Below are 54,906 nucleotides of genomic sequence, written 5' to 3' on the forward strand. Positions count from 1 at the left end.
TGGCCCGTTCGAGGCCTGTCCGCTAATTAGCTCGAATGCGCGCTGATATCCATGATGGCCCGGAGCACAACACGCTCCAATCAGAGGCCGGATACATTGATGCAAGACCGCATCTGCCAGGTTGACGAAACCTCTTGCAATGCGCGGCCGGACCATACATCCGGGTCAACAGCCGACATCGCCGCGAGTTGGACGTCAGGCCTGCTTTACCCTCGAGCGGACATCCCAGATCTCTAAGTAACCGCCCTACGCTCGCCGCATCAGTTTAAGCGAGGCCGCCAGCCGCAGGCTGCGCTTGCCGGCCAGCGCGATGCCTTCGAGCTCACCGCTGTCCGCCGTGCAGGTTCCGGAGAAGCCGATGCCGACCTCGTAGCCGCCGAACACGGGGTTCTCGCCTTTCGCCGGCGTATGCTCCTGGTTGAGCATCTCGCCCTTCCAGCGGCCGTCGGCCGAGGAATAGGAGCCGAGATAGTAGAAGAACGCATCGCCGCCCAGGATGCGGCCGTCGATCAGCAGCATGACGCCGGAGAGCCCGGCGTCGACGCCGTCGAGCGCGCGCAGATGGATCGCATAGAGCCCGTTCACGACCCCGCCCGGACCGATCGTCCCCTGCGGCGGCAATCCCTCGTCATCGAGCCGCGTGAGATTGGCCCAGAAACCGGCGCCCGGCATCGTATCCGCGCTGCCCGCAAGACGGATCTGGTTGCCGACGAGCCGGCCGCGCGCGCCGATCACGGCGACATCAGCCCCCATCAGCGGCTTGTAGTTGGGATCGTCGTTATGCCGTTCGGTGATGACTTCGGCGATGATCTCGCCGTCGCGCTCGACATAGCTCCCGAGATGCGCGAAGGCCGAATTGCCGCCCAGCAGCTTGCCGTCATGCATGCACATGATGCTGCGGCCGAAGGCATCGTTGACGCCGTATTCAACCTTGTAGAGCCCGTCCAGCAACGCAATTGACCCGGAAATATCAGAAGGAAAGCACGCGCTACCTAGCACCGCCGTCGCACCAAGGCCATTGGGCTTTTTCGCGCAGGGCCATTCGCGGAGCCACACCTGCCATGATGCCATCATGCGCCTGTTTTGCCCGACGGCGCAATCGATTTCGGCGTTTCCGCAGATGGCGATTTCACACCATTTGCAGGCCTGTGATTTCAACCACTTGGCTACTGTGCATGGGGTTGTTTTTCGCCTTTTTTGTTTGGCCGGTGGTGAACGGCCTTCCTCAGGCGCTAGTGACGCTTGAAATACTGCACCTCGCGCTCATGCTTCTCGGCCGCCGCGCGGCTCCTGAACGTGCCGAGGTTGCGGCGCTTGCCGGTCTTGGGATTCACTTTGCGCGAATACAGCCGATATTCGCCGGATGCGAGCTTGCGGATCATGGTTGCGCCTCCTGCTGTCAAGGATTCAACGGACCGTGTCCAGGCTGGTTCCTGACGCATTCGAACCCGTCGACACAAGCACGCGACAAAGCGGGCATGGAGCAGTCACGGCCATCGGCGGCGGACGAAACATGATCCGGAAAGGTGCGCAGCGGTTTTCCGGAAAGATCATGCTCGCAAATAACTCTAAAGCGCGTTCACCGCGCTTTTAGAAGCACAGCGTGGTGACGAGCTTGCCCTGCTTGTCCTTGATCGCATAGGGACAGCGCAGCCGCTCCAACGCCTGCTTGGCATCCTCGTCGCCGAGCGCCGCGGCGCGCTCGTAATAGGATTTCGCGGCGTCCTTGTCCTTTGGACCGCCGCGGCCCTCCTGCGCGAAGGCCCCCATCCGCTCCAGCGCGCCGGGATGGTTTTGCGCCGCCGCCTTCTCGAACAGCGCGCGTGCCGCGGCGTCGTCCTTCGCCCCGCCCGTGCCTTCGGAGAGCATCATGCCGAGCTGGTACTGCGCTTCAGCGTTGGTCTCGGCGGCCTTGCCAAGCAATGCGCGCGCCTGTGCGGGATCGGCCGGCGTGGCACCGCCGGTGCCGCCGAGCGCGGCGAGATTGCTGATGCCGCGGGGATTGCCGGCCTGCGCCGCCTTCTCGAACAATTTGCGCGCCTGCGCTTCATCCCTGGCGACGCCGGAGCCGGTGCCGTAGGCCACACCGAGCTCGACCATCGCCGCACTCGATCCCTTGTCGGCGGCCTTGCGCCAGGCAGCCATCGCGTCCGCCGTCTGCCGGTTGGCCGCATAGGCGCGGCCGAGCGCGAACATCGCGCGCCGCGACGAGGGCGCAGCCTGCTTGCAGAACTTGATGGCGGTCGCAACGTCGGCGGCCGCAATCTCCGTCACGCCCCTCATATCGGCTGGCTTGTCGGGATCACTGGTATCCGCGGCGACGCGGTCGCACAGGACGAGATCGGCCGATTGCGCATGCGCAGATAACGGCGCCGCAAGCGTGAGAAGGATGGCAACGAGGAAAGTCCGCATGGACGCCAGGTTGCGTCGTCGTCCCGGCAAATTCAAGGCTCGAGTCCCGATTGGCGCAGCACGGGGACGACCTCGGGCGACGCCAGATAGCGCAGCAGCCGATCCGCGGCGTCGGCGTGCTCGGCGTTTGCCATCCGGCCGGCGGCGAACACGGCCGGCGTTTGCAGATCGTGCGGAATCGGGCCGACCACCTCGATGCCCTCGACCTGCTTCAGCTCGCTGATCTGCTGCACGGCGAGATCAGCCTCGCCGCTCACGAGCCGCTCTGCGGTAAAGCCCTGCTCGACGATGGTGGTCTTGGTTTTGATCTCTGCCGCGATCCCCATCTGCGCGATCAACCGGGCGAAATAGACCCCGCTCGCACCCAGCCGCGAATAGGCCAGGGACCGCGCCGCGAGCAGCGTGTTGCGCAGTGCGGTTTCCGTGGCGATGTCGGGATGTGCTTGCCCTGCCCGCACCGCGATGCCGACGAAGGAACGCGCGAGATCGGCCGCGCTCTCGGCGACGACGCGGCCCTCGCCGATCATCTCGTCGAGCCCCTCGCGGGTAAGGATCACGAGATCGGCGGCCTCGCCGTCGCGCAGTCGTTTGAGCAGCGCCAGAGTCGGCGCGAAATCGGCATCGATGTGGACGCCGGTCGCGGTCTCGTATGCGGAGGACAGGCTGCGCATCGCGCCCATCAGGCCGAGCGTCGAAAGCACGCGAATTTTTTCCATCAGCGATTCCCGTGGCGATCAGGCGCGATGCATCAGCTTGAGCGCGGCGGTCAGGCGCAGGCTGCGCTTGCCGGCAAGCGCCGTTGCCTCCAGCACCGCCTGCTCGGCGTCATAACTGCCGGAGAAGCCGATGCCGACCTCGTGGCCGCCGAAGATCGGATCGTCCTTAGCCGGCGTGTGCTCCTGGTTGAGGATCTGGCCCTTCCAGCGCCCGTTGGCGGCGGTGTAGCTGCCGAGATAATAGAACGATGCATCGCCGCCGAGGATGCGGCCCTTGTTGAGCAGCATCACGCCGGTGAGACCGCCGTCGACGCCGTCGAGCATGCGCAGATGCACCGAGTAGAGCCCGTCGGCGATGCCGGCCTCGCCGACGCCGCCGGCGATCGGCATCTCGTCTTCGGTGATGGGTGTCATTAACGACTGAAAGGGTACGCCGGGCAGCTCCTTGAGCTCGCCCTTGCAGCGATAGAGATCGCCGTCGGCCCAGCCCTTGGCAAGCAGGGTCGCATCGTCAGTGCCGGCCATGGCGCGATAGTTCGGATCGGGGTTGTGGCGGACGGTGTTGATCACGATGTCGACCCCGGCTTCGGTCTTGGCGTAGGTGCCGATATGGGCGAAGGCCGAATTGCCGCCGAGCATCTTGCCGTTGCCGGCATGCATCACGCTCCGGCCAACGGCGTCGCCGAGCTGAAATCTCACCTTGTAGAAGCCTTCAAACACCAGCCGTCCCTGGCCCTGCGCGCATCCAGACGCACTCTATCCCGCTTTCGGCGGCGATGGACAAGTTTCGCGCCATGAGGTCCGAGGGGTCTCCGCACCGGCTGTCATCAGAATGAAAAATCCGCCGAAGCCTTTCGGCTTCGGCGGATCGAAGTCCAACCCCGGCCAGCCCCCCAGCCCGGGCCGGGAGGATCTTAGGCGGCGGCCTTCTTGTCGGCCGGCACGGAGGCGATCGTCTTCAGGATCTGCGAAGCGATCTGGTATGGGTCGCCCTGCGAATTCGGACGACGGTCTTCCAGATAGCCCTTGTAACCGTTGTTGACGAAGGAGTGCGGCACGCGGATCGAAGCACCGCGATCGGCAATGCCGTAGCTGAACTTGTTCCAGGGCGCGGTCTCGTGCTTGCCGGTTAGACGCTTGTCGTTGTCCGGGCCGTAGACGGCGATGTGGTCCATCAGGTTCTTGTCGAAGGCGGCCATCAGTGCCTCGAAGTACTCCTTGCCGCCGACCGTACGCATGTACTCGGTCGAGAAGTTGGCGTGCATGCCGGAGCCGTTCCAGTCGGTGTCGCCCAGCGGCTTGCAGTGGAACTCGATGTCGATGCCGTACTTCTCGGTCAGACGCAGCATCAGGTACCGGGCCATCCACATTTCGTCAGCGGCCTTCTTGGAGCCTTTGCCGAAGATCTGGAATTCCCACTGGCCCTTCGCGACTTCCGCGTTGATGCCTTCATGGTTGATGCCGGCTGCCAGGCAGAGGTCGAGATGCTCTTCGACGATCTTGCGGGCGACGTCGCCGACGTTCGAGAAGCCGACGCCGGTGTAGTACGGACCCTGCGGGGCCGGATAGCCCGAGGCCGGGAAGCCGAGCGGACGGCCGTCCTTGTAGAAGAAGTATTCCTGCTCGAAGCCGAACCAGGCACCGGAATCGTCGAGGATGGTGGCGCGCTTGTTGGTCGAATGCGGGGTCTTGCCGTCGGGCATCATGACTTCGCACATCACGAGCACGCCGTTGGTGCGGGCGCCATCCGGGAACACCGCGACCGGCTTCAGCACGCAATCGGAGCTGTGGCCTTCGGCCTGCTGGGTGGAGGAGCCATCGAAGCCCCAGAGCGGAAGCTGCTCGAGCGTCGGGAACGACGCGAATTCCTTGATCTGAGTTTTGCCGCGCAAGTTCGGAGTCGGCGTATATCCGTCGAGCCAGATGTACTCGAGCTTATACTTGGTCATTGAGCCTCTCTGTAGATGATGCGAAAGGTGGGGGCCGCAGGCCCCCGCACGATTGTTTACCCGGCCAACATCGGCCGACCCCTTCCAAGCATTTAACGTGCCAAAAGGCCGCAGCGCGGGAGGTTTTCCACCGCGGCCGGCCTCCTCTCCATCCCGGCGGATCGGCGAGTGAGCCGTGCGTCATAGCGGCGCACCTTTGCGTGAAGCTGCACCGCAAAAACCCCGCGGAAAACGCCCGATTCTGGAGCAGGCAGGCCCGGGCCTGAGGTTGCCGACTAAACGCGCATCAACGTCCGGCAATATTCGCCAAGTCTGCGCCCGCCGCCCGCAACCTTCGCAACGGCCCACGCGTTAGCCACCCGACCGCTGCCTTAGAGGAAGCAGAATGCAGTCTGCCTACAAAATAGGCCAAGGCTGATTTCCTTTTCAGCACTTTGCATTTCGGAATGCACGGCCGATATGGGGATTCCAGTAACCACAAGCCAACGAGTCGGGCGCACCATGGAGGCCCAGCGCTGCGATCTCGGGAGATACCGCAATGATGAACAATGGACTGAGTCACGGATCTGCACAGATCTACCAATTCCCTGTCGGGGGCCGCTCGGCTCTCGGGGGGCGCCGCAACGGTGAGACCCGCCTTCCCGCCAACCACGCCTCGCTCCCCGTGAACGAGACGATTTGCAGCGGCAGCTGGTACCATCAGGAAGCAGTCGATGAAGCCAAGCCGAAATGGGATCGCTGATGCCTGCGTTCGGTTCAGTACCGCCGCGCTCTCTCAAGCGTCCGGCGTCAGATTGAAAAAGGGTCGAAACAACGAAGTTTCGGCCCTTTTTGATTCCGGACTTGATTACAGGATCATATGGTCCCACAGCCGTCACCGACCGTTTCAGATGCCTGACAAGACACCTCCATGAAAGACTCCCCTGCCCGCCATCTCGCCCTGCAGGGCGCCAGTAATTTTCGCGACCTCGGCGGCTATCCGACCGCAGATGGCCGGACCACGCGCTGGCGGCACATCTTCCGCTCCAACCATCTCGGCCAGCTCACTGCCGCCGATGTCGAGATCGTCCGCGCGCTCGGCGTGCGCAGCGCCTTCGATTTTCGCGGCGTCGAGGAGCGCGCGGCGGGTGTCTGCGTGGTCAACGAGATCGCCGTGCATTCGTTGCCGATCGAGCCGACGGTCGTGGCTGCGCTGCGCGCCGAGCTCGCCAGGGGCAGGCTGACCGCGCCGGTCGCGCTCGAACTCATGCGCGAATCCTATCGCAACTATGTCCGCCACAACACGGCCAGTTTTCGCAAGCTGTTCGGGCATCTCCTGGAGGACCACGCGCCGCTCGTCATTCACTGCACCGCCGGCAAGGACCGCACCGGCTTTGCCAGCGCGCTGATCCTTCATGCGCTCGGCGTAGCCGACCACGTCATTGCCGAGGACTACCTGTTGACCAACCTGCACTACAAGCGCGACGCGTCAAGCGTCTCCGATCTTCCTGCCGACGTTCTCGACGCGATCGGCACCGTCGAGGCCTCGTATCTTGCCGCTGCTTTCGAGGCCGTCGGTAGCGAGTATGGCGATCTCGAAACCTACTTGCGCGACGGTCTCAAGCTCGGCACAGCGGAGCGGACCGCGCTGAAGGCGCGCTATCTGCAATCGTAAGCGGCCGTAAATCTTGAGCGGCCGCGCCGGGAGAACGATGATGCAAGGCAAGGTTCTGATCGTGACCGGAGCACTCGGCTCACTTGGAAAAGTCGTCGCCGAGACCGCACTGGCACGCGGCGCGCGCGTGGCCGGCATCGACCATGCGCCATCGCAAATCTCCGCGACGCCTGAGCGCATCGAGATCGGCGGCGTCGATCTGTCCGACGTAGCACAAGCAAAGACGGCGGTCGAGGCGGCGGCAAAACACTTTGGCAAGCTCGATGGGCTGATCAACATCGCCGGCGGATTCGCCTTCGAGACCGTCGGCGACGGCGACATCAAGACATGGCAGCGCATGCATGCGCTCAACTTGCTGACGGCGCTCAACGCCTCGCACGCGGCGCTGCCGCATCTGGCCGCGTCCAAGGCCGGCCGCATCGTCAATATCGGCGCCATGGGCGCGCTTCAGGCCGGCTCCGGCATGGGCCCCTATGCAGCGTCGAAAGCCGGCGTCCATCGCCTCACCGAGGCGCTGGCGAGCGAGTGGAAAGGCAAGGTGACCGTGAACGCAGTGCTGCCTTCGATCATCGATACCAAGGCCAACCGCGCCGACATGCCGAAGGCCGACTTTGCCAAATGGGTGACACCGCAGGAGCTCGCCGAAGTCATCCTGTTCCTCGCCAGCGATGCCGCCAGCGGCGTCACCGGCGCGCTGATCCCGGTCGGCGGGCGGGTGTAGCATCTTTTCCCGGGCCCATCGGGCTGCTATATTTGAACAATGACAACTGAAGATATCGAACGAGCGATCGAACGGCTTACGCCTGACGAATTGGTGCGGTTTCGCGCCTGGTTCGAGCAGTTCGATGCACAACGCTTCGATCATGTCCTGGAGCAGGACATCAAGGCGGGTAAGCTCGATCAATTTGCCGAGGAAGCGCTGAGCGATTATCGCGCCGCCCAAACGCGCGACTTGTGAAGCACACCGCTTCCACGAGATTCTGGAAGGCTTATGAGGCCTTGCCCGTCAATGTTCGGCGGCTCGCCGATGCCAATTTCAAGCTGCTGAAGAACGACCCCACTCATCCTTCGCTTCAGTTCAAACGGGTCGGTCGATTTTGGTCCGCCAGAGTCGGCCTACGTTACCGCGCCCTGGCTATCGAATCTGACGGCGCCTGCGTTTGGTTCTGGATCGGCTCGCACGCAGACTACGATCGTCTCATAGGCTAAAGGCGTCAATCCGGCACCAACAGCGGGAGATTGCCTCTGAAACGGATGCTCTGCTTGCCGGCGAGTGCGATGCCCCCGCCCAGGTCGTCTGTTCCCCGTCAAATGGCTCAGAGCCCTAAGTCCGTTCCGGGCTAAAGTGCCGAGACTGATTCTCCGATCGGACGTGACACTCGGAAGCTTCCTTTGGAAACCACGCTCTATTTGCCCGTAAAACGCTTCCTCGAAGAGCTCGGCTTCACGGTCAAGGGCGAAATCGGCGGCTGCGATCTCGTGGGCCTTAGCGCCGGCGATCCGCCGGTGGTGGTGATTGGCGAGCTCAAGCTGACCTTCAATCTCGAGCTGATCCTTCAGGCCGTTGATCGTGCACCGGCCGGCGACGAGGTCTGGATTGCCGCAAAGATGTCAGTGCGCGGCAAGGGACGCGAGACCGACGCACGCTACCGCAATCTCTGTCGCCGCCTCGGCTTCGGCATGCTCGGGGTGACCGACAGGGGCCAGGTCGAGGTGCTGGTGAAACCGCCGACGGCAGCGCCACGCCGCGAGCCGAAGGTCCGTTCCCGCTTGGTCGCAGAGCATCAGCGCCGCCAAGGCGATCCGGTGCTGGGCGGCAGCACGCGCGCGCCGATCATGACGGCCTATCGGCAGCAGGCGTTGGCCTGCGCCTCGGAGCTTGCAGCAGGCCCGCGGAAGGTGAGCGAATTGCGCCAACGCTGTCCCGATGCCGGCAAGATCATGCTTAACAATGTGTATGGCTGGTTCGAACGCACCGAGCGGGGAATCTACGGGCTGACGGAAGCGGGCCACGCGGCGCTGAAACGCTGGCCACAGCAGCGGGTTGCGGATGTTGCCGGTGTCGCGTCACCACCCTGACACCCAACCGGTGCATAGCTGAGATGCCGCACCGATTTCATATTGCAATGCAACATAGACGGCACTAGGTATCCCGGCATCGAAACGAGGCCGTTATGAACGCAGACTGGAATACCAAATATGGCACGCGGCGCGTGCGCCACGATCCGCCGACCCTGGACGAGGCGATCTTCGCTGCCGTCGGCATCACCGATGATCAGGAGCAGCAGGCCGAGATCGCCGCAGCCCTGATGGGTATGCCGCTCGATGTCGTCCAGGCCGAGGTCAAGAAACAGGTTCGCACCAACAGCCGCATCACCTCGACGCGCGTGATCGCCGGCGAACAGGGCGCGCAGCGCTCGGTGGTGGTCGAACGCCGTGTCGTGCGCCGCTTCGGCAACGACAAGCGCACCGGCACCTGAGCGCTTAGTTCCCTTATATCCAATACAAAAGCGGACCGGTTTTGCCGGTCCGCTTTTTTGATTCCAGTCGGCTTTTTCAGGTCAGGCGGCGCGATTACCGTAGATGCTGGAAATGATCTTCCAGCAGGTCGAGTTGAAGCTGATCAGAGCGCGGCCGGCTGTGAATGGCGAGGCCGCAAGATCAGCGAGCTCGTCCTCAGGCGCCTTGGCGAGATCGATCGTACCGGTCGATTCGCCGTGACGGAATTGCAGATGCGCCCCAAACTTCCTGGCGAGCGCGCGCATCGCGTGATTCTCGGCGCCGGTGGTAATGCGCAGACGCTTGTAGCCTTTCCAGCGCGCTTCCGCGATCAGGCGGCTGAACAGCACAGTGCCGACGTTCTGGCGCCGCGCCGAGGCTTCGACGCTGAAGGCGACCTCGGGCAACGAATCGCCCTCGGGCGGATGCAGCTCGGCCGCCCCGCGGACCACGCCATCCACGATATAGGCGACGATCACGGTGCCGTCCTCGGCACAGCGGGCTGCGTAACGCTCGATAAAACTGTCGTCGAGAAAACCGTTGAAGCGATCGTGCCGGCTTTCGGCATCGAGCCTCAGCAGATGATCGCGCAAAAGCGGCAATTCTTCCTGCTGGCTCAAGGTGCGCACGTAGCCCTGAACGGACTTCGGGCGGCTGGTTACTTCAAGTCCAAAATCTGCTGCGAGTGACAAGTCAAAACTCCTCTTGGTGTCCCTCGAGGAGGCGTTCGAATCCCTAGGCCTCCAATATTGTGCATCGCAACAAACTTTTCAAGACGGGAACCTGCCCAAGTTTCGGGCATTGGAGGCGACTAATTCGTTAATAAAATCAAGCCCCCGTATTCATACGAGGACCAGTTGGGTCTGCGTCACCACCGCGACCAGCTTGCCGTCCTCGGTCTCCAGCCGGGTGGTCCAAACCTGGGTGCGCCGGCCTCTGTGGATTGGGGTGGCGGTCGCGACCACCGTGGTTCCCTCCTTGGCCCCGCCGATGAAATTGGTCTTGCTCTCGAGCGTGGTCGTGCCCTTTGCGTCCTCCGGCAGATTGATCACGGTGGCCGCCGCGCCGACGGAATCGGCCAGCGCCATCACCGCGCCGCCGTGAATGGTGTGATGAAGAGTGCAGAGATCGGGCCTGACCGTCATCCGCGCCACCACGCGATCTTTCCCGGCCTCGACGAACTCGACGCCCTTGAGTTCGGCAAACGGCATCTTCATCGCTTTAAGTTTTTCGAGCGGCGTCATCGGATCTCCTCCCAAATCATTCTGCTCACAGGGTGAATTGCTCTGCGCGACAAAGCAATGACGTCCGAGGTCATCAGTGCGAGCGCAGCGAAGCAATTCGAGAATCTTTCCGCTGATACATTTCTGGATTGCTTCGCCGCGCTCGCAATGACGGGAGACAGCCGTCGTATCTCACGTCACCGCATTCACCACCTGATACTCCGGCCGCCGCCAAATCTCGTCCGCGATCACCTCTTCGATGATCTCGGCCGCCCTCATCACTTCGCTCTCGCCGATATACAGCGGCGTGATGCCAAACCTCATGATGTCGGGCGCGCGGAAATCGCCGATGACGCCACGGGCGATCAGGGCCTGCATCGCGGCGTAGCCGCCTGCGAAGGCGAAGGAGACTTGCGAGCCGCGATGCTGATGGACGCGCGGAGTGACCAGCGTTAGCTGCGGGCAACGGCGCTCGACTTCGCTGATGAGCAGATCGCCGAGCGCCAGCGAGCGGGCCCGGACCTCCGCGATATCGACGCGGTCCCAGATGTCGAGCGAGGCCTCCAATGCCGCCATTGCCAGCACCGGCGGCGTTCCGACGCGCATGCGCTCGACGCCGCCGGCGGCCGCATAGGCAAGCTCGAACGCGAACGGCTTTGCGTGGCCCATCCACCCCGACAAAGCGGCCCGGACGCTGTCGGCGTGGCGGGGCGCGACGTAGAGGAAGGCCGGCGCGCCGGGGCCGGCGTTGATGTATTTGTAGGTGCATCCGGCGGCGAAATCAGCGCCGGTGCCTGCAAGGTCAACCGGCAGCGCCCCGGCCGAATGCGCGAGGTCCCAGACCGTAACGATGCCGAGCGCATGCGCTCTTGCCGTCAGCTTCGCCATGTCGTGGCGCCGTCCGGTGCGGTAATCGACCTCGGTGATGTAGAGCACCGCGATCTCCTCCGACAACGAAGCCTCGATCTCCTCCGGCGCCACCAGGCGCAATTGATGGCCACGTCCAAGCGTCGCGATCAGGCCTTCAGCCATGTAGAGGTCGGTCGGAAAGTTGCCGGTGTCCGACAGAACGATTTTGCGCGATGCGTTCATGTCCAGCGCGGCGGCGAGCGCCTGATAGACCTTGAGCGACAGCGTATCTCCGACCATGACAGAGCCGGCTTCCGCACCGATCAGTCGCGCGATGCGATCGCCGACATGGCGCGGCTGGGCATACCAGCCCGCCGTATTCCACGCGCGGATCAACTCATCGCCCCACTCGGCGATGATGACGCGGCTGACGCGCTCGGCAACGCCAAGCGGCAACGCCCCGAGCGAATTGCCGTCGAGATAGATCACACCGTCGGGCATATGGAACAGCGCTTTGGTGTCGTCGTAAACGCGAAGCTTGGTCATGAAAATCTCTACAGGATCGTGCGCACGCGCCAGAGCTCGGGAAACAGCTCGACCTCCAGCATCCGCTTGAGATAACTGACCCCGCCGGTGCCGCCAGTGCCGCGCTTGAAGCCGATGACGCGCTCGACCGTCGTCACATGGTTGAAGCGCCAGCGCCGGAAATAATCCTCGAAATCGACCAGCTTCTCGGCCAGTTCGTAGAGCATCCAGTGCGTTTCCGGCGCTTCGTAGACGATACGCCAGGCCTGCAACACACCTTCGTTGAAGCTATGAGTCTCGCGAACATCGCGCGCTAGCACGGCCGCAGGCATCTCGAGCCCGTTGCGGTCGGCGAGCCGCAGCACCTCGTCATAGAGGCTTGGCGTCGCGAGCTCGGCTTCGAGCAGCTGCGTGGTTTCCAGATCGTGCGCGTGCGGCTTGAGCATGGCGTGGTTGCGGTTGCCGAGCAGGAATTCGATCAGCCGGTATTGCCGCGACTGGAAGCCCGAGGACTGGCCAAGCTGCGAGCGGAAGCGCGTATACTCGCTGGGCGTCATGGTGCGCAGCACGTCCCATGCGCCGTTGAGCTGCTCGAAGATGCGCGACATCCGTGCCAGCATCTTCATCGCAGGCTGCACTTCATCCTTCGCGATCGAACGGCGTGCGGCGCTGAGCTCGTGGATGGCGAGCCGCATCCACAGCTCGGTCGTCTGATGCTGGATGATGAACAGCATCTCGTCATGCGCTTCCGACAGCGGATGCTGCGCGCCGAGGATCGCGTCCAGCGCCAGATAGCTGCCATAGGACATACGCCGGGCGAAATCGGTCTCAGCGCCTTCGCTTGCGGGATCGTATTGGCTGGACGTCATGGCAGGCCCTTTCGATCGATCTTCAAGGCCTGGTCAGTCGAGGCCGATCAGGCGCGCGGTGATTGGCGACGACGGGTCCTTGAGGGCGTCGATCACGGTGAAATGGTTCAGCCCGGGATCGACAACAAGACGCGTCGGCACGTCGAATCCAGTCCAGACATTGGCAATCAGATCAGACTGGCGGATGAATTCGGGCCGCTCGTTGCCACCGACCCATGCGGTCACGGGCGAAGGCCCGCGCGGCAGATGCAGCGCCGCGCTTTCCAGCGTCGCCTCCTCCATCGTCATGCACAGGGTGTCGTTCATCCTGGTCTTGAGCAGCGGACGCAGATCATGCAGGCCGCTGATCGAAAGCGTGCCGGCGACGCGGTTGTAGACGGCGGGCTCCAGCCGGCTGTCGTCGCACAGCATGCGCGTAACGAGATGCCCGCCCGCGGAATGGCCGGCGAGCCGGATCGGGCCCGCGACGAGGGAGGCCGCCTTGGCGATGGCTGTGGTGATTTCCGCCGTAATGTCGGAGATGCGCGCGGCCGGCGTCAGCGTGTAGCTTGGCATTGCCACCGCCCAGCCATGATGGCGCGCGCCTTCGGCGAGATCAGTCCATGTCGATTTGTCGAAGCGCATCCAGTAGCCGCCGTGGACGAACACGACGAGGCCTTTGCTGTCGCCGTCGGGCAAGATCAGATCGAGGCGCTGGCGTTCGCCGGCGCCATAGGCGATGTCGGCGCGAAACTCCTTCAGCCCGGCCCGGTAAGCCGCCGCCCGCTCCGCCCACAGCGCCGGTATCTTGTCCGAGCCCGGGATATGGGCCGAATTGGCGTAAGCGTCATCCCAATCGCGCATCGTGACTTCCTCGACGGACTCAAGGCCTTCTGGACCTGGCACCAGTCTGCCACCGGCGCGGGCGGCATCCTAGTCTTTAGTTTAAGCTTAAAGGATTTTGGAACGCCGGTGGATTGGGCAGCGGACCGGCAGGATATTTGTTTCGTCATTGCGAGGAGCGTAGCGACGAAGCAATCCAGACTGCCCCGGCGGGGGATACTGGATTGCTTCGCTGCGCTCGCAATGACGGCCGAGAGAGCCGAGCCTGTCGCTACCCCTTCTCGACCCCGCACCAATCCGCAATGAACAGCGCCATCGCCTTGGTCGTCTTCTTCAGCGAGTCCAGATCGACATACTCATTGAAGCCGTGCATCTCGCCGCCACTCGCGCCGAAACACAGGCTCGGGATACCGTGATTGAGGCCGTAGAAGCGGGTGTCGGTGAGCGCGGTGAAGACGAGGTCTTCGATCTGGCCGCCATAAACGGTGCTGAAGGCCTTGCCGAACGCCGCCTCAGGCGCGGCGGCCTCGGTCAGCTCATAGCCTTCCGACAAAAAGCCCGACCATTCGACCTCCGGCGGATTGTTGGCGAGGAAGCGATGGTTGCGCGCGGCAGCAGCAACGCAGGCCATGATCTCCTTCTGGTGATCGGCGATCGACCAGCCCGGCAACACGGCAATCCGGCAATCGACGTCGCACCAGGCCGGCACGCTCGACGCCCAGTCGCCGCCCTTGATGATGCCGGGGTTGAAATTGATGGGATGGTTCAGCGTCTTGAAGTGACGATCGGCTTTCGCACGCTCGTTCCACTCGATCTCGAGTTTTTGCAGCGCCTGGATCAAATGATAGGCCGCCATGATTGCGTTCGCGCCGGAGCCGGCGAAGGCGACATGGGTCGGATGGCCCTTCACGCGCAGGCGGAACCAGATCACGCCAACCTGCGAGCGCACCATCTTGCCGCCGGTCGGCTCAGGAATGAAGCAAGCATCCGCACGATAACCGCGTTGAAGCGTCGAGAGCGCGCCGACGCCGGTGCTCTCCTCCTCGATCACGGACTGGAAGTGAATCCGCGCCGTAGGCTTGAGGCCCGCGGCCTTGATCGCATCGAGCGCGGAGAGCGCTGCGATGGTGCCCGACTTCATGTCGCAGGCACCGCGACCGAACATCTTGCCGTCCTTGATGACGGGCGAGAACGGCGGGGTGTCCCACAGTTCCAGCGGCCCGGCCGGCACGACGTCGCAGTGGCCCTGGAGGATCAGCGATTTGCCCGCCTCGGTTTTGGGCCGGTACGTGCCGACCACAGTGCGCGCCTTCGAAAAATCATGCTCGATGGGCCCGAAGCCGCGCAGATCCTTGAGGTCGTCGACATTGATGTGCCAGTCGTCGACCTCGTAGCCGCGCGCGCGCAGGAGGTCGCCGATCATGTCCTGGCATGGCCCCTCCGCACCGCGCGTCGAGGGGATCGCGACGAAATCGCGTGTGGTCGCGAGCTGGGCTTCGAAGCCGGCATCGACGGCATCAAGAATCCTCTGCTGCGTTTCGGCATTCATCAGGCAACTCCGATCGGGCGTTGAGATCATCGATGGAGCGCAAGCTAACCGATTTCAGCCGTTCGGGTACTCTGCAAAATAGGCATCCCGCAATGCATCTTCGAGCAGCCGGCCCTCCGAATAGCCATTCAGCGTCGCCGGCCTGCTCACGCCGTCGAGCAGCCGCGGGCAAGGCTCTGGCGCGCCAATCACCGTGCGCACCGGGATGCGCTCGGCATAGATCGGCAATTCATAGTCCTCCTCGTCGTCGGCGACACCCTTGGCGCGGATCTTCGCGGAGGCTTCCTCGATTTCCATCGCGATGAATGAGGTCGCCTTGATCTCCTGCGTGTTGCTCGCCCGCAGGCTCGCGGTGCGATCGGGGAAGAAGCGGTCGACCATCGCGATCACCGCGCGCTCCTTCTCCTCGGGATCGGTGACGAGATAGGCGGTGCCGAACGCCATCACGGCGCGGTAGTCGGCCGAGTGATTGAACCCACATCGCGCCAGCACCAGGCTGTCGAGATGGGCGACCGTCAGGCACACACGCTCGCCCCGGGTCTGGTTGCGCAGCATGCGGCTGGCGCTCGAGCCGTGCCAATACAGCTTCGTCCCTTCGCGCCAGAAAAAGGTCGGCGTGCAATAGGGTTGGCCGTCGATCGCGTAGGAGACGTGGCAGAGCATCGAGGAATCCAGGATGCGATGAACGGTGTCGTAATCGTAGAAGCCGCGATCGTGACGGCGCTTCACCTGGTTGCGCGCAGATGTCGGATAGGAATTTTGGTTCTCGGTCTGGCTCACGGCCGCTCCTGTCGGATTGGAACACTTCCAGGGCAGTTGTAGCCGCGGATTTGGTCTGCGATAGTGCCAATTCCATGCGAAAAATTCCGACCAATTCTGTCCCCTCGCCGGCCAAGGCCGAGCTGCCGCTCGACCTCGCGGGACCGCACATCACGGCTGGCGCCTCGTCGGCGCACCGGCTGTATCAGGCACTGTGCGAGATGATCGTCGGCGGTCTGGTGAAACCCGGCGAGCCGCTGCCGCCGTCGCGCACGCTGGCCAAACAGACCGGCTTTCGCCGCAATGCCGTCGTCACCGCCTATGAGCGGCTGATCGCCGACGGCTTTGCCGACGCAACCGTCGGCTCCGGCACGTTCGTCGCCGCGCGCATCCCCGCGCGCGCGGCCGAGCCGAAGCGGCCGAAGATCAGCGTCGAAACGCCGGGGCAAGGCGCGTTTTCGCTCGGCTGCACCCATATCGACGCGCGCGCCGTGCAGCGTTTCCGCGCCTTTGTCGGCCGTCGCATGCGCGCCTTCGGCGCGGAGCATCTGCACTATGGCGATCCCCGTGGCAGCCGCGAGCTGCGTGCGGCGATCGCCGATCATCTGTTGTCGGCGCGGGGCCTGCGCTGCGATCCCGATCAGATCATGCTGACGTCAGGCACGCTGCACGCGCTGCGCATCGTGCTGAGCGCGATCCTGAAGCCCAACGACCAGGTCTGGTGCGAGGATCCAGGCTACCCCGCTGCGCGCAGAACCATCGCGCATTGCGGCTATCGCGCCGTGTCCGTTCCCGTCGACGCGCACGGCATGCGGGTCGCCAGAGGCCGCGCAGCGGCGCCGTCCGCGCGCGCAGCCTATGTGACGCCGTCGCACCAGTTTCCGCTGGGTGTGCAGATGTCGATGCCGCGGCGGCTCGAGCTGCTGGACTGGGCCAGGCAAGCCGGCGCCTTCGTGCTGGAAGACGATTACGACAGCGAATTCCGCTACGACGGCGCTCCGCTGATGTCGCTGGCCGGCATCGATCACCTCCAGCGTGTGATCTACATGGGCACGTTCGCCAAGACGTTGTTTCCAGGTCTGCGCATTGGCTATTGCGCCCTGCCCGAGCGCTTGATCGCGGATGTCACCGCCGCGCGGGCCGCCCTCGACCGCTTTCCCGGCACGCTGATGGAGGGCGCGGTGGCCGACATGCTCAATTCCGGCGCCTTCGCAGCGAACCTGAAGCGCGTGCGCAAGCTTTACCGCGAGGCGCGCGACGCGCTGGCTGGGACGCTCGAAGCCGCATCCGACGGCGTGCTGTCGGTGCCGGTCCCATCGCAGGGTCTGCACCTTGTCGCCCGGTTCGATCCCTCGGTCGATCTGCTGGTGGCGGCAGACGCCAAGCAGGCCGCCGGCGCCGAAGGCTGGCTGTTGGCCGACACTTATTCACGCTCACGTCCACTGCCCGGTTTCGTGCTGGGATTTTCCGGCCACGCGATTCCGAATCTCGTGGCATCCGCCGAGCGGCTCGCGCGGGAATCGCGAGCGGCCTTGCGTGCGCGGCGCAAGCCGGCCCGGCGGGCATGACGAACGTTCACTATGAGAATCGGCAGCCGCTCCCTACATTGCGGCATCCATGCCGGGAGCTCACACCATGCTGCTACGCCGCGCGACTTGCCTCTCGCTCCTGATCTTTATCGCGCTCGCCGCGACGGCGCGCGCAGGCTCGGTCGGGCGCGAGCAGGACATCGTCGATCTCAAGCTCGGCCAGCGCGTGCAAGTCGACGACGGAACTTGTCCCGCCGGACAGGTCAAGGAAGTGCGCGGCGCCAAGATGACCGATAAGGGCGTCGCACGGACCAGCACCTGCGTGTCGCGGTTTGGCCCGAAATCGAAGCGATGAGCGCTATTTCGCCGGATCGAACATGCATTGCAGGGTCGGCTTGGCGATCTTGGTGAAGGTCGGGCCGATTTCGGTCTGCTTTGCGGCCGGCACCCAGTCGGTCTCGATCGTCGGCACCCCGGTCTCGCTGATGCCGCGCAGCAGGGCCTCGCGGAGATCGCGATCCTCGACGACGGCGGCAGCATGATCGTGCAGGCAGCCGCAAACCTCTTCCGGATGCTCCCACCGCCCGAGCATCCGCGGCGCGCATTGCCTCACGAACTCGGTACGGGGATCTGGTAATCTGGAGGGAGAGCGCACCTGCGCCTGAACGGCACTGCTCGTCAGAAGGGATATGAACGCCGCGGCGCAGATACGAGCAAGCATGATGGCCTTTATTGGCTGATTTTTCTTGTTGGCGATCAGAAGCGCGCGGCAACCACGATCGGCTGGGGCGCCGGGGTCATGATCGGCGAACCGCTATACTGGAAAGTGCCGATACCGGGGACATTTCCGTCCGGCGAGCCTGCGAACGAGGAGCCGGCGAGCACGAAAGCGAAAGCAAGGATGAGGCTGAGCGTGCGCATGGAGTTCTCTTCCGAATTCGGTGGCCGGCGTGCGCCGTCGTCGTTGTGAGGTTGATAACCATGGGCGGTTTCGCGCGTGATGCGCCAAAGCCGGAAAATGGTTTCATCTCCGTGAGAATTGTTTCGTCCGGTTCGGGGCGACGACATATTCGACGGAAAATCTCAATCTTTTCAGATAGGTCGTGCGCCTACCCAATGTGGCCTGGCAGGTTCCGGGCGAGTTCGGATGCGCGCCGGAACGTTGGCGCCGTCACGATCCCGCCTCACACCCTTCACATGCGTTTTACGTTTTTCTGCTGAAGAGAAGCCGAACGAAGGCTGGGTCCTGTCGAACCGAGGACGTTTCGACTGCGACCCAAGCTATCGAGACCGAGAGGCCCGGGCATCGCCGAGCGCGTTCATGTGAGGAACGGCCACCATGACGGCGCAGAATCGCGCAACGGCGCGCGATGCGGACCAACGAACGGACCGCCGGGAGCAACGGCCTGTTCGCAGCAGCGCCAATTCGCCCGGCGAAATGGCGCTGCAATCGAGCCGTGGCTTTGAGGCCACGCCGCAATCATTCGTGCGGCTGACCGGCTCGCATCTTGCAAAACCGCGCGCCAGCCGCGCTGACATCATCGAGTGAACGCAAGAGCGTCACTGTGAACGCAAACCCCTCACTGAGTGAACGCAAGCGCGTCACTGAGTGAAGAACTCTCCACACTTCTGGACGTTCGCGTCCGCCGGGCCCCACGGCATGACCGGCACGGTCGAGGTCGAGTTCTTCGGTGACCCCTCGATCAGCCTGTCCGAATAGACCATGTAGACCAGCACGTTGCGCTTGGCGTCACAGCCGCGCACGATCTGCATTTTCTTGAAGAACAGCGACCGTCGCTGGCGGAACATGTCGTCGCCCTGCTCCATCTTGTTCTTGAACTTGATCGGGCCGATCTGACGGCAGGCGAGCGAAATGTCCGAGACCTCCTCGGCAAGGCCCAGCCAGCCCTTGAAGCCGCCCTTCTCCGGCACCGTGAAATGACAGGCCACGCCCTCGACTTCAGGATCGTCGAGGCCGTAGGTCGCAAGCTTGTCGTTCGGGCTCATCCATTTGAACACGGTCGAGCGGCGGAAGATCAAATCCGGCTCGTCCGCGGCGAAGGCGGACGCTGCCGGCCCGGTCAGCGCTAGGAGGAATAAAGCGAGGCCTTTCAAGCGGATGCTGGAAAGACTGGGGAAACGAGATGACATGAAGTTCTCCGGTAACAAGTCCCAGCAATGTAGGCATCGGGCGACCGATCAGGAAGACGACCGGCAAGCTGACACGGCCGCCGTTTACCGCTCCGTGAGGCTTTTTTGCTACTCTTTGGACAAAATTAGCTGATCGCAGAACCGCCGTGCTGGTGAACGCGTATCCCCTCTGAGAGACTAACATCTGATTTGGATTATGGATTCGATGATGAACAGCGTGAACGGGTCTGGTTTTTCTGCCAAACCGGCGCGATTTTGGCAGGTCGCCGTTTTGACGGCGGCGGGTGCGATCGGCACGGCGAGCCAAGCGGACGCGGCGTTTTATTACTGGACGGATTATTCCGACGGGTCCTATGGCCGCCAGGAGCGCCATCCCGACGTCCCGCGCCAGAAGCCGCAGAAGCGCGCTACGGCCGGCAAGAAAGACCTTGTTGCCGAAAAGGAAGCCGGCACGAAACCGCAAGGTCCTCTCGTCATCGTCGTCTCGATCGACCGGCAGAAGGTCACGGTCTACGACACCAACGGCGTGTTCGCGGAATCCCCGGTGTCGACGGGCATGAAGGGCCATTCGACGCCGATGGGTGTGTTCAGCGTCATCCAGAAGCACAAATTTCACCACTCCAACATCTATAGCGGCGCGCCGATGCCGTACATGCAGCGGATCACCTGGTCGGGCGTTGCCATGCATGCCGGCGTGCTGCCGGGCTATCCGGCCTCGCATGGCTGCATCCGCATGCCGATGGCGTTCGCGGTGAAGATGTGGAACTGGACCAGGATGGGCGCGCGCGTGATCGTTTCGCCGGGCCAGATGTCGCCGCAGAACTTCTCACATCCGCTGCTTGCCTCGCTGCGCGTGCCGCTGCAACCCGCGGCCAGCCTCGAGCCGCAGACCAATGCCGGCGACAAGGCCGACAAAGGCGCGGCAAATACCACGGCCACCGAAGCAAAGCCTGTTGAAACGAAGACCGCCAGCGCGGACGGCGTGCTCGAGCTGCGCTCGTCGGTCGGCCACACCGTGATGTCGGATGTGACCACCGGATATGCCCCGGCCCGCGAGGAGGCCGCGGCATCGGACGACCAGACCGAGACAACGGCAAGGCCCGAGACCAAGACTGCTGAGGCGGCGGACGCGGCCAAGCCCCAGGCCGGAGACGCCGCGCAGCCCGCCAACACTGAAGCGAAGCCTGTCGAGGCCGCGGAGACGCCGAAGTCCGAACCCGCAAAGTCCGAAACCGTGAAGTCCGAGCCCGCGAAGACGTCCGATGCGCCGGCCATAGCGCAAGCGCAGGCGGCCACGCCCGACGTCAAGAAGGACGAAACCCGTATTGCCGATCCGGCGCCCGTGGCGAAACCTGAAGCGCTCAAGCGGGCGGGCCAGATCGCGGTCTTCATCAGCCGCAAGGATTCCAAGCTCTACGTGCGGCAGAACTTTGCGCCGCTGTTCGAGGTGCCTGTCACGATCGCCGCGAGCGAGCGGCCGCTCGGCACGCATGTCTTCACCGCCAAAGTCGACAAGGTCGATTCCAATGCGCTGCATTGGTCGGTGGTGTCCTTGCCAGTGTCCGTCCGCTCTGCCGCGCGGGAAGATGACGGCCGCATGACGGGCCGCCAGCGTGGCGCGGCCGTGATTCCCGTCGCCGCAAAGCCTGTGGTCACGCCGGATAGCCCGTCCGAGGCCCTCGACCGCGTCTCGATCCCGGCCGACACGATCGCGAAGATCAACGAAATGCTGACGTCAGGCGGCTCGATCATCGTCTCCGACCAGGGCATCAACCAGGGCGAGACTGGCGAAGGCACCGATTTCATCGTCCGTCTGTACTAACGCGCTTGATCGCGGCAGATAACGCGGTGTTGACGAGGCCGCTCACAGCGGCGGGGTAACATGCGCCCCGGATCATTTCGGGGGACCGTCATGATGAACCGCAGGAACATGCTCATCGCCGCCTTTGCAGGCACGCTGACACCGGCGACGCGTGCACTGGCGGATGGCGGCATGAGCCGAATCTCCGCCTACGCCTTCTCTTTCCCGGCCTTATCAGGCGAAGACATCCGCCTTGCGGCATTCACCGGCCGAGCGCTGCTGGTGGTCAACACCGCTTCGCTCTGCGGTTACACGCCGCAATATGCCGGTCTGCAAGAAATATGGGGTGAGTTTCGCGAACGCGGCCTCACCGTCATCGGCGTGCCCTCCAACGACTTCGGCGGACAGGAACCCGGCGGCACCGGCCAGATCTCGGAGACTGCCCACCACCAATACGGCGTTACCTTCCCTATTGCGGCCAAGGCCGTCGTGATCGGTGTGAAGGCGCATCCGTTCTACAAATGGGCGGCAGAGGCGCGGCCGAAGGAGGTCCCAAAATGGAACTTCCACAAATATCTGATCGGCCGTGACGGGTATATCGCCGACGTCTTTGCATCCACGGTCGAGCCGGCCGACACGCGGGTCAAGACGGCGATCGCGAAAGCACTGGCCGACACTTGACGCCACGCGTTCCCAACCCGGTTGGGCACAATTGGGCTAGCGCGCCAAACAGCCGTTGCAATGGCGAGGGCCCACCATCTAGGCTAGGATCGTTAGGGGCAGGATGGTTTTGCCGGGGGCGAAAAGCCGCGGCGGAACAACGGGATCAATCTCGAGGACAACACCATGCGTGTGGCGGCAGGACTGATATTGGCAAGCGCGATGTCTCTGGCGATGACGGGCGCGGCATGGTCGCAGGCCCCGGCTGCAAAGCCCGCTGCCGCGACGCAGGCCGCACCGGCGGCAACACCGGCTGCGGCTGCGCCCGCTGCAGCTCCCGCACCCGCTCCTGCAGCAGCCGCCGCGCCGGCAGGCTTCGTCAATCCTCCCCCGCCTAAACAGGCGCCGCAGCCCGCCCGCGCCGCCTGCAACACACCGGGCGCGCTCGGGGTCGCCCGCACCGTCGAGATCGACACCACGGGTGGTCCCGGCTTCGGCTTCGAGCATTTCAAGGAGCTCGACTTCCTGCGCGACCACGAGGTGGTGCTGACCTTCGACGACGGCCCCTGGCCCAAGAACACGCCCGCCGTGCTGAAGGCGCTCGCCGACGAGTGCACCACCGGCATCTTCTTCTCCATCGGCAAGCACGCGACCTACGAGCCGGAGATCCTCAAGCAGGTCTACGCGGCCGGCCATACCGTGGGCACCCACACCTGGTCGCACGCCAACCTCAACAACAAGAAGCTCACGGAAGCGCAGCGCAAGGAAGAGATCGAGAAGGGCCTTTCCGCGGTGAAATGGGCGCTCGGCGGCATTTCGCCCTCGCCTTTCTTCCGCTTCCCGGCGCTCCAGCATCCGCCGGAGATGGTCACCTATCTCGGCAACCGCAACACGGCGATCTTCTCCTGCGACATCGACTCCTTCGACTTCAAGGCCTCGAAGCCCGAGAAGGTGATCGAGACCGTCATGAAGAAGCTCGACAGCAAGGGCAAGGGCATCATCCTGATGCACGACTTCCAGAAGCACACTGCGGAAGCGCTGCCTGAATTGCTCAAGCGCCTGAAGGCCGGCGGTTACAAGGTGGTGGCGATGCGCGCCAAGTTCCCGGCCTCGACGCTGCCGGAATACGACCAGGAGCTGCTCAAGGACGTCAAGCTGCCGACGGTGAGCAACCGGCCGGTCAACAGCGTCGTGACGACGGTCTCCGAATAGCCGCGCCATTGTCCTTTCGGATCGAAGGCTACGTCATCGTCTCCGCGGACGGCATGCTCGCGGACGCCGACCATGTCATGCCCGACAGCCTGAAATTCGAAGGCGACAAGCTGTTCTTCGAGCAGGCGCTCGATCGCGCGGCACTGATCGTGCACGGCCGTCACTCGCACGAGCAGCAGCCGAATTCACCCAAGCGCAAGCGCCTGATTCTGACCCGCAAGATCGAGGCGCTGACCGTCGATCCCGAGATGCCGAACGCGACCTTGTGGAATCCGGATCACGCCAGCTTTGAGGACGCCTGCGCGTTCGCCGATGTCGCTTCCGGCACCGTCGCAATCATCGGCGGCCCCGTCGTGTTCGACATGTTCATGGATCGCTACGACACGTTCTGGCTGTCGGAAGCGCCGCATCTGCGGCTGCCCGGCGGCGAAGGCTGTTTTGTCGAAGTACCGGGGCGCACGCCTCAGGAGGTGCTGGCCTCACACGGGATGAAGCCGGGCGCGCCGTATCTGCTCGACGCCTCGTATGACGTGACTGTCACGCCGTGGCGCAGGACGTAGTGGTTTGACCGTCACACGTCCCCGTAGGCCGCCTCGGCCGGACGCGTAGCGCGGCCGTAGCCGATGATCATGAACAGCGCGCCGATGATCGACAGGTTCTTGAGCGCGTCGACCAGCATCTTGCCGTTGTCAGGGGGCACCTGGTTCCAGAAGTCGTAGAACAGGAAGGTCGCGACCGCGACATAGATGATCATCAACATCGCGAAGAAGCGCGCGCCGAAATTCAGCGCGATCATCACCCCCGCGATGATCTCGAGCACGCCAACCGCGATCGCCAGCAGCTGCGGCGTGGTCATGGCCGTCGCCGTCTCGATCTGCTTGGCGTAAGGCGCAATCATGTCGGGCACCACGACCTTGGCGGCGATGAAATCAACGGTCGCCTGCATGGCAAACAATCTTGCCGCACCCGTGTAGATGAACAGCACGGCGAACAGGATCCGCCCAAAAGTCACGAACGCTGGCATGATCGGCCTCTTTGCTCAGGCTTTTTGAAACCGGATTTTTGCGAAAGCATCGGGGGATTATGGAGAGTCGTGCACCGGTTTACAAACGGGGAAATGGACGAATGCGAGTAATTCAAAACTAGCGCCAAGAGCTTCTTCCCCTCTCCCCTTGCGGGAGAGGGCGGCTCCCCGCGAAGCGGCGAGACGGGTGAGGGGTTTCTATCGGCACGGACAACTCTCGATATTTCGTCTCGCGCAGAGAACCCCTCATCCGGCGCTTCGCGCCACCTTCTCCCGCAGGGGAGAAGTCATGGCACCTACCGCGCGGCTAGAGCCCCCGCCTTAGGTAAACAACGTTGGCTGCTGCCGCGACGCGCGCTCCTGCGCTTCCACCACAGCCACCGCGGTCATGTTGAGGATGCCTCGCGCCGTCACCGACGGGGTGAGGATGTGGGCCGGGCGCGCCGGGCCGATCAGGATCGGGCCGACAGGAAGCGCGTCCGCCAGCGACTTGATCATCTGGTAGGCGACGTTGGCGGTGTCGAGGCTTGGCATGATCATGATGTTGGCTTCGCCCTCGAGGTTCGAGTGCGGCAGCACCATTTTGCGCGCGGCGGCCGAGAGCGCGGTGTCGCCCTGCATCTCGCCGTCGGCCTCGAGTTCCGGATGCTTCTCTTTCAGGAGTTGGGTCGCCCGGCGCATCTTGCGCGAGGATTCCGTGTCGTAGCTGCCGAAATCCGAATGCGAGACGAAGGCGATCTTCGGCTTGATGTTGAAGCGTTGGACGTGGACCGCCGCGAGCGAGGCGATCTCGGCGAGCTCTTCGGCGCTCGGATTGGGCCGCACCTGGGTGTCGGCGATGAAGAAGGCGCCCTTGCTCGTGATCAGCAGCGCCAGCGCCGCATAGTCGCTGATCCCCGGCGTAAACCCGACGATCTCGCGGACATGGCGCAGATGGCTCATGTAGCGGCCCTCGACGCCGCAGAGCATGGCGTCCGCCTCTCCGCGCACCACCGCGAGCGCCGCGATGACGGTGTTGTTGGTGCGCACCACCGTGCGCGCCGCATCCGGCGTCACGCCGCGGCGGCCGGCGACCTCGACATAAGACTGCACGTAGGAGCGGTAGCGCGGATCGTCCTCGGGATTGACGAGGTCGAAGTCCTTGCCGGCCTTGATCGACAGGCCGAAGCGCTTGATGCGCGCCTCGACCACCGACGGGCGTCCGACCAGGATCGGCGTCGCCAGCTTTTCTTCCAGCACCACCTGGGTCGCGCGCAGCACGCGCTCATCCTCGCCTTCGGCGTAGATCACGCGCACCGGCTGGGTCTTGGCCTTCGCGAACATCGGCTTCATGACGAGGCCGGAGCGGAACGCGAAGCGCTCGAGCAGCGCAGTGTACTCGTCGAAATTGGTGATGGGCCGGGTCGCGACGCCCGATTCCATCGCGGCCTTCGCCACCGCCGGCGCGATGCGCAGGATCAACCTCGGATCAAAGGGACTCGGAATCAGTGAGCCCGGGCCAAACCCTTGCGTCTCCCCGGTATCGAAGCCTTGCGCGACCGCATCGGACGGCGCCTCGCGCGCGAGCTGCGCGATGGCCTCCACGGCGGCGTGCTTCATCTCCTCGTTGATGGCGCTGGCGCCGACATCGAGCGCGCCGCGGAAGATGAAGGGAAAGCACAGGACGTTGTTGACCTGGTTCGGATAATCGGAGCGGCCGGTGCAGATCATGGCGTCGGGACGCACCTTGCGCGCCTCCTCCGGCATGATCTCCGGCGTCGGATTCGCGAGCGCCATGATGAGCGGCTTGTCGCCCATCGCCTTGGCCATCTCGGGCTTGAGCACGCCCGGTGCGGAGAGGCCGATGAAGATGTCGGCGCCGCCGATCACGTCGGCCAGCGTGCGCTTGTCGGTCTTCTGCGCATAGACCGCCTTCCAACGGTCCATCGTGGTGTTGCGGCCTTCGTGAACAAGGCCGTCGATGTCGCAGACCCAGATATTCTTGCGCTGAGCGCCCATCGACACCAGCAGGTTCAGTGTCGCGAGCGCGGCGGCCCCTGCCCCCGATGCCACGATCTTGACGTCCGACAGGTTCTTGCCGTTCAGGCGCAGGCCGTTGGTGATCGCGGCGGCGACGATGATCGCGGTGCCATGCTGGTCGTCATGGAAGACCGGGATCTTCATGCGCTCCTTGAGCTGCGCCTCGATCTCGAAGCATTCCGGTCCGCGGATGTCCTCGAGATTGATGCCACCAAAGGTCGGCTCGAGCGCGGCCACGGTCTCAACCACGCGTTCGATGGTGTCGGCCGCGATCTCGATGTCGAACACGTCGATGCCGGCGAATTTCTTGAACAGGACCGCCTTGCCCTCCATCACCGGCTTCGAGGCCAGCGGGCCGATATTGCCGAGGCCGAGCACGGCGGTGCCGTTCGAAACCACGGCGACCAGATTGGAGCGGATCGTCAGCGTCGCCGCTTCCGCCGGGTTCTTGGCGATCTCCATGCAGGCGGCGGCGACGCCGGGCGAATAGGCCAGCGCGAGATCGCGCTGGTTGGCGAGCGGCTTGCTCGCCTGGATCTCGAGCTTTCCGGGGCGCGGCAGCCGATGATAGGCCAGCGCCGCCTGGTGGAGATCATCAGAATAGGACGACATGCGGTGTCTTGCCTCGCGTTACCGGCCTCAAACTACGTTGTCCTGACCGGCTTGCCTTGGGTTGGTATTTCCGGGTCATGGAAACGGGATGAAGCACGCCGGGCGCCCCGGTGGCAACATCCGATTGCGGCCCCATCAACAGGGCGCGCAGTCAAATATCTGATAGCGCTCACTTTCTCTGGACCGCGCGTTGCTTTGCGAATATGGCAGGTTGCGTCCTGCAACGCGAGCAACTGGAGCTGGGAATGAAGCGAATCCTGATCGGCCTGATCGTCGTGGCCGTGATGGCCGCGGGCGGATGGTTCGGCTTCAGCTTCTACGTTCAGCATCGCGTCGCCGCCGAGATCGAGGCGGCCTTCGAGCAGATCCGCGCCAGTGGCGGCAAGGCGAGCCACGGCAAGGTGGCGTTCGATCTCGTGACCCGGACGCTGACGATCGAGGATATCGCGGTTGAGCCTGCCAACCAGCCGCAGGCTCATGTCAAGATCGCCGCTATCAAGGGCGTCGGCATTCGCCAGGTCGAGGAGACACGCTTCGCGGCCGACAGCATCGATATCTCCGGCTTCGAGGTCGCGCTGGACGAGGTCGGCCCCGGCAAGCTGAAAGTCTCCTACAAGGTCCCGCAGTTGACCATGCGGGACTACGTCGGTCCCATTCATGCTCAGAACGCGCCGACGTCAGGCTCCCTGATCGACATGTACCGCTTCGCGCTCGATCAGTACGCAAATGTGACGGCTTCCTCCGTCATAGCGCCGACCCTCGCATTCGCCTTCGATGCGGGCAGAAGCGCCGGAGGTAGTGGCGAGGTCGCCTATTCGGGTCTCGCGATCCAGAAGCTCGCCCAAGGCAAGATCGCCGCGATCAAGGCGGAGCGCGCCAGCTTCACGATCAACGTGCCGCAGCCAGGCAAGGCGGACAAGCTGACTGGCGAGGTGTCCGACATCATCATCAATGATTTCGATTCGACCGCGATCGCCGCCGCGCTCGATCCCCAGAAGGCGAACGACGACAGCTATCATCGTGTCTACGGGCAGATGTCCACCGGCACTTATGTCGTGACGTCGACGCTCGGCATCCGGATGCAGGTCGACGGGATCGCCATCACCGACATCGCGGTGCAGCCATCGAAATTCCGGCCGGCCGAGATCCTGGCGCTGCTTCCGGCGGACAGCACGGTCCCGCCGACGCCGGCGCAATCGCGCAATCTGATGGAAAAGCTCGCCGGTTTCTATGAAGGCCTTCGCGTCGGCAAGCTCGAGATCGGCACCATGTCGATGACGACCCCGCAAGGGACGCCCCGGCTCAGGGCCATCAGATACCAAGAAGGCGGGTTCGCGCTCGAAGGCCTGGATGCGCCGACGCCGCAAGGGCAAATCAAGGTGGAGCGCTTCGCACTCAAATCGCTCAGCATCACGAACCTGATGCGGTGGGCAGCGAGCCTCACCCATCCCGGACAGCCGCCCTCGCCGGCTCAGATGCTGGGCCTGTTTAGCGTGCTCGCAGGCGCGGAGATCAAGGGCGTGTCCGCGCCGTACAAGAATACCAAGAAGCTGGTCACGATCGACACACTGAGTCTGGACTGGGGGCAGCTGGTCGGCTCGATCCCGAGCAAGGCGCATGTGGTTGCCAAATTTGTCACGCCGGCCGATCCATCCGATCCAAAACAGCTTCCATTGATTGCCAGCGGGATCGACAAGCTCGCGGTCGACCTCGATCTCGGCGCTGCCTGGACCGAACAGTCCAACAGCTTCGTTCTGACGCCCGCGACGCTCGACATCGGAGGCATCGCAAGAGCGCAATTGCGTATCGCGCTCGGCAACGTACCACGCGAGGTGTTTTCGGCCGATCCCGCCCAGCTCATGGGCCAGGCGGCCCGGATCGAGGCGGGCACGCTCGAATTCTCATTGCGCGACAGCGGCGTCGTCGATCTCGTCGCGGCACAGTTCGCGCGCATGCAGAAGGTCAGCCGCGATACCGCACGCCAGGCGCTCGTCGAGAGCATCAAGGCTAAACGCGAGCAAGTTGCTTCCGCCAATCCGGATGCGAACGCGGCCGTGGACGCGATCGCACGTTTCGTCGAGACGCCGGGCCAGACGCTTTCCATTAAGCTGTCCCCGCGCGCGAAGGCACCGCTGATGCAATTGATGCAGCTCTTGCAAACCGACCCACAGAGCGCGCTTGCGCAGTTCAGGATCGAGGCGTCGACGGGGCTGTAGTTGGATTTCGTGTCCCGGACGCGCTGCAACGTGTAACGCTGCTGCGCAGAGCCGGGATCCAGAAGCCTGCTGCTCGCTCAGACATGGGCCCCGGCTCAGCTGCGCACCACTGCGTGCTGCGCTGCGTCCGGGGCACGGACATCTTCCCGCGCAAGCTTCACTTCTGCGGCAGGCTCACCTTCACGTGCAGCTCGCGGAGCTGCTTGGGGCTGGGCTCCGACGGCGCGCCCATCAGGAGGTCCATGGCCTGCTGGTTCATCGGGAACAGCGAGATCTCGCGCAGATTGTTGGTGCCGCACAAGAGCATGACGATGCGGTCGACGCCGGCCGCCATGCCGCCATGCGGCGGGGCGCCGTACTGGAAGGCGCGGTACATGCCGCCGAAGCGATCAACGACTTCCTGCTCGCCGTACCCTGCGATCTCGAACGCCTTCACCATCGCTTCCGGCACGTGGTTGCGGATTCCGCCCGAGGCGATCTCGTAGCCGTTGCAGGTGATGTCGTACTGGAACGCCTTGATGGTCAGCGGATCCTGGCCCGTCAAGGCATCGAGACCGCCCTGCGGCATCGAGAACGGGTTGTGCGAGAAGTCGACCTTCTTGTCCTCCTCGTTGTACTCGTACATCGGGAAGTCGACGATCCAGGCCAGCTCGAACCGCTCCTTGTCGGTGAGGTTCAACTCCTCGCCGACCTTGTTGCGGGCCAACCCTGAAAACTTCCAGAACTTGTCGGGATCGCCGGCGACAAAGAAGGCGGCATCGCCTTCCTTCACGCCGATCTGCGCGCGGATCGCGGCGGTGCGCTCAGCACCGATGTTGTTGGCGAGCGGACCGGCACCCTCGCCGCCCTCGCGCCACATGATGTAGCCAAGGCCCGGCTGTCCCTCGCCCTGCGCCCATGAATTCATGCGGTCGCAGAAGGCGCGCGAGCCGCCACCCGGCGCCGGGATCGCCCACACCTGGTTCTTGGGGTCCTCCAACATCCGCGCGAACACCTTGAAGCCGGAGCCGCGGAAGTGTTCGGAGACGTCCTGCATCTCAATCGGGTTGCGCAGGTCCGGCTTGTCGCTGCCGTATTTGCGCAGCGCCTCGGCGAAAGGAATCCGGCGCCAGCCCTTGGTCACCGGCTTGCCCTTGGCAAATTCCTCGAACACGCCCGTGATGACAGGCTCCATCGCGGCGAAGACATCTTCCTGCGTGACAAAGCTCATCTCGACGTCGAGCTGATAAAACTCGCCCGGCAGGCGGTCGGCGCGCGGGTCCTCGTCGCGGAAACAGGGCGCGATCTGAAAGTAGCGATCGAAGCCCGACATCATCAGGAGCTGCTTGTACTGCTGCGGCGCCTGCGGCAGCGCGTAGAACTTGCCGGGATGGATGCGCGACGGCACCAGGAAGTCGCGCGCGCCCTCCGGCGAGGACGCGGTCAGGATCGGCGTGTTGAACTCGAAGAAGCCCTGCCCCTCCATCCGCCTTCGCATCGACTTGATGATTTCGACGCGCGTCATGATGTTCTGGTGCAGCTTCTCGCGACGGAGGTCGAGGAAGCGGTACTTCAGGCGGATGTCTTCAGGGTATTCCTGGTCGCCGAACACCGGCAGCGGCAGGTCGCCGGCCGGGCCCAGCACCTCGATCTCGCTGACATAGATCTCGATCTTGCCGGTCGGCAGATCGTCATTGTCGGTGCCTTCGGGGCGGCGGCGGACTTTGCCATCCATCTTGACCACGAATTCCGAACGCAGCTTCTCGGCCTGCGAAAACGCTGGCGAATCCGGATCGACCACGCACTGGGTCAGGCCGTAGTGGTCGCGCAGGTCGATGAACAGCACGCCGCCATGGTCGCGAACGCGATGCACCCAGCCCGAAAGGCGGACCGTCTCGCCGATGTTGCTCTCGCGGAGCGCGCCGCATGTATGTGACCGGTAGCGATGCATGGTCGTCCCAAATTCAATGTCGGAGGATCGAATCGAACCGCCGAAACGGCCGGTCCAACGTTGCGGCAGGGTTTACCTCGGGAGGACGGGGGCGGCAACCAAGGGAACGGCCCGTTTTCGGCTGGAAGTGCCCATTTTTGCCCAATCTGGGCTCAAGCCTTTGCCATCAGGCGTTCCACCCCTATCTTGAGGTCATGACAGTCCATTTCCCGTTCCAGAACTCCTATTCGGCACTGCCGGACAGCTTTTTCGCCCGGGTCGCACCGACGCCGGTGGCGGCGCCCCGGCTGATCAAGCTGAACCGGCCGCTGGCGGTCCAGCTCGGGCTCGATCCAGATGTGCTGGAGACCCCTGAAGGCGCCGAAATCCTGGCGGGCAAGACGGTTCCCGCCGGCGCCGATCCCATCGCCATGGCCTATGCCGGCCACCAGTTCGGACAGTTCGTGCCCCAGCTCGGCGACGGACGGGCGGTGCTGCTCGGCGAAGTCGTCGACAAGGACGGCATCCGCCGCGACATCCAGCTCAAGGGCTCGGGCCCCACCCCGTTCTCCCGCCGCGGCGACGGCCGTGCCGCGCTCGGGCCGGTGCTGCGCGAATACATCGTCAGCGAGGCGATGTTCGCACTGGGCATTCCGACCACGCGCTCGCTCGCGGCCGTCGTCACGGGCGAACATGTGCTGCGCGAGACGGCGCTGCCGGGCGCGGTGCTGACGCGCGTCGCCTCGAGCCATATCCGCGTCGGCACCTTCCAATTCTTCGCTGCCCGCCGCGACACCGAGGCGGTCCGCCGGCTCGCCGACCACGTCATCACCCGCCATTATCCGGAGCTGCTTGGCGCCGAGCGGCCCTATCACGCGCTGCTGTCCGGCGTCGTCGCGCGCCAGGCCGAACTGGTCGCACGCTGGCTGCTTGTCGGCTTCATCCATGGCGTGATGAACACCGACAACTCTTCCATCTCCGGCGAGACGATCGATTACGGTCCGTGCGCCTTCATGGATTCCTACAATCCGTCGCAGGTGTTTTCCTCGATCGACGAGATGGGCCGCTATGCCTACGCCAACCAGCCGCGCATCGCGCTGTGGAATCTGACGCGGCTTGCCGAATGCCTGCTGCCGCTGTTCTCCGACGATCAGGAAAAGGCGGTTGCCGAGGCCCAGGACATTCTCGGCGCCTTCTCCGAGACGTTCAGCGACACCTATCAGGCGGGCCTGCGCAAGAAAATCGGCCTGTTCACGGACCGCGACGGCGACGACGTGCTGATCCAGGACCTGCTGGATGCCATGGCCAAGAACCAGGCCGACTTCACCCTCACCTTCCGCAAGCTTGGTGATGCTGCGGCTGACGAGACCGGCATCGCCGACGTCCGCGCGCAGTTCATGGACCCCGACGCGTTCGACGACTGGGCGGGACGTTGGCGCGAGCGCACGGTGCTGGAGCCGCAAACCGGAGCCGAACGGCAGGCCGCCATGCATGCCGTCAATCCCATGTTCATCCCGCGCAATCACCGCGTCGAGGCCGTAATTCAGGCGGCGGTAAATGATGACAATTACGCGCCGTTCGAGGAGTTGGTGAAGGTGCTGGCGAAGCCGTTCGAGGACCAGCCGGACTACGCCGCCTACGCCGATCCCCCGCTGCCGGACCAACGGGTGCTGCAGACGTTTTGCGGGACGTAGCGACGAACTCGGTGCGTAGGGTGGATTAGCCGAAGGCGTACTAAGCCGAGCTTGTGGACGCCTCGCGCCACCGGAACCGCTGTCATCAAACTGAAACACTCGCACTCTAACGGCCTGTCAGGGTCGTCTTGCCGGAGGCGCCCACCCTCCAACGATCCTGACAAGTGCCATGCCTTTCAAGTTCATCCACATCACTGACACGCATCTCGCGAATCCCGGGCTGAAGCTCTATGGCCTCGACCCGCGCGCCCGACTGGATGCTGCGATTGCCGACATCAACAAGCATCACGCCGACGCGGCCTTCGCGGTCGTGACCGGCGACCTCACCCATTGGGGCGAGGCCGAATCCTACGCCAATTTCACCGACGCAATGGCGGCGCTGAAAATCCCCTACATCGCCATGGTCGGCAACCACGATCGCCGCGTCACCTGCCTCGATAGCCTGAAGGCGGCGCCGCGCGATCCCAACGGCTTCGTGCAGGGCACCCGCACCACTGAGCACGGGCTGTTCGTCTTCCTCGACACGCTGGACGAGACCAGCCATGCCGGCGAGATGTGCGCCAAGCGCCTCGGCTGGCTCGCGAGCACGCTCGCGGCCGCGCCGGCCGACATGCCGTTCGTCGTGTTCATGCACCATCCGCCGTTCACGGTCGGCGTCCATGCGATGGACGAAATCTCGCTGGCACAGAGCGCCGAATTCGCCGAGGTGATCGCACCCTATCGCTCGCGCATCCGCCACCTCTTCTTCGGCCACGTGCACCGGCCGATCTTCGGCAGCTACGGCAAGATCCCGTTCTCGACGCTTCGCGGCACAAACCACCAGGTCTGGTTCGAGCTCGACGCTGCCGCGGCCGAGCATCTCGCCAGCCACGAGCCGCCGGCCTACGGCGTGGTGCTGATCGACGGCGAGAACCTGGTCGTGCACAGCCACGACTTCCTCGACACCAGTCTGCGCTTTCCCTTCGAGCCACCGGCGGGAGTGGACGGCCGCGACTATGCGCTCAATTTCCCGGCGCGATGAGATGAGCTTCGCAGAACCCGCGGCTCTCCCGGTCGCGGCCTCGGCGCCGCCGCGCCTGCATATCCTGAATCGGTTTTCTCACCGCTTCAAAACCTCCCTGCCCGCCTATCTGCTGCTGCTGCCCTCGCTCGTCTTCCTCGCGCTGTTCACCTACGGTGCGATGGGCCGCGTCCTCGTCGACGCGCTCTATCAGCGCGCCACGCCCAGGGCGCCGGTTCGTTTCGTCGGTCTCGACAACATCGCAGCGGTGCTTGCTGACCCCGCCTTCACCGGCGCGGTCGTCAACAATCTCGTTTATGCCGTCGGCACGGCGATCCCGAGCATTGGCCTCGCGCTGCTGTTCGCGCTGGCGCTGTCGCGCACCAACGCGTTGACCAGTGCACTGCGCGCCGCGCTGTTCCTGCCGGTGCTGATCCCGATGGTCGCGGCCTCCGCGCTGTTCCTGTTCATCTTTCTGCCCAATGTCGGACTGCTCGACTATTACATCGGCCGTTTCCTGCCGGTGCTGCCGAATTGGCTCGGCGATTCCGACATCGCGCTCTATGCCATCATGGTCATCACGATCTGGAAGAACGCCGGCTATTACATGCTGTTCTTCCTGGCCGGCCTCCAGGCGGTGCCGGAAGATGTCATGGAAGCCGCCCATCTGGACGGCGCAGGGCCGTACCAGCGGCTGCGCCACATCATCCTGCCCGAGCTCAAGCCCACCTTCCTGTTCGTCACGGTCATCGCCACACTCAACGCGGTCACGCAGGTCGACCACGTCTTCGTCATGACCAAAGGCGGGCCGTCCAACGCGACCAATCTCGTGCTGTTCTACATCTACCAGCAGGCGGTCGAGCACTACGACATCGGCAAGGCCTCGGCAGCGACACTGCTGACGCTTGCGGCGCTGATGGGCCTCACCGCGCTCTCCTTCCGGACCATGGCGAACCGCGAGGGCGGGGCATGAAGCTGATCGGTAAGCTCTTCAAGGACGCCCCGCTCGCCACCCGCCGCGAGATCACGCCAAAGCTCGGCTTTGCGCTGACCGTGCTGCTCGCGGTCGTCTGGCTGATCCCGTTCCTGTGGATGGGCGTGGCGACGCTGCGCCCGGCATCCGACGGCATCAATCTGATGGCCGAGTTGATGCCGAGCCTGAAGCCGACGCTCGACAATATCAGGGACGCCTGGGAGATCGGCGATTTCCCGCGCTACACCCTCAACACTATCATGATCTGCACCGGCATCCTGTTGGTGCAGGTCGTCACGATCACGCTGGCGGGCTTTGCCTTTGCCCGGCTCGACTTCGCCGGAAAATCGCTGATCTTCTATCTGTTCCTGATGCAGCTGATGCTGGTGCCGGTGCTGCTGATCGTGCCCAATTTGAGCCTGGTGGCGCAGCTCGGCCTCTACGACACGCTCACCGGCGTGATGATGCCGTTCTTCGCTTCCGCCTTCGGCACCTTCCTGATGCGGCAAGCGTTTGAGGCTATCCCGACCGAGCTGGAAGACGCTGCCCTGATCGACGGCGCCAGCCTGCTCCAGCGCATCCGCCACATCTACGTGCCACTGTCGATGCCGAGCTTCTCGGCCTTCGCCATCATCTCCGTGACCAGCCACTGGAACGACTTCCTGTGGCCTCTGATGGTGATCAACTCGCCGGACAAGCGGCCGCTCACGGTGGGACTCTCGGTGTTCACCGCGACCGCGGAAGGCACGCAGGCCTGGGGCACCATCGCCGCCGGCACGCTGATGGTGATCGCACCGCTGCTCATCACCTTCCTGATCTTCCAGAAACGCTTCATCAGCTCTTTCGTCACCTCACGCATCAAATAGGAGATTTCTCGATGCTGTTTTCCCGCAGGATCATGCTTGGCCTTGCCATTGCAGGCACTTTGGCAAGCGCCCTCACCTTCCCGGCGCTGGCCGAAGGCCCGACCGAGATCGACCTGTTCTTCCCCGTCCCCGTCGACGGCAAGCTCGCCCGCGACATGGGCACCTTGATCAAGGAGTTCAACGAGACCCATCCCGCGATCAAGGCGACAGCCGTCTACACCGGCTCTTATGACGACACGCTGATCAAGACGCGCGCCTCGATCAAGGCCGGCAAGCCGCCGGCTGCCGTGATCATGTCGGCGAACTTCCTGCTCGATATGCAGATCGAGAACGAGCTCACCAACCTCGATCCCTTGATCGCCGCCGACGGCACCACCAAGGAGCAGTTTCTGGGCCAGTTCTTTCCGGCGCTGCAGGGCAACGCGGTGATCAACCGCTCAGTCTACGGCGTGCCATTCCATAACTCGACGCCGCTGCTCTACATCAACGCCGACAAGGCCAAGGAAGCGGGCCTCGATCCGAGCAAGCCGCCGCAGACCTGGGCTGAATTGACCGACTGGGCCAAGAAGCTCACCAAGCGCGAGGGTGACAAGGTGACCCAATGGGGCATCGCGATCCCCTGCGCCTACGATTATTGCGGCTGGATGATGGAAACGCTCACCATGACCAATGGCGGGCGCTACTACAACGAGGAGTTCGGCGGCGAGGTCTACTACGACACGCCCTCGATGCTGGGCGCGCTGACCTGGTGGAACGACCTCGTCACCAAGCACAAGGTTCACCCGCCCGGCGCGACGCCTGGCCCGGCCGTCAGCACCTCCTTCATTTCCGGCAATGCCGCGATGATGATGCTCTCGACGGGCTCGCTGACCTATGTGCGTGACAACGCCAAGTTCGCCTACAAAGTCGCCTTCATCCCGCGCAACGTCCGCAACGCCGTGCCGATCGGCGGCGCCTCGCTGATCGTTCCGGCGGGCCAGGAAGCCGACAAGCAGAAGGCCGCATGGACGCTGATCAAGTGGATGACCTCGCCCGAGAAGAGCGGCTGGTGGAGCCGCGCCACCGGATATTTCGCCCCCAACATGGCCGCCTACAAGACGCCCGACATGGTCGAATTCTTGAACAAGAACCCGGACGCCAAGACCGCCGGCGAGCAGCTCGAGGTCGCAAAACCGTGGTTTGCGACCTACAAGACCGTACCCGTGCGCAAGACGCTGGAGGACGAGGTCATGCTCGTCCTCAACGGCAAGAAGCAGCCGAAGGAGGCGCTCGTCGCCGCCCAGAAGGCCGCCGACGAGACGCTGAAGCCGTACAATGCGGAGACGTCGCTGAAGCTGCCGTAAGGGCCTCGAAGCTTCGTAGGGTGGATTAGCCGAAGGCGTAATCCACCAAGGCAGTTCCGCGTGTGAGAAAAGTGGTGGGTTACGCCTTCGGCTAACCCACCCTACGGTCCTCCAATCGTTACCACGATCTTGCCGAACTGCTCGTTTGACTCCAGATAGCGATGCGCTTCGACGATCTCCTCAAACTGAAACGTTTTGGCGATGATCGGCTGCAATGCACCGTCCCGCAGCCCGTCGAGGATGAAGGTCTTCGCCTTAGCAAGCCGCGGGGGATCGCGGATGATCTCGTGCACGAGATAGCCGCGTAGCGTCAGGCTTTTGGTCAGGACGCTGAAAAGCGGAAATGGCGTCGGCTCGGGGCTCAGGCCGCCATATTCGATGAGAACGCCACCCGGCGACATCGCGGCGGTGAGCGGCTCAAATATGGGGCCGCCGACCGCATCGAACACCACGCGAACGCCGTTTGAGCCGACGATGTCCTCCAGGCGCGACCGGATGTCCTCTTCCACCGAGGCGATGACGTCGGCGGCGCCAGCATCGCGCAAGGCCTGCCGCTTGATCGAGGTTCGCGTCACTGCAATCGGGATCGCACCGATCCGGTTCGCGATCTGAATTGCTGCAAGCCCGACACTGCTCGACGCCGCCGTAATAACCACCGCCTCCCCTCGCTTTAGCCCAGCAATATCGACCAGAGCGCCGAACGCCGTTAGATATTGCATCCATACCGCGGCCGCCGCGTCGAAGCCGAGCTCGGGCGGGTGCTTCACGACGAACTCCGCCGGAAACGTGATGAGCTCGCCATAAGCGGGCCATCGCACCATCGACACGGGCGGCACGATGCTGACGGCCTCGCCCGGCAAAAAGCCGCTCACGGCTTCGCCGATCGCCTCGACGATGCCCGCGGCCTCGAGACCAAGGCCGGACGGAAACGTCGCGGTCTCGATATAGGTCCCCTTCCGCAAGAGCGCTTCCGCACGATTGAGCCCAAGGGCCTTGACCCTGATCTGCACCTCGCGCCTCCCTGGCGGCGCGACGTCGACGGTCTCGATGCGCAGCACCTCGGGGCCACCATGTCTGTGGAAGCGAACGACGCGCGCCATGAACACACTCCAAAACAATTGAATTGAATGGAGCTATGGCAACCGGGCGGCACTGGATAAAGGGTTCAGAGGGGTGAACAGTCGAAACCAGGAGTTTGCAATCATGGACCGCCTGACCAGCATGGCCGTCTTCGTCAAGGCGGTCGATGTGGGTTCGTTCGCCGCCGCCGCCGATGCGCTCGAAATGTCGGGGCCAATGGTCGGCAAGCACGTTCGTTTCCTCGAGGAGCGCCTGGGCGTCCGCCTCCTCAACCGCACCACACGGCGCCAGAGCTTGACCGAGACGGGCCAAGCCTATTACGAGCGCTGCCGCACTGTGCTCGCTGAAGCCGAGGCCGCCGACGCCGTCGCTTCCGACGAATTGTCCGAGCCGCGTGGCCGGCTCCGCGTGACCATGCCCGCCCTGCTCGGCCGGCACTGCATCGCCCCCTTGCTGATGAAGCTTGCGCGACGATATCCCGATCTGGAGCTCGATCTCTCGTTCGGCGACCCGATCGCTGACATCATCGAGGGCCGCTATGATCTTGCGATCCGGACCGGCGATCTGCACGATCAATCCGGCCTGAAGACGCGGCGCATCGCAAGCCAGCGCATGGTGGTGTGCGGCGCGCGCTCGTATTTGCGCGCCAACGGCAAGCCGAAATCGCTCGACGATCTTGCCCAGCATCAGGCGATCATCTATCGCCGCTCCGGACGCGTCCGGCCGTGGCTGTTTCCCCGCAAGGGCCAGCCTCCGAGCGAAATCATGCCGGCGGGAAGGCTCAGGTTCGACGATCTCGATGCGATTGCGGATGCCGCGACACAGGGGATGGGACTGGCCTGGCTGCCATACTGGCTGGTCCGCGAACGCCTACGCGCCGGTACACTCATCAATCTGTTGAGCGGTCAGCCGGGATTCCTCTACGACTGCCATGCGCTCTGGCCCCGCTCGCCCCGGATGCCGCCGAAAGTTCGCGCCGCCGTGGACGCCTTGGCGGCCGCCCTGCCGAAGCTCATGACCTGACGCCGGATGCCACGACGCTGCACGGCATGGCGCGCCCGTTAACCCCGCGTCCACCATCCGGCCCGGCCTTCCGCCGGTAACCACGAGAATTAACAGACCCTCAATTCGCCCCAGACAAGTTTAGCAATGTTTCTGAGGGGTTTTGCTGTGGATCTGTTGGTTTTCGAGTTCCTGGGACTGGCCTTGGTCGCCATGTGCGTGGTCGTGGTGGCCCTGCCTTGTACGCGCAAACCCTCCCGGCGGGTCCGCTACGAATAGGATTTTCGTCGGTAAATGCGATTCCGGCCCAAATGCAAGGCTCGAATTCGCTTCGAGCCCCTTGACATCACAGCGCTTTCGGCAGAACGGCTGATGGACTTGTCATGGGCCGTTCATGGATCTGATTACCACCACCGCTGACCTTGCGGCTGCCTGCAGCCGGTTGGCCAAGCACCCCGTCATTACCGTCGATACCGAGTTCCTGCGCGAGACCACCTATTACCCGCTGCTGTGCGTGGTGCAGATGGCCAGCGCCGAGGAAGCGATCGTCATCGACACCCTGGCGGCGGGCATCGACCTCAAGCCGTTCTTCGAGCTGATGGCCAATGAGGCCGTGCTGAAGGTGTTCCACGCCGCCCGGCAGGACATCGAGATCATCTGGCATCAGGCGGGCATCATCCCGCATCCGGTGTTCGACACCCAGGTCGCGGCCATGGTGCTCGGCTACGGCGACAGCATCGCCTACGACGCGCTGGTCGAGAAGGTCACCGGACACCGCCCGGACAAGACTCACCGCTTCACCGACTGGTCGCGCCGGCCGCTGACCAAGGAGCAGATGCACTACGCCGTGTCCGACGTCACGCATCTGCGCGACGTGTTCGCAGCCCTCGATGCCGACCTCAAGAAGCGCCGCCGCAGCGAATGGGTCTCGATCGAGATGGAGGTCCTGACCTCGCCCAAGACCTACGACTTCCACCCCGAGCGCGCCTGGGAACGGCTCAAGACGCGGGTGCGCAAGCCCAAGGACCTCGCGGTCCTGATGGAGGTCGCCGCCTGGCGCGAGCAGGAGGCGCAAAGCCGCGACGTGCCGCGAGGCCGCGTGCTGCGCGATGAGGCCGTCAGCGACATCGCGACCCACGCGCCAAACACGATCGAGAAGCTCGCGAACCTGCGCTCGGTGCCGAAGGGTTTTGAGAAATCCAAATGGGGCGCCGACATCGTCGCCGCCGTCGAGCGCGGCCTGGCGCGCGATCACGCCACGCTGCCGAAGCTGGAAAAGCCGCGCAACAATAACAATGGCGCCGCGATCGTCGAGCTGTTGAAGGTGCTGTTGCGCATGACCGCGGAGCGCCATGCGGTCGCCAGCAAGGTGATTGCGACCGTCGACGATCTCGAGGAGATCGCGGCCGACGACGAGGCCGACGTGCCGGCATTACGCGGCTGGCGCCGCGAGCTGTTCGGCGAGGCCGCACTGAAACTGAAGCGCGGCGAGCTGGCGCTGGCGGTCGAGAAAGGCCGCGTGATCGGGGTTCAGCGGGCGGAATAGGCCGCCATCTCTCCCCAGCGTCGTCCTGGCGAAAGCCAGGACCCATCACCCCAGGGAAGAGTTTGGCGAAGACTCGTCGTTCGGGCTCCTACCATCCCCATCGAGAGACCTCGCGGTATGGGTCCCGGCCTTCGCCGGGACAACAGGGTGGGTGCGGCGGAACGCTCCGCCTGCATTGACGCTTCCCTTACGCCGGCGTCAGCTTCGCCACTTCCGGCTTCATGTCATCAAGCACACCTGAAATCGCCGCGACCAGCTCGTCGATCTGAGCTTTGGTGACGATCAGCGGCGGGCAGATAGCGATGGCGTCGAGCATGTTGCGCGAGATCACGCCGCGCTCCTGCAGCATGCGGCTGGCCATGCCGCCGACGGCGCCCGGCGTTGCCGCCGCGGTCCTGCGCGCCTTATCCAGCACCAGTTCGATCGCTGCGATCATGCCGACACCGCGGACCTCGCCGACCAGCGGATGACTGGTGAGTTCACGCAGCTTGCCTTGCATGTAGCCACCGAGCTCGGCGGCGTGCGCAACCAGTCCCCGCTCCTCGATGATCTTCAAATTCTCCAGCGCAATCGCCGAGCCGACCGGATGGCCGCCCGCGGTGAAGCCGTGGCCGAGCACGCCGATCTTGTTGCTCTCATCGGCGATCGGCTCGAACATGCGATCGTTCATCATGATGGCCGACAGCGGGAAATAGCTCGAGGTGATCTGTTTGGAGACCACGATCGCGTCGGGCTTGATGCCGTAGGTTTCGCAGCCGAACATCTTGCCGGTGCGGCCGAAGCCGCAGATGACCTCGTCGGCAACCAACAGGATGTCGTATTTGTTCAGCACCTTCTGGATCTTGTCCCAATAGGTCGCCGGCGGCACGATGACGCCGCCCGCGCCCATCACCGGCTCGCCGAAGAACGCCGCGATCGTGTCCGGGCCTTCCTTCTGAATCAACGCATCGAGCTCCTCGGCTCGCCGCGTCGCGAAGGCTTCCTCGCTCTCCCCGGGCGCGCCGTCCTTGTAGAAATGCGGCGAGCCCGTGTGCAGGATGTTCGGGAGCGGCAAGTCGAAAGAGCGGTGGTTGTTCGGCAGGCCGGTGAGGCTGGCGGACGCAATGGTGACGCCGTGATAGGCGCGCATCCGGCTGATCACCTTCTTGCGCTGTGGCTGGCCGAGCGCATTGGAGCGATAGGCAATCAACTTCAGAACGGTGTCGTTGGCCTCCGAGCCGGAGTTGGTGAAGAACACCTTGCTCATCGGCACAGGCGCAAGTGCGACCAGCTTCTCGGCGAGATCGATCGAGGGCCCGTGCGATTTGGCGGAGAAGGTATGATAGAATGGCAGCGCCAGCATCTGCTTGTGCGCGGCGTCGACCAGCCGCTTCTCGTTGAAGCCGAGCCCGACGCTCCACAGGCCTGCCATCGCCTCGAAATAGCGCTTGCCCGACGCATCGAACACGTAGGGGCCCTCGCCGCGCTCGATCACCAGGGGACCGGCCTGCTGATGGGCGCGCGCGTTGGTGTAGGGATGGAGCTGATAGGCCACATCCCGGGCCTCTTGCGAATTGGGCAACATGGACATTTGCGGGCATCCTTGAAAGCGTCACGTCGCCGGCGCGGCCAGCGTCATCACTCGATGATCCAGCTCCTTGGCTATTGCCACCGCGCAAAACTTGCAACGTCAATTCGTCGGCAGCAAGCGCTCACCAGCGTTGCACAAAGCCGCACATCGGGCAGCTGTCACGCCGCGCCGTCGTCATTCCCATCGCCATCGGCCGCAGCGGCCTCCCGCACCTCCACCAGCGCCATCGAGAGCAGATACACCGTCGTGGGCAGACCAAGACGGCGCGCCGCCTCGGCGGCACGCGACAGGTCGCTTGCCAGCTCCTCGAGCTGATCTCCCCGTGACAATGTCCCACTCCATCCGTCGATCGCGGCCGCCTACACCGCAACGGCGCCGCTGGTTCTGATCAGCTCGGCGCTGGACTGGATTGTAGCAAAATTCCCGATCACATTCACTACTGCATGCTTATAGGCGGCAGCATCGCCTGTCCCCGGCTGCCGGCAGGCCACCGCGTCGGCCACCACCTGGAAGCGATGGCTGCGGTGAAACCCGTCGATAGCGGTGGCCAAGACAGTTTCGTCGAGGGAAAAGCCAGCGAGCACGCAACGGACATTGCGGATATTGGACATGTAGTCCACAAGCCGCGACGAACTGTAGGCTGACGGCAGCGGGTGCTCGAACGTCATTTCTCCCGGCCGCGGCTTCGCCTCCGCGATCCAATCGGTCAGCCTGGATGCCGGATTGAACCAGGCCGCCTGCGCGATGCGCTTCAGATGCATCACCGGCCAGAGATTGTCGCGCCACAGCGTCAGCAGTTCCACGCAGCGCGCCGTGGCGGCATCGCCGTCGAGGATGACGTGGCGACGTCCGGGGGTCAGATATTCGACCTGGAGATCCGCGCAGACCAGGATCGGCGGATCGTCTGTGACGGAAACCAGCATGGGTTTGCGCGCAGCTGCAGCAGTTTCAACGGCCAGCGAGCGCGACGTCCCGCAGCGGCGACGTCACGGCCCGTCCTGCCGAGGCGTCGAGCACGCCCGGCCGGTCCCAATCGCCCTCGGGGCGGATGATCACGTACGGATCGCTGTCCAGCGTAATGGCATCCGGGCCCGGTTCGATCTCCAGCAGCATTTCCGTGTAGGAGAAGTCGGAAAAGGTGATCTTGCGATTGTGACCGAGCGGCTTGGCCCCGAAATGAGCCCAGAAATCGACCAGCCGGTCCTGCGCCTGGCCGTAGATCTTGCGAAAGCCCTTGCGCTTCACATAGTCGACGCTCGCCTGTACCAGCTTGAATGAGACCCGCGAGCGCCGATATTGGTGCCGCACCGCAAGCCGTTCCACCTTGGCGAAATCGCCGAAGAACCGCACCCGTAGACAGCCCGCAGGCTCGTTGCCGACATAGCCGATGAAATGCGCGGCGACCATGTCGTTCCCGTCGAACTCCTCGTCGAACGGGCAATCCTGCTCGGCGAGATAGACGGCTGAGCGGATCGAGGTGACCAGCATGAGATCGCTGAGATCGCGTGCGAGGCGAATGGTGATGGCGCGGGAATCGGGCTTCGCGAGAGGAATCCTAGTACCGTGCATCTGCAAAACTCCTTGCTTGGATGATCGCGCCCGGCATGCGCATCGGCTGCCGATGCCAGGGCCGCTCGTAGCACCAGAGGTCGGGTTGGAAGCTTGGAACAGGCTCGAAGCCTGTCGCCTTCATGATATCGCGTCCGGCCACGGTTGACGGCTGCGCATAGCAATCCGCGTTGCGAAACCTTAGCTGTCTAAGATGAGCCGCGGCCTTGCCGAGACCGGCGACGCCACGCCCCGTCGCCGCGATCGCCCAGATGTAGATGGCGGAAACGTCTTCCTTCGCGGACGCGAGATGGCACGTCTCGGGCGCGGTGAGGCAGATCTCGTCGAGCAGCAGCGCATCATGCCCGCGATCGTTGAGAAACAGGAAGGCCATGCCGCCGACGAGCTTGCCCTTCCGGCTGAAAGTCAGGATGCTCTCGGGATCGAAGGCGAAATATTTTGCAAGCTCAGTCGCCCCGATCCGAACGCCCGGCACCAGCCGGTGCGCCAGCTGCGAAAGCGCGGCGATTTCGGAAAATTGGGCACGACGGACGTCGACATCCGGACTGAGCGGCAGCGCGTCGAAATCATGCCTTGCGGCAAACGTGCCCCTTTCCATACCCATGTCACCCCTCTATCGTTCGCGGCCTTCGTGCCCCGCTATGACCAAGAGCTTAGCGGCTGGGGATCAGGCGTATGCAGCAGTTATTGCACCGGGGTGCTGCGATAATGCAGCACCGTGAAGAAGCCCTGGACATGTCCTGGGACGATTTGAAACTGTTTTTAGCTTGCGCAAAATATAAAAGTTTCCGCAACGCCGCCGAGGAGCTCGGGCTCACCTCCACCACCTTGATGCGCAGGATCGACCGGCTCGAAGAGAGCATCGACTGCAAGCTGTTCCTGCGCGACCAGAGCGGGCTCACGCTCAGCGACGAAGGCAGCGCGATGATCGCCGACGTGGCGCATATGGAGCGTCATGCCTTCAACGTGTTCCGGCGAGCCTCGCGATCGTCGAACGACATGTCAGGCACCGTGCGGGTCGCGGTGACCGAAGGTCCCGGCAATTTCTGGATCCTGCCGCGACTGATCGACTTCCAGAAGACCTATCGCAAGATCACCGTCGACCTGCGCTGCGCGATGGAACAGGCCGACGTCGCGCGGCTCGAATCCGATATTGCGATCCAGCTCGAGCCGCCGACCAATCCCGATCTGATCGTCGCCAAGCTCGGCCGGCTGCACATCTATCCCTTCGTGTCCAAAGAGTACGAAAACCTCTACGGCGTGCCGGCGAGCCTGGCCGAGCTGAAGAACCACCGCATCATCAAGCAGAGCGCTCCGCAGGTCGACGACGGCGCTTATGCCCGCGTGCTCGGACTTAAGTCGCTCGAGGGCATCGTCGGGATCAAGACCAATTCCTCGGTCGGCGTGCTCTACGCGGTGGAGCGCGGCGCCGGCATCGGATTCCTGCCGACGGTCTCGATCGCGCTCGGCGCCCCGCTCGTCGCCGTCGATCTCGGCGTCAGCCACCACGCCGATCTCTGGCTTACCTATCACAAGGAGTTCCGCGCCTCCGAGCGCCACAAGATCGTGGTCGATTGGCTAAAGAAAATCTTCGATCCCAAGGCCCACCCCTGTTTCCGCGACGAGTTCATCCACCCGAACGCGCTGGCGCCGATGATGACGGTCGCGCGCGAGGGTTTTGGATTGACGGGCTATGTCGCGGCAATGCCGACTTAAAGCTTGAGCATGATCTTTTCGGGAAACCGCTTCGCAGTTTTCCGGATCCTCCTCTGGGCCGACGCGGGCAGGCTTCGCCTCACCACCGATGTTCGAAGCCGACCGCGCCCTGGTGCGACGTCAGCTCCTTGCGGAACTTGCCGTCGTAATTGACGTAGAGCCGCGCCGTGTTGGTCAGGCTGAGCGAGGCCGAGGCGCCGGCATCCGTGCCGTAACGGCTCTCGCCGATGCCGGGCACGACGATGCTCTGACTCCCGAGGCTGACTTGCACCGATCCCAGGTTCTGATGGAAATTGTCGACGAACTTGCCGTAGGCGGACAGGTCCAGGATCTTCTGGTCGAAGATGAAGTAGCGCCCGATCTCGGCTCCGATCATGACGCGCGCGCGCGAGAGCGCCGTCGAGCCGACATTGAGTGGATCGAGGCCGCCAACCTCCTGGAACGCGACGCTGGTGGCGCGGACATATTCCAGTGCACCCTTGGGCACGATCCGCATCTGATCCTTGGTCCAGTAATAGCTGATCTCGGTCAGCGCGCCGTCGACTGCGGCGCGATAACCCGCGGTCGCAAGTCCCAGGCCGGTGTCCCGGCTGGAGCGGACCTTGCCGAAGCCGTGCACCACCGCGAACGCCCAGGTCCAGGGGCCCTTGTCGACGGAGCCGCTGAAGCCGAGTTGCGTCAGGTCCAGCGTGGCGGACTGAAGTGCGAGCGGCACATCGATGTCGGTGTGGCTCTGGTCGACGGAGAAGCCGAGATTGACACCCGGCGCGAGCCGCGCGCCAAGGCCTGCGACACCGCCAAACGTCTTCCGCTTGTCGCCGACAAAGTCTCCTTGTGCATCCGTCCGGACCGAGATGCCGTAACCCTCGAACCAGGTGCGGTAGCGCGGATCTTCCGCGCCCGCCGATGCGCCGCCGCCGCCGGGATTGGTCCGGAACGCCCGGTTGACGCCGCCAGAAGCCTGGCTGCCGAGCCGCTCCAGGAAATTCGAGCCGAGATTGAGCGCGCTGTTGCCGGCCGACTGGTCGTAATTGGTCACCGTCGGAATCGGAATCGGAATCGGAATCGGAATCGGAATCGGCGTCGGTGACGGCGTGGGCGTCGGGGTCGGCGTAGGCGTAGGCGTAGGCGTCGGACTTTGCGCAAAGCCTGATGTCGTCGACAGTAGCATGATGAGCGCAAACGCCACGGCAGCCGCGATCCAACGGACGCGGTTCAGCCTGATCGCCTGCCGTGTCTCTGAGGGCTGCGACGTGCAGCACATGGCGACAAATCCCGAAGCAAAGGGCGGCGCGCAAAAATGCAACAGGAGCGGCGCACGCGTGCCGCGATTTGTGCCGAACTGTTACTGAGGGTCAACCGGCTGGCGCGTCCGGGCAAAGGCATTGCTTCCGATTGTGGTTCCGCGGCCACAGGTCGCAAATTGCGGACGGGCACTCCGGTCGGGCTCTTGAAATTCGCGCGCGGCTTGCTAACGGGCGATTTTCATGTTGCAATATCGGACACAATCGGAATTGGCCGCTCGACTGTGCGTTTCGCGACATTGAAACTCAAGACTCGAACAGACTACCGGAGGCCCGTTTGTGGCGTGGCACGCGAAAAGCGGCCGCGTCGTTTTTGTATCTAGCGGAGGAGACTGAGGATGCCGCAAAAGGGCACCGTCAAATGGTTCAACCCGACCAAGGGCTATGGGTTCATCAAGCCGAACGGCAGTGACAAGGACGTCTTCGTCCACATCTCCGCCGTCGAGCGCGCCGGACTCTCGACCCTCAATGAAAATCAGGTGGTTGAATACGACCTCGTGGAGAACCGCGGCAAGGCATCCGCGGAGAACCTCAAGGTTTCCTGATTGCTCTCGCGGTCTGCGCAAGAGATCATGACGTTGCCCCCGGCTCTGCCGGGGGTTTTTGTTTGGGATGAAAGTATTCCGAGTGCGACGGCGCTTCACCGCACCAACGGCGCAACCAGAAAGTTCTCCGACGGCCCGCTGCCCGCGGTCTTGCACACATCGCCCTCGATCCGGACCTTGCCCGTCGCGAGCAGGCTCAGTGCTGCGGGATAGATGCGGTGCTCGACTTCGAGGATACGCTCCGACAGCGTGTCCGCCGTGTCGTGGTCGCTGACGGGAACGGCGCCCTGCATCACGATTGGACCGGCGTCGGTCTCGGGGATCACGAAGTGCACTGTCGCTCCGGACAGCTTGACGCCGGCGCGCAACGCCTGGCCGTGCGGGTCGAGACCGGGGAACGATGGCAGCAGCGAGGGATGGATGTTGAGCATCCGCCCGTACCAGGCCTCGGTGAATTCGGCCGTGAACAGGCGCATGAAGCCGCCGAGGCAAATCAGCTCGATGCCGTGCTGATCGAGCGCTGCTTGCAGCACCTTCTCGAAGCCGGCGCGGTCCTTGCCGAACGGCTTGCTTTCGATCACCAGCGTCTTCACGCCGCTCGCTTTGGCCCTTTCCAACCCCTGCGCATCGGCCTTGTTCGAGATGACGAGCGAAATCTCCGCCGGAAAATCCGGCGCGGCCGCGCCCTTGATCAGCGCAGCCATGTTGGAGCCACGGCCGGAAATCAGGATGGCGACGCGGCGTTTCATCACAGCGCCAGATCGAGATGGCCGTTATAGACGACGCGGTGCTCGCCCTCAGCCGGGATCACAGTGCCGAGCTGTGCCACGGTCTCACCGGCATCGGCGAAGACCTCGACGACCTCTTCGACCTTGTCCGGCTCGACGATTGCGATCATGCCGATCCCGCAATTGAAGGTCCGCAACATTTCGAGCTCGGCGATGCCGGCCTGCGCGGCCAGCCATTTGAACACCGGCAGCACTGGCAGGCGCGCCAGATCGATACCGACGCCGAGATGCTTCGGCAGTACGCGCGGAATGTTGTCGGTGAAGCCGCCTCCGGTGATGTGGGCAAGCCCCTTCACCGCGCCGGTCTCGCGGATCGCGCGCAGGCAGGATTTGACGTAGAGACGCGTCGGCGTCAGCAACGCGCCGCCGAGCGTCATGACGGGCGCAAACGGCGCCTGCGCCCCGAAGCCGAGGCCGGATTGTTCCACGATCTTGCGCACCAGCGAGAAACCGTTGGAGTGCACGCCCGACGAAGCGAGCCCGATCACGGCATCGCCGGCGGCGATGTCCTTGCGCGGCAGGAGCGTGCCCCGCTCGGCGGCGCCGACGGCAAAGCCGCCGAGGTCGTAGTCGCCGTCCTTGTAGAGGCCGGGCATCTCGGCCGTCTCGCCGCCGATCAGGGCGCAGCCGGATTCGCGGCAGCCTTCGGCGACGCCGGCGACAATCGACGCGGTCGCCTCCGGATCGAGCTTGCCGCAGGCAAAATAGTCCAGGAAGAACAGCGGCTCGGCGCCCTGCACCACGAGGTCGTTGACGCTCATGGCGACGAGGTCGATGCCGATCCCGCCATGCAGGCCGGTCTCGATCGCGATCTTGAGCTTGGTGCCGACGCCATCGGTCGCGGCCACCAGGATGGGATCCTTGAAACCGGCGGCCTTGAGATCGAATAGGCCGCCGAATCCCCCGATTTCGGCGTCGGCGCCGGGCCGTGCGGTGGCGCGCACCATCGGCTTGATCAGGTCGACCAAGCGGTTGCCCGCATCGATATCGACGCCTGAATCGGCGTAAGTGAGGCCGTTTTTGCGGTCGGTCATGCCCGATTTCCAGTGGGTTTGCGGCTGGTTACGTCGAATTCCGGGGACGCGCAATGGCTCGCATGGCGCGCCGCCGTATACTATGTAGAGATATCAACCGGTTCAGCCTGCAAAGGGCCGAATTCGAGGTCAGGCCGGGTGCCGGGAAGCGCCGTGTGAGTATACCGAACATCATTACTTTGGGCCGCATCATGCTGGTCCCGATCATCGTCTGGGCCATCGTGTCGAGCCAAATGGAGGTGGCGTTCGCCGTCTTCCTGATCGCCGGTATCAGCGACGCGGTCGACGGCTTCCTTGCCAAGCGCTTCAACATGACGAGCGAGCTCGGCGCCTTGCTCGACCCGCTCGCCGACAAGGCGCTGCTGGTCTCGATCTACATGGCCTTGGGCATCTGGGGCGCGATTCCGCGCTGGATCGTCATCCTGGTGGTCTCGCGCGACATCATGATCGTCGCCGCCGTGATCATATCGTGGCTGTTCGACCGCCCTGTGGAGATGAAGCCCTCGAAGGTATCCAAGCTCAACACTGTGGCCCAGGTGGCGTTCGCAGCGCTGGTACTGGCCGCCCTCGCCTTCGGCTTCAAAGCCGGTCCTTATGATATAATCCTGATGGGCCTCGTCACGATCTTCACGCTCTCCTCCGTGTCGCTCTATCTCGTCGAGTGGTTGCGGCACATGAGCACGATCGAGGCCAAGTAGCAGCACGATCGAGGCCAAATGAGTTGGGAAGCGGCCCCGCAAAGGCCAACTCCCGTTCGATTAAGTCGCATCTCTTCAAACCAAGCCGGCATATGCCGGCACGGAGCAAAGCAAGCGTGCCAGGCCGCGTTCATCCCCGACAATTGGCGTTTTCGCTACCGCATGCGGAGAGCCTGAGCCGGGACAATTTCCTCGAAGGCCCCGTCAACGCCGCCGGACTTGCCCTCATCGACGCCTGGCCGGAATGGCCGAACCGGATCATGTGGCTGGCCGGCCCGGAAGGAAGCGGCAAGAGCCATCTCGCCGCGATCTGGGCCGAGGCCTCAGGCGCCCGCTCGACCACGGCCAATGGGCTGACCGCCGAAGCCGTCCCGGCTGCGCTCGCCACCGGCGCGCTGGTGGTCGAGGATCCCAAGGCGAGGGGATTCGATGAGCGCGCCCTGTTCCATCTGATGAATCTGGCCCGCGAGGACGGCGCCTACGTCCTCTTCACCGGACGCGAGGCGCCCGCCTCTCTCGAGATCGAGCTCGCCGACCTGCGCTCGCGGCTCCGCGCTGTCCCCGTTATCTCGCTGCTGCCGCCTGACGACCAGCTCTTCCGCGGCCTGATCGTCAAATTCTGCGCCGACCGCCAGCTCGCCATGGACGAGAGCGTGGTCAGCTACCTCGCCACTCGCCTGGAGCGGTCCTCGGCCGCCGCCCGACGGGCTGTGGACCTGCTGGACAGCGAGGCCCTGCGCCTCGGCCGCCCCGTCACCCGGGCCCTGGCGGCCGAGCTGCTCCGGGATGTCTGACCAAGGCGGCTTGACGCGGCCGGGCCGCGGAACATCAATGTCATCGAAACGTCATCGCTCTAACACATGCTCCCGCGGGTTTTGCGCGTAAGTCGCAAATTGGGGCGAACTGGATGGATCGACTTCTGATGGACTCTGCGCAAGCTGTTGAAGTTAAAGAAAAAGCCCCGGAAGCCGAAGGCCCGCCGGCGATCGCATCGAGCCCCGAGCGGTTCATCAATCGCGAGCTCTCCTGGCTGCACTTCAACCGCCGCGTCCTGGAGGAATCGGTCAATCCCAGCCACCCCATGCTGGAGCGGGTGCGATTCCTGTCGATTTCAGCGAATAACCTCGACGAGTTCTTCATGGTCCGCGTCGCCGGCATCAAGGCCCAGGTGCGCGAGGGCATTGCCGAGCGCAGCCCCGACGGTCTGACGCCGTCCGAGCAGCTCGCGCTCATCAACCGGACCGTTTCGCAGCTTGCCTCCGACCAGCAGGCAATCTGGCGCGACCTGCGCGGCACGCTCGCCGACGAGGGCATCGTGCTGGTCGAGGGCAAGGAAGTCACCAAAGCGGAACGAACCTGGGTCGAGGACTACTTCCTCAGTAACGTGTTCCCGCTGCTGACACCGCTCGCGATCGACCCGGCCCACCCCTTCCCGTTCATTCCGAGCCTCGGCTTCACCATCGCGCTCCAGCTCACGCGCGCCGCCGACGGCAAGCAGATGAACGCGCTGATCCGCATGCCCGGCAAGATCGACCGCTTCATCCGCCTGCCGGCCGAGGGCAAGATAGTCCGGCTGATCTCGCTGGAGCAGGCCACCGCGCTATTCATCAACCGCCTGTTCCCCGGCTACAATCTTCACGGCCAGGGCGCCTTCCGTGTCATCCGCGACTCCGAACTCGAAATCGAGGAAGAGGCCGAGGATCTCGTCCGCTTGTTCGAGACCGCGCTGAAGCGCCGCCGCCGCGGCTCGGTGATCCGGCTCGAGATCGATGCCAAGATGCCGGAGCAGCTGCGCAGCTTCGTACAGCACGCGCTGTCGACCGCCGACGACGAGGTGTTCCTGGTCGATGGCGTGCTCGCCATGAACGAGCTCTCGCAGCTCACCCGCCTCGACCGGCCCGATCTGGAATTCACCCCTTACGTGCCCCGCCATCCCGAGCGCGTGCGCGAGCAAGGCGGCGACATCTTCGCTGCGATCCGGCAGAAGGATCTCGTCGTTCATCACCCCTATGAATCCTTCGACGTCGTGGTGCAGTTTCTCCAGCAGGCGACGCGCGACCCCGACGTCGTCGCCATCAAGCAGACGCTCTACCGCACCTCGAGCAACTCGCCGATCGTGCGCGCGCTCGTGGAAGCTGCAGAAGCCGGCAAATCCGTCACCGCGCTGATCGAGCTGAAGGCCCGCTTCGACGAGGAGGCCAACATCCGCTGGGCACGCGACCTCGAGCGCGCCGGCGTGCAGGTCGTCTATGGCTTCCTCGAACTGAAGACCCACGCGAAATTGTCGATGGTGGTGCGCCGCGAGGGCGGCAGCCTCACGACTTACGTCCACACCGGCACCGGCAATTACCACCCGGTGACCGCGCGCATCTACACCGACCTCTCCTACTTCACCTCGGACCCGACCATCGGCCGCGATGCCGCCCGCGTGTTCAACTTCATCACCGGCTATGCCGCGCCGAGCGATCTTGAAAAGATGGCGGTCTCGCCGCTGACCTTGCGCAAGCGCATCATCGAGCACATCCAGGGCGAGACCGCGCATGCGCGCCACGGCCGGCCCGGTGCGGTCTGGATGAAGATGAACGCGCTGGTCGACCCCGACATTATCGACGCGCTCTACGAGGCCTCACAGGCCGGCGTGCAGGTCGAGCTTGTGGTGCGCGGTATCTGCTGCCTGCGGCCCGGCATTCCCGGCCTGTCGGAGAACATCCGCGTCAAGTCGATCATCGGACGATTCCTCGAACACGGCCGAATTTACTGCTTCGGCATGGGCCAGGGCCTGCCGAGCGCGAAAGCGGCTGTGTATATCTCCTCGGCCGACATGATGCCGCGCAATCTCGACCGCCGCGTCGAGGTGCTGTGTCCGCTGCAAAATCCCACGGTGCATCAGCAGGTTCTCGAACAGATCATGGTCGCCAATCTCAAGGACAATGAACAGAGCTGGCAATTGTTGCCGGACGGGTCCTCAACGCGTATGAAGACCGCGAAGGGCGAGGAGCCTTTCAACGTCCACAACTACTTCATGACCAATCCGAGTCTGTCTGGCCGTGGTAAGTCGCTCAAGGAATCCTCGCCGCGCCGCCTCACGCGCCGTAATGAACGTCATCAATCCTGATCCGGGATCGTCGACGTGAAGCGGCCGCGCAAGCGCGGCTCGAGCGTCGCGGTCATCGACATCGGCTCCAACTCGGTCCGTCTCGTCGTCTACGAGGGACTGACGCGGAGCCTGATTCCGATCTTCAACGAGAAGACGCTGTGCGGGCTCGGGCGCGAGGTGCAGAGCACGGGCCTGCTAGCGCCCGACGCCGTCGACAAGGCACTGACCTCGCTCAAGCGCTTCCGTGCGCTGTGCCGGGTGATGCAGGTCGGGCGGGTGTTTGCGATTGCGACCGCCGCTTGCCGCGACGCCTCCAACGGCCCCGACTTCATCGCGAAAGCCGAGCGCATCTGCGCGGTGAAGATCGAGATCCTGTCGGGCCCGCGCGAGGCGCGGCTGTCGGCGCTTGGCGTGATCTCCGGCATCCATCATCCCGACGGCATCGTCGGCGACCTCGGCGGCGGCTCGCTCGAACTGATCGACGTGCGCAAAAACACGGTGCGCAGCGGCGTGACGCTGCCACTCGGCGGCCTCGCGCTGCAGGACCTCGCGCATAAATCCCTGAAACGCGCCGACCGCATCGTGCGCGAAGCGCTCGACGGGGTGCCGCAGCTCAAGGCCGGGAGCGGCCGCAGCTTCTACGCCGTCGGCGGTACCTGGCGCGCGCTGGCGCGCATCCACATCATCCAGAGCGGCTACCCGCTCCAGGTGATGCACGGCTATTCGATTTCGGCTGCCGAGGCGCTCGATTTTTCCCGACGTCTCCGCCGGCTTGCGGCCGCCGGCATGCTTGCAGACATCGAGATCGTCGCCGACGCCCGGCGCCCGCTCCTCACCTATGCGGCACTGGTGCTCGAGCACATCATCCGGGTGGCGAAGCCGAAGACCATCGTGTTCTCGACCTTCGGCGTGCGCGAGGGCCTGCTGCACGAGAAGCTGCCGGAGTCCGAACGCAACAAGGACGGACTGATCTGCGCGGCCGAGGAGCTGAACCAGCTGCTGTCTCGTTCGGCAAAGCACGCGCGCGAGTTGATCGCCTGGACCGACCGCCTCGCGCGCGTGGTGAAGCTGCGCGAGACCGAGGAGGACCGCCGTCTGCGCCACGCCGCGTGCCTGTTGTCCGACATCGGCTGGCGGGTGCATCCCGATCATCGCGGCGAGCAGACGCTGAGCCTCGTCGTCAACGGCAATTTCGGCGCGATCACCCACACCGAGCGCGCCTTCGTCGGCCTGTCCGTGTTCTATCGCTATGCGGGGCTCAGCGAGGAGAACCAGCCGCCGGTCGCCATGCAGGAGCTGCTGACGCCGGCGCAACTCGAACGCGCCCGCCTACTCGGCGCGGCCTTCCGCGTTGCGCATCTGATCTCGGCGGCGCGTCCGGGCGTCTTGCCCGCGACGCATTTCCGCAGCGTGGGCCGCAAGCTGTTGCTGGTGTTCGAGCACCGCCTCGGCGATCTCGTCGCGGATCGCGTCGGCAGCCGCTTCCGCGCGCTCGCCCGCCTGATCAACCGCGCCGGCTCGATCGTGCGGCGCTAGCGCATGATCCGGAAAAGCCTGAAGCGCTTTTCCGAAAAGATTATGCTCGAAAGATAAGCCTATTCCGCCGAGGCCTTGGCGTGGCGCTCGGAGGATTCCAGCGCGGCCGCGCTCATGCTGCGCCGGCGCCAGATGGAGCCGACGGCCAGCACGACGACTACGCCGAGAGCTGCGCACAGATATTCGCCGCCTCCGCCGCCATGGGCGAATTGCGGCGGGATGCGCAAGGCGCTGAGCACGTTGTCGAGCGAGGCGCCGAACGGACCGTCGGACAGCGTGTGCAGCCTCGGCGCGATGCCGGGATCGGTAGCGATCACCTCGCCCGCAATCCAGCCGAGCAGCGCCGCGCCGGCCCACACCAGAACCGGCAGCTTTGCGAGCAGCGCCATGATCAGCGCCGCACCGGCGACGATCAAGGGCACGCTGATAGCAAGACCGAGCACCAGCAAGGGCGCGCTGCCATTGGCGGCCGCGGCCACCGCAATGACGTTGTCCAGGCTCATGACGATGTCGGCGACGACGACGATCTGCACGGCCTGCCACAGATGCGAAGCCGACTCCACGCCGTCCTCGTCCTCCTGTTCCG

General features: G+C 64.1%; 57 protein-coding genes (1 of these 57 only partly in view). 28 read left to right on the forward strand and 29 right to left on the reverse strand.

Annotated elements, in window-relative coordinates; translation table 11 throughout:
• Positions 1-246 precede the first annotated feature (246 nt).
• The 6 genes from AC0L3K_RS24190 to AC0L3K_RS24215 all read right to left on the reverse strand — a co-directional run bounded on the left by AC0L3K_RS24190 (position 247) and on the right by AC0L3K_RS24215 (position 5,077).
• Positions 247-951, reverse strand: coding sequence for a hypothetical protein (locus tag AC0L3K_RS24190; protein WP_219683546.1), 705 nt, complete (start codon positions 949-951; stop codon positions 247-249).
• 281 nt (positions 952-1,232) lie between these two features.
• A complete protein-coding gene (locus tag AC0L3K_RS24195) occupies positions 1,233-1,382 on the reverse strand; it encodes a hypothetical protein (RefSeq protein ID WP_007591825.1) in 150 nt (49 codons plus the stop codon).
• A 208-nt stretch (positions 1,383-1,590) separates the two neighbouring features.
• Positions 1,591-2,412 carry a tetratricopeptide repeat protein gene (locus AC0L3K_RS24200; protein WP_473367035.1) on the reverse strand — a complete coding sequence of 274 codons (822 nt, stop codon included), beginning with the start codon at positions 2,410-2,412 and terminating at the stop codon, positions 1,591-1,593.
• A 32-nt stretch (positions 2,413-2,444) separates the two neighbouring features.
• Positions 2,445-3,128, reverse strand: coding sequence for a substrate-binding domain-containing protein (locus AC0L3K_RS24205; RefSeq protein ID WP_219683545.1), 684 nt, complete (start codon positions 3,126-3,128; stop codon positions 2,445-2,447).
• 18 nt (positions 3,129-3,146) lie between these two features.
• Complete coding sequence (locus tag AC0L3K_RS24210) at positions 3,147-3,848, reverse strand: GrlR family regulatory protein (RefSeq protein ID WP_007591832.1); 702 nt, start codon at positions 3,846-3,848, stop codon at positions 3,147-3,149.
• A 194-nt stretch (positions 3,849-4,042) separates the two neighbouring features.
• Positions 4,043-5,077, reverse strand: coding sequence for a glutamine synthetase beta-grasp domain-containing protein (locus tag AC0L3K_RS24215; protein WP_007591833.1), 1,035 nt, complete (start codon positions 5,075-5,077; stop codon positions 4,043-4,045).
• A gap of 541 nt (positions 5,078-5,618) precedes the next feature.
• Here AC0L3K_RS24215 and AC0L3K_RS24220 point away from each other — a divergent pair.
• The 7 genes from AC0L3K_RS24220 to AC0L3K_RS24250 all read left to right on the forward strand — a co-directional run bounded on the left by AC0L3K_RS24220 (position 5,619) and on the right by AC0L3K_RS24250 (position 9,211).
• Complete coding sequence (locus AC0L3K_RS24220) at positions 5,619-5,819, forward strand: DUF2735 domain-containing protein (RefSeq protein ID WP_371261365.1); 201 nt, start codon at positions 5,619-5,621, stop codon at positions 5,817-5,819.
• Between the two features lie 168 nt (positions 5,820-5,987).
• A complete protein-coding gene (locus AC0L3K_RS24225; protein WP_219683544.1) occupies positions 5,988-6,731 on the forward strand; it encodes a tyrosine-protein phosphatase in 744 nt (247 codons plus the stop codon).
• A gap of 40 nt (positions 6,732-6,771) precedes the next feature.
• Entirely contained in the window at positions 6,772-7,452 is a 681-nt protein-coding gene (locus AC0L3K_RS24230) for an SDR family oxidoreductase (protein ID WP_219683543.1), read from the forward strand.
• Between the two features lie 39 nt (positions 7,453-7,491).
• On the forward strand, positions 7,492-7,689 hold the full coding sequence (locus AC0L3K_RS24235; protein WP_007591840.1) for a hypothetical protein: 198 nt from the start codon (positions 7,492-7,494) through the stop codon (positions 7,687-7,689).
• Positions 7,686-7,940, forward strand: coding sequence for a ParE family toxin-like protein (locus AC0L3K_RS24240; protein ID WP_007591841.1), 255 nt, complete (start codon positions 7,686-7,688; stop codon positions 7,938-7,940). The genes AC0L3K_RS24235 and AC0L3K_RS24240 overlap by 4 nt, the downstream gene beginning before the upstream one ends.
• Before the next feature lie 183 nt (positions 7,941-8,123).
• Entirely contained in the window at positions 8,124-8,810 is a 687-nt protein-coding gene (locus AC0L3K_RS24245) for a DUF2161 domain-containing phosphodiesterase (protein WP_219683542.1), read from the forward strand.
• Positions 8,811-8,905: 95 nt separating this feature from the next.
• Positions 8,906-9,211 (forward strand): hypothetical protein, encoded by a 306-nt coding sequence (locus AC0L3K_RS24250; RefSeq protein ID WP_007591844.1) that lies wholly within the window; start codon positions 8,906-8,908, stop codon positions 9,209-9,211.
• 81 nt (positions 9,212-9,292) lie between these two features.
• Here the strand turns inward: AC0L3K_RS24250 and AC0L3K_RS24255 are convergent, their stop codons facing one another.
• The 7 genes from AC0L3K_RS24255 to AC0L3K_RS24285 form a co-directional block, all read right to left on the reverse strand.
• A complete protein-coding gene (locus AC0L3K_RS24255) occupies positions 9,293-9,922 on the reverse strand; it encodes a GNAT family N-acetyltransferase (protein WP_007591845.1) in 630 nt (209 codons plus the stop codon).
• A gap of 150 nt (positions 9,923-10,072) precedes the next feature.
• Positions 10,073-10,474, reverse strand: a complete 402-nt coding sequence (locus tag AC0L3K_RS24260; protein WP_007591846.1) for a PaaI family thioesterase — start codon at positions 10,472-10,474, stop codon at positions 10,073-10,075.
• Between the two features lie 171 nt (positions 10,475-10,645).
• Positions 10,646-11,848 (reverse strand): kynureninase, encoded by a 1,203-nt coding sequence (gene kynU / locus AC0L3K_RS24265; RefSeq protein WP_219683540.1) that lies wholly within the window; start codon positions 11,846-11,848, stop codon positions 10,646-10,648.
• Positions 11,849-11,856: 8 nt separating this feature from the next.
• On the reverse strand, positions 11,857-12,696 hold the full coding sequence (gene kynA, locus AC0L3K_RS24270; RefSeq protein WP_219683539.1) for a tryptophan 2,3-dioxygenase: 840 nt from the start codon (positions 12,694-12,696) through the stop codon (positions 11,857-11,859).
• A gap of 33 nt (positions 12,697-12,729) precedes the next feature.
• A complete protein-coding gene (locus AC0L3K_RS24275) occupies positions 12,730-13,539 on the reverse strand; it encodes an alpha/beta hydrolase (protein WP_219683538.1) in 810 nt (269 codons plus the stop codon).
• Positions 13,540-13,789: 250 nt separating this feature from the next.
• On the reverse strand, positions 13,790-15,067 hold the full coding sequence (locus AC0L3K_RS24280) for an ArgE/DapE family deacylase (RefSeq protein ID WP_219684783.1): 1,278 nt from the start codon (positions 15,065-15,067) through the stop codon (positions 13,790-13,792).
• Between the two features lie 54 nt (positions 15,068-15,121).
• Positions 15,122-15,847 carry a pyridoxamine 5'-phosphate oxidase family protein gene (locus tag AC0L3K_RS24285; RefSeq protein ID WP_219684782.1) on the reverse strand — a complete coding sequence of 242 codons (726 nt, stop codon included), beginning with the start codon at positions 15,845-15,847 and terminating at the stop codon, positions 15,122-15,124.
• 74 nt (positions 15,848-15,921) lie between these two features.
• Between AC0L3K_RS24285 and pdxR the strand changes: the two genes are divergently transcribed.
• Together pdxR and AC0L3K_RS24295 are read left to right on the forward strand one after the other, a co-directional pair.
• The gene (gene pdxR / locus AC0L3K_RS24290) at positions 15,922-17,394 is read left to right on the forward strand and encodes a MocR-like pyridoxine biosynthesis transcription factor PdxR (RefSeq protein WP_007591864.1); all 1,473 of its coding nucleotides are present in this window, start codon (positions 15,922-15,924) and stop codon (positions 17,392-17,394) included.
• Between the two features lie 67 nt (positions 17,395-17,461).
• The gene (locus AC0L3K_RS24295; RefSeq protein WP_007591866.1) at positions 17,462-17,710 is read left to right on the forward strand and encodes a DUF6719 family protein; all 249 of its coding nucleotides are present in this window, start codon (positions 17,462-17,464) and stop codon (positions 17,708-17,710) included.
• A gap of 3 nt (positions 17,711-17,713) precedes the next feature.
• Here AC0L3K_RS24295 and AC0L3K_RS24300 read toward each other — a convergent pair whose 3' ends face one another.
• Both AC0L3K_RS24300 and AC0L3K_RS24305 read right to left on the reverse strand, forming a co-directional pair.
• A complete protein-coding gene (locus AC0L3K_RS24300) occupies positions 17,714-18,076 on the reverse strand; it encodes a hypothetical protein (RefSeq protein ID WP_219684781.1) in 363 nt (120 codons plus the stop codon).
• A gap of 35 nt (positions 18,077-18,111) precedes the next feature.
• Positions 18,112-18,276: a hypothetical protein gene (locus AC0L3K_RS24305; RefSeq protein ID WP_007591870.1), complete on the reverse strand. Its 165-nt coding sequence runs from the start codon at positions 18,274-18,276 to the stop codon at positions 18,112-18,114.
• A 418-nt stretch (positions 18,277-18,694) separates the two neighbouring features.
• On the opposite strand from AC0L3K_RS24305, the gene AC0L3K_RS24310 reads away from it, so the two are divergent.
• Complete coding sequence (locus AC0L3K_RS24310; protein ID WP_219684780.1) at positions 18,695-18,904, forward strand: hypothetical protein; 210 nt, start codon at positions 18,695-18,697, stop codon at positions 18,902-18,904.
• Positions 18,905-18,957: 53 nt separating this feature from the next.
• Here AC0L3K_RS24310 and AC0L3K_RS24315 read toward each other — a convergent pair whose 3' ends face one another.
• Positions 18,958-19,506: a CreA family protein gene (locus AC0L3K_RS24315; protein WP_007591873.1), complete on the reverse strand. Its 549-nt coding sequence runs from the start codon at positions 19,504-19,506 to the stop codon at positions 18,958-18,960.
• 208 nt (positions 19,507-19,714) lie between these two features.
• On the opposite strand from AC0L3K_RS24315, the gene AC0L3K_RS24320 reads away from it, so the two are divergent.
• The 4 genes from AC0L3K_RS24320 to AC0L3K_RS24335 all read left to right on the forward strand — a co-directional run bounded on the left by AC0L3K_RS24320 (position 19,715) and on the right by AC0L3K_RS24335 (position 23,739).
• Positions 19,715-21,328, forward strand: a complete 1,614-nt coding sequence (locus AC0L3K_RS24320) for a L,D-transpeptidase family protein (protein ID WP_219684779.1) — start codon at positions 19,715-19,717, stop codon at positions 21,326-21,328.
• A 90-nt stretch (positions 21,329-21,418) separates the two neighbouring features.
• Positions 21,419-21,988: a glutathione peroxidase gene (locus AC0L3K_RS24325; protein WP_219684778.1), complete on the forward strand. Its 570-nt coding sequence runs from the start codon at positions 21,419-21,421 to the stop codon at positions 21,986-21,988.
• Between the two features lie 165 nt (positions 21,989-22,153).
• Positions 22,154-23,179, forward strand: a complete 1,026-nt coding sequence (locus tag AC0L3K_RS24330) for a polysaccharide deacetylase family protein (RefSeq protein WP_007591880.1) — start codon at positions 22,154-22,156, stop codon at positions 23,177-23,179.
• An 8-nt stretch (positions 23,180-23,187) separates the two neighbouring features.
• The gene (locus tag AC0L3K_RS24335; RefSeq protein ID WP_219684777.1) at positions 23,188-23,739 is read left to right on the forward strand and encodes a dihydrofolate reductase family protein; all 552 of its coding nucleotides are present in this window, start codon (positions 23,188-23,190) and stop codon (positions 23,737-23,739) included.
• An 11-nt stretch (positions 23,740-23,750) separates the two neighbouring features.
• On the opposite strand, the gene AC0L3K_RS24340 is transcribed toward AC0L3K_RS24335, so the two are convergent.
• On the reverse strand, positions 23,751-24,203 hold the full coding sequence (locus AC0L3K_RS24340) for a DoxX family protein (protein WP_219684776.1): 453 nt from the start codon (positions 24,201-24,203) through the stop codon (positions 23,751-23,753).
• Positions 24,204-24,524: 321 nt separating this feature from the next.
• Complete coding sequence (locus tag AC0L3K_RS24345) at positions 24,525-26,834, reverse strand: NADP-dependent malic enzyme (protein ID WP_007591886.1); 2,310 nt, start codon at positions 26,832-26,834, stop codon at positions 24,525-24,527.
• Positions 26,835-27,079: 245 nt separating this feature from the next.
• Here AC0L3K_RS24345 and AC0L3K_RS24350 point away from each other — a divergent pair, with 245 nt between their 5' ends.
• Positions 27,080-29,050: a hypothetical protein gene (locus AC0L3K_RS24350; RefSeq protein WP_219683167.1), complete on the forward strand. Its 1,971-nt coding sequence runs from the start codon at positions 27,080-27,082 to the stop codon at positions 29,048-29,050.
• Between the two features lie 157 nt (positions 29,051-29,207).
• On the opposite strand, the gene aspS is transcribed toward AC0L3K_RS24350, so the two are convergent.
• Entirely contained in the window at positions 29,208-30,980 is a 1,773-nt protein-coding gene (aspS, locus tag AC0L3K_RS24355; protein WP_473367036.1) for an aspartate--tRNA ligase, read from the reverse strand.
• 194 nt (positions 30,981-31,174) lie between these two features.
• On the opposite strand from aspS, the gene AC0L3K_RS24360 reads away from it, so the two are divergent.
• The 5 genes from AC0L3K_RS24360 to AC0L3K_RS24380 all read left to right on the forward strand — a co-directional run bounded on the left by AC0L3K_RS24360 (position 31,175) and on the right by AC0L3K_RS24380 (position 36,835).
• Entirely contained in the window at positions 31,175-32,653 is a 1,479-nt protein-coding gene (locus AC0L3K_RS24360; RefSeq protein ID WP_219683168.1) for a protein adenylyltransferase SelO, read from the forward strand.
• 169 nt (positions 32,654-32,822) lie between these two features.
• The gene (locus AC0L3K_RS24365; protein WP_007591896.1) at positions 32,823-33,674 is read left to right on the forward strand and encodes a phosphodiesterase; all 852 of its coding nucleotides are present in this window, start codon (positions 32,823-32,825) and stop codon (positions 33,672-33,674) included.
• A 1-nt stretch (position 33,675) separates the two neighbouring features.
• Complete coding sequence (locus AC0L3K_RS24370) at positions 33,676-34,626, forward strand: carbohydrate ABC transporter permease (protein WP_035992818.1); 951 nt, start codon at positions 33,676-33,678, stop codon at positions 34,624-34,626.
• The gene (locus tag AC0L3K_RS24375) at positions 34,623-35,492 is read left to right on the forward strand and encodes a carbohydrate ABC transporter permease (RefSeq protein ID WP_473367037.1); all 870 of its coding nucleotides are present in this window, start codon (positions 34,623-34,625) and stop codon (positions 35,490-35,492) included. Before AC0L3K_RS24370 ends, AC0L3K_RS24375 begins: the two co-directional genes overlap by 4 nt.
• A gap of 11 nt (positions 35,493-35,503) precedes the next feature.
• Complete coding sequence (locus tag AC0L3K_RS24380; protein ID WP_473367038.1) at positions 35,504-36,835, forward strand: ABC transporter substrate-binding protein; 1,332 nt, start codon at positions 35,504-35,506, stop codon at positions 36,833-36,835.
• A gap of 101 nt (positions 36,836-36,936) precedes the next feature.
• Here the strand turns inward: AC0L3K_RS24380 and AC0L3K_RS24385 are convergent, their stop codons facing one another.
• Complete coding sequence (locus tag AC0L3K_RS24385) at positions 36,937-37,935, reverse strand: zinc-dependent alcohol dehydrogenase family protein (protein ID WP_219683169.1); 999 nt, start codon at positions 37,933-37,935, stop codon at positions 36,937-36,939.
• Positions 37,936-38,038: 103 nt separating this feature from the next.
• Here AC0L3K_RS24385 and AC0L3K_RS24390 point away from each other — a divergent pair, with 103 nt between their 5' ends.
• Both AC0L3K_RS24390 and rnd read left to right on the forward strand, forming a co-directional pair.
• Positions 38,039-38,938: a LysR family transcriptional regulator gene (locus AC0L3K_RS24390; protein ID WP_219683170.1), complete on the forward strand. Its 900-nt coding sequence runs from the start codon at positions 38,039-38,041 to the stop codon at positions 38,936-38,938.
• 373 nt (positions 38,939-39,311) lie between these two features.
• Entirely contained in the window at positions 39,312-40,463 is a 1,152-nt protein-coding gene (gene rnd / locus AC0L3K_RS24395; RefSeq protein WP_007591909.1) for a ribonuclease D, read from the forward strand.
• A 187-nt stretch (positions 40,464-40,650) separates the two neighbouring features.
• Here the strand turns inward: rnd and AC0L3K_RS24400 are convergent, their stop codons facing one another.
• From AC0L3K_RS24400 to AC0L3K_RS24420, 5 genes are all read right to left on the reverse strand, one after another.
• Positions 40,651-42,033 carry an aspartate aminotransferase family protein gene (locus tag AC0L3K_RS24400; protein WP_473367039.1) on the reverse strand — a complete coding sequence of 461 codons (1,383 nt, stop codon included), beginning with the start codon at positions 42,031-42,033 and terminating at the stop codon, positions 40,651-40,653.
• A gap of 158 nt (positions 42,034-42,191) precedes the next feature.
• Positions 42,192-42,362 carry a hypothetical protein gene (locus tag AC0L3K_RS24405; protein WP_007591915.1) on the reverse strand — a complete coding sequence of 57 codons (171 nt, stop codon included), beginning with the start codon at positions 42,360-42,362 and terminating at the stop codon, positions 42,192-42,194.
• A 30-nt stretch (positions 42,363-42,392) separates the two neighbouring features.
• The gene (locus AC0L3K_RS24410) at positions 42,393-42,956 is read right to left on the reverse strand and encodes an isochorismatase family protein (RefSeq protein WP_219683171.1); all 564 of its coding nucleotides are present in this window, start codon (positions 42,954-42,956) and stop codon (positions 42,393-42,395) included.
• 25 nt (positions 42,957-42,981) lie between these two features.
• Complete coding sequence (locus tag AC0L3K_RS24415) at positions 42,982-43,602, reverse strand: GNAT family N-acetyltransferase (protein WP_007591919.1); 621 nt, start codon at positions 43,600-43,602, stop codon at positions 42,982-42,984.
• Positions 43,589-44,206, reverse strand: coding sequence for a hypothetical protein (locus AC0L3K_RS24420; protein WP_473367040.1), 618 nt, complete (start codon positions 44,204-44,206; stop codon positions 43,589-43,591). The genes AC0L3K_RS24415 and AC0L3K_RS24420 overlap by 14 nt, the downstream gene beginning before the upstream one ends.
• Before the next feature lie 71 nt (positions 44,207-44,277).
• On the opposite strand from AC0L3K_RS24420, the gene AC0L3K_RS24425 reads away from it, so the two are divergent.
• A complete protein-coding gene (locus AC0L3K_RS24425; RefSeq protein WP_219683173.1) occupies positions 44,278-45,318 on the forward strand; it encodes a LysR family transcriptional regulator in 1,041 nt (346 codons plus the stop codon).
• A 79-nt stretch (positions 45,319-45,397) separates the two neighbouring features.
• Here the strand turns inward: AC0L3K_RS24425 and AC0L3K_RS24430 are convergent, their stop codons facing one another.
• Positions 45,398-46,582, reverse strand: coding sequence for an autotransporter outer membrane beta-barrel domain-containing protein (locus tag AC0L3K_RS24430; protein WP_473367041.1), 1,185 nt, complete (start codon positions 46,580-46,582; stop codon positions 45,398-45,400).
• Between the two features lie 378 nt (positions 46,583-46,960).
• Here AC0L3K_RS24430 and AC0L3K_RS24435 point away from each other — a divergent pair, with 378 nt between their 5' ends.
• Complete coding sequence (locus AC0L3K_RS24435; RefSeq protein ID WP_007591938.1) at positions 46,961-47,167, forward strand: cold-shock protein; 207 nt, start codon at positions 46,961-46,963, stop codon at positions 47,165-47,167.
• A gap of 95 nt (positions 47,168-47,262) precedes the next feature.
• Here the strand turns inward: AC0L3K_RS24435 and purN are convergent, their stop codons facing one another.
• Complete coding sequence (gene purN / locus AC0L3K_RS24440) at positions 47,263-47,916, reverse strand: phosphoribosylglycinamide formyltransferase (protein WP_219683175.1); 654 nt, start codon at positions 47,914-47,916, stop codon at positions 47,263-47,265.
• Positions 47,916-48,989, reverse strand: coding sequence for a phosphoribosylformylglycinamidine cyclo-ligase (gene purM / locus AC0L3K_RS24445; RefSeq protein ID WP_007591942.1), 1,074 nt, complete (start codon positions 48,987-48,989; stop codon positions 47,916-47,918). The genes purN and purM overlap by 1 nt, the downstream gene beginning before the upstream one ends.
• A gap of 155 nt (positions 48,990-49,144) precedes the next feature.
• Here purM and AC0L3K_RS24450 point away from each other — a divergent pair, with 155 nt between their 5' ends.
• From AC0L3K_RS24450 to ppx, 4 genes are all read left to right on the forward strand, one after another.
• Positions 49,145-49,687, forward strand: coding sequence for a CDP-alcohol phosphatidyltransferase family protein (locus tag AC0L3K_RS24450; protein ID WP_027517558.1), 543 nt, complete (start codon positions 49,145-49,147; stop codon positions 49,685-49,687).
• Between the two features lie 116 nt (positions 49,688-49,803).
• The gene (locus AC0L3K_RS24455; RefSeq protein WP_219683176.1) at positions 49,804-50,481 is read left to right on the forward strand and encodes a P-loop NTPase family protein; all 678 of its coding nucleotides are present in this window, start codon (positions 49,804-49,806) and stop codon (positions 50,479-50,481) included.
• 128 nt (positions 50,482-50,609) lie between these two features.
• Positions 50,610-52,802: an RNA degradosome polyphosphate kinase gene (locus AC0L3K_RS24460; protein ID WP_007591948.1), complete on the forward strand. Its 2,193-nt coding sequence runs from the start codon at positions 50,610-50,612 to the stop codon at positions 52,800-52,802.
• A gap of 15 nt (positions 52,803-52,817) precedes the next feature.
• Positions 52,818-54,320 (forward strand): exopolyphosphatase, encoded by a 1,503-nt coding sequence (ppx, locus tag AC0L3K_RS24465; protein ID WP_007591950.1) that lies wholly within the window; start codon positions 52,818-52,820, stop codon positions 54,318-54,320.
• A gap of 59 nt (positions 54,321-54,379) precedes the next feature.
• On the opposite strand, the gene AC0L3K_RS24470 is transcribed toward ppx, so the two are convergent.
• On the reverse strand, positions 54,380-54,906 hold the 3' portion of the coding sequence (locus AC0L3K_RS24470; RefSeq protein WP_219683177.1) for a TerC family protein. 334 nt of this gene lie beyond the right edge of the window; 527 of the gene's 861 nt are visible here — the last part of the coding sequence; its start codon lies beyond the right edge, outside the window; it ends in the stop codon at positions 54,380-54,382.

Source organism: Bradyrhizobium sp. MI1.10, assembly GCF_055811035.1.

What these genes read in the sequence shown, in the direction of transcription:
- AC0L3K_RS24325 (WP_219684778.1), top strand. Translation starts at nt 21,419, where the DNA reads ATGATGAACCGCAGGAACATGCTCATCGCCGCCTTTGCAGGCACGCTG.
- AC0L3K_RS24300 (WP_219684781.1), bottom strand. Translation starts at nt 18,076, where the DNA reads ATGCTTGCTCGTATCTGCGCCGCGGCGTTCATATCCCTTCTGACGAGC.
- AC0L3K_RS24275 (WP_219683538.1), bottom strand. Translation starts at nt 13,539, where the DNA reads ATGCGCGATTGGGATGACGCTTACGCCAATTCGGCCCATATCCCGGGC.
- kynA (WP_219683539.1), bottom strand. Translation starts at nt 12,696, where the DNA reads ATGACGTCCAGCCAATACGATCCCGCAAGCGAAGGCGCTGAGACCGAT.
- AC0L3K_RS24220 (WP_371261365.1), top strand. Translation starts at nt 5,619, where the DNA reads ATGAACAATGGACTGAGTCACGGATCTGCACAGATCTACCAATTCCCT.
- AC0L3K_RS24430 (WP_473367041.1), bottom strand. Translation starts at nt 46,582, where the DNA reads ATGTGCTGCACGTCGCAGCCCTCAGAGACACGGCAGGCGATCAGGCTG.
- pdxR (WP_007591864.1), top strand. Translation starts at nt 15,922, where the DNA reads ATGCGAAAAATTCCGACCAATTCTGTCCCCTCGCCGGCCAAGGCCGAG.
- AC0L3K_RS24200 (WP_473367035.1), bottom strand. Translation starts at nt 2,412, where the DNA reads ATGCGGACTTTCCTCGTTGCCATCCTTCTCACGCTTGCGGCGCCGTTA.
- AC0L3K_RS24360 (WP_219683168.1), top strand. Translation starts at nt 31,175, where the DNA reads ATGACAGTCCATTTCCCGTTCCAGAACTCCTATTCGGCACTGCCGGAC.
- AC0L3K_RS24390 (WP_219683170.1), top strand. Translation starts at nt 38,039, where the DNA reads ATGGACCGCCTGACCAGCATGGCCGTCTTCGTCAAGGCGGTCGATGTG.
- AC0L3K_RS24425 (WP_219683173.1), top strand. Translation starts at nt 44,278, where the DNA reads ATGCAGCAGTTATTGCACCGGGGTGCTGCGATAATGCAGCACCGTGAA.
- AC0L3K_RS24315 (WP_007591873.1), bottom strand. Translation starts at nt 19,506, where the DNA reads ATGTCATCTCGTTTCCCCAGTCTTTCCAGCATCCGCTTGAAAGGCCTC.
- purN (WP_219683175.1), bottom strand. Translation starts at nt 47,916, where the DNA reads ATGAAACGCCGCGTCGCCATCCTGATTTCCGGCCGTGGCTCCAACATG.
- AC0L3K_RS24215 (WP_007591833.1), bottom strand. Translation starts at nt 5,077, where the DNA reads ATGACCAAGTATAAGCTCGAGTACATCTGGCTCGACGGATATACGCCG.
- AC0L3K_RS24230 (WP_219683543.1), top strand. Translation starts at nt 6,772, where the DNA reads ATGCAAGGCAAGGTTCTGATCGTGACCGGAGCACTCGGCTCACTTGGA.
- AC0L3K_RS24370 (WP_035992818.1), top strand. Translation starts at nt 33,676, where the DNA reads ATGAGCTTCGCAGAACCCGCGGCTCTCCCGGTCGCGGCCTCGGCGCCG.
- AC0L3K_RS24365 (WP_007591896.1), top strand. Translation starts at nt 32,823, where the DNA reads ATGCCTTTCAAGTTCATCCACATCACTGACACGCATCTCGCGAATCCC.
- kynU (WP_219683540.1), bottom strand. Translation starts at nt 11,848, where the DNA reads ATGACCAAGCTTCGCGTTTACGACGACACCAAAGCGCTGTTCCATATG.
- AC0L3K_RS24385 (WP_219683169.1), bottom strand. Translation starts at nt 37,935, where the DNA reads ATGGCGCGCGTCGTTCGCTTCCACAGACATGGTGGCCCCGAGGTGCTG.
- AC0L3K_RS24400 (WP_473367039.1), bottom strand. Translation starts at nt 42,033, where the DNA reads ATGTCCATGTTGCCCAATTCGCAAGAGGCCCGGGATGTGGCCTATCAG.
- AC0L3K_RS24305 (WP_007591870.1), bottom strand. Translation starts at nt 18,276, where the DNA reads ATGCGCACGCTCAGCCTCATCCTTGCTTTCGCTTTCGTGCTCGCCGGC.
- AC0L3K_RS24225 (WP_219683544.1), top strand. Translation starts at nt 5,988, where the DNA reads ATGAAAGACTCCCCTGCCCGCCATCTCGCCCTGCAGGGCGCCAGTAAT.
- AC0L3K_RS24375 (WP_473367037.1), top strand. Translation starts at nt 34,623, where the DNA reads ATGAAGCTGATCGGTAAGCTCTTCAAGGACGCCCCGCTCGCCACCCGC.
- AC0L3K_RS24320 (WP_219684779.1), top strand. Translation starts at nt 19,715, where the DNA reads ATGAACAGCGTGAACGGGTCTGGTTTTTCTGCCAAACCGGCGCGATTT.
- AC0L3K_RS24350 (WP_219683167.1), top strand. Translation starts at nt 27,080, where the DNA reads ATGAAGCGAATCCTGATCGGCCTGATCGTCGTGGCCGTGATGGCCGCG.
- AC0L3K_RS24195 (WP_007591825.1), bottom strand. Translation starts at nt 1,382, where the DNA reads ATGATCCGCAAGCTCGCATCCGGCGAATATCGGCTGTATTCGCGCAAA.
- AC0L3K_RS24380 (WP_473367038.1), top strand. Translation starts at nt 35,504, where the DNA reads ATGCTGTTTTCCCGCAGGATCATGCTTGGCCTTGCCATTGCAGGCACT.
- AC0L3K_RS24460 (WP_007591948.1), top strand. Translation starts at nt 50,610, where the DNA reads ATGGACTCTGCGCAAGCTGTTGAAGTTAAAGAAAAAGCCCCGGAAGCC.
- rnd (WP_007591909.1), top strand. Translation starts at nt 39,312, where the DNA reads ATGGATCTGATTACCACCACCGCTGACCTTGCGGCTGCCTGCAGCCGG.
- AC0L3K_RS24435 (WP_007591938.1), top strand. Translation starts at nt 46,961, where the DNA reads ATGCCGCAAAAGGGCACCGTCAAATGGTTCAACCCGACCAAGGGCTAT.
- AC0L3K_RS24420 (WP_473367040.1), bottom strand. Translation starts at nt 44,206, where the DNA reads ATGGGTATGGAAAGGGGCACGTTTGCCGCAAGGCATGATTTCGACGCG.
- AC0L3K_RS24235 (WP_007591840.1), top strand. Translation starts at nt 7,492, where the DNA reads ATGACAACTGAAGATATCGAACGAGCGATCGAACGGCTTACGCCTGAC.
- AC0L3K_RS24310 (WP_219684780.1), top strand. Translation starts at nt 18,695, where the DNA reads ATGACGGCGCAGAATCGCGCAACGGCGCGCGATGCGGACCAACGAACG.
- AC0L3K_RS24280 (WP_219684783.1), bottom strand. Translation starts at nt 15,067, where the DNA reads ATGAATGCCGAAACGCAGCAGAGGATTCTTGATGCCGTCGATGCCGGC.
- aspS (WP_473367036.1), bottom strand. Translation starts at nt 30,980, where the DNA reads ATGCATCGCTACCGGTCACATACATGCGGCGCGCTCCGCGAGAGCAAC.
- AC0L3K_RS24410 (WP_219683171.1), bottom strand. Translation starts at nt 42,956, where the DNA reads ATGCTGGTTTCCGTCACAGACGATCCGCCGATCCTGGTCTGCGCGGAT.
- AC0L3K_RS24345 (WP_007591886.1), bottom strand. Translation starts at nt 26,834, where the DNA reads ATGTCGTCCTATTCTGATGATCTCCACCAGGCGGCGCTGGCCTATCAT.
- AC0L3K_RS24330 (WP_007591880.1), top strand. Translation starts at nt 22,154, where the DNA reads ATGCGTGTGGCGGCAGGACTGATATTGGCAAGCGCGATGTCTCTGGCG.
- AC0L3K_RS24340 (WP_219684776.1), bottom strand. Translation starts at nt 24,203, where the DNA reads ATGCCAGCGTTCGTGACTTTTGGGCGGATCCTGTTCGCCGTGCTGTTC.
- AC0L3K_RS24260 (WP_007591846.1), bottom strand. Translation starts at nt 10,474, where the DNA reads ATGACGCCGCTCGAAAAACTTAAAGCGATGAAGATGCCGTTTGCCGAA.
- purM (WP_007591942.1), bottom strand. Translation starts at nt 48,989, where the DNA reads ATGACCGACCGCAAAAACGGCCTCACTTACGCCGATTCAGGCGTCGAT.
- AC0L3K_RS24250 (WP_007591844.1), top strand. Translation starts at nt 8,906, where the DNA reads ATGAACGCAGACTGGAATACCAAATATGGCACGCGGCGCGTGCGCCAC.
- AC0L3K_RS24295 (WP_007591866.1), top strand. Translation starts at nt 17,462, where the DNA reads ATGCTGCTACGCCGCGCGACTTGCCTCTCGCTCCTGATCTTTATCGCG.
- AC0L3K_RS24415 (WP_007591919.1), bottom strand. Translation starts at nt 43,602, where the DNA reads ATGCACGGTACTAGGATTCCTCTCGCGAAGCCCGATTCCCGCGCCATC.
- AC0L3K_RS24205 (WP_219683545.1), bottom strand. Translation starts at nt 3,128, where the DNA reads ATGGAAAAAATTCGCGTGCTTTCGACGCTCGGCCTGATGGGCGCGATG.